The organism is Streptomyces sp. NPDC059740, from assembly GCF_042733155.1.
Classification (GTDB): Bacteria; Actinomycetota; Actinomycetes; order Streptomycetales; family Streptomycetaceae; genus Streptomyces.
This window is the reverse complement of the sequence record NZ_JBHWGP010000038.1, coordinates 1-57,071: the sequence shown is the minus strand read 5'-3', so window position 1 is coordinate 57,071 and position 57,071 is coordinate 1. Positions and strand designations below refer to the sequence as shown.

General features: G+C 73.2%; 46 protein-coding genes and 9 tRNA genes (1 of these 55 running past the window's edge). 26 read left to right on the top strand and 29 right to left on the bottom strand.

The genetic code is table 11. The features are described 5' to 3' along the window. The 9 genes from ACFV3R_RS29455 to ACFV3R_RS29415 all read left to right on the top strand — a co-directional run. Positions 1–122, top strand: partial view of a metallopeptidase family protein gene (locus ACFV3R_RS29455; protein ID WP_385589469.1) — the end only. 229 nt of this gene lie to the left of the window's left edge; the window shows 122 of its 351 coding nt (coding positions 230–351); the start codon falls outside the window, past its left edge; its stop codon occupies positions 120–122. A gap of 53 nt (positions 123–175) precedes the next feature. After that, entirely contained in the window at positions 176–1,993 is a 1,818-nt protein-coding gene (locus ACFV3R_RS29450; protein ID WP_385589467.1) for a metallophosphoesterase, read from the top strand. Positions 1,994–2,077: 84 nt separating this feature from the next. Further along, positions 2,078–2,150: transfer RNA gene (locus ACFV3R_RS29445), tRNA-Glu, on the top strand. Positions 2,151–2,188: 38 nt separating this feature from the next. Next, positions 2,189–2,263 (top strand) — tRNA-Asp (locus ACFV3R_RS29440). A gap of 27 nt (positions 2,264–2,290) precedes the next feature. Next, positions 2,291–2,367 (top strand) — tRNA-Phe (locus ACFV3R_RS29435). A 361-nt stretch (positions 2,368–2,728) separates the two neighbouring features. Next, positions 2,729–3,019 carry a type II toxin-antitoxin system Phd/YefM family antitoxin gene (locus ACFV3R_RS29430; RefSeq protein ID WP_385589465.1) on the top strand — a complete coding sequence of 97 codons (291 nt, stop codon included), beginning with the start codon at positions 2,729–2,731 and terminating at the stop codon, positions 3,017–3,019. Next, positions 3,016–3,282 (top strand): Txe/YoeB family addiction module toxin, encoded by a 267-nt coding sequence (locus tag ACFV3R_RS29425; protein WP_385589463.1) that lies wholly within the window; start codon positions 3,016–3,018, stop codon positions 3,280–3,282. The genes ACFV3R_RS29430 and ACFV3R_RS29425 overlap by 4 nt, the downstream gene beginning before the upstream one ends. A 446-nt stretch (positions 3,283–3,728) precedes the next feature. Further along, a tRNA-Asp gene (locus ACFV3R_RS29420) sits at positions 3,729–3,803 on the top strand. Between the two features lie 23 nt (positions 3,804–3,826). After that, a tRNA-Phe gene (locus ACFV3R_RS29415) sits at positions 3,827–3,903 on the top strand. A 140-nt stretch (positions 3,904–4,043) separates the two neighbouring features. Here the strand turns inward: ACFV3R_RS29415 and ACFV3R_RS29410 are convergent. Then, positions 4,044–5,102, bottom strand: coding sequence for an ABC transporter permease (locus ACFV3R_RS29410; protein WP_385589479.1), 1,059 nt, complete (start codon positions 5,100–5,102; stop codon positions 4,044–4,046). Between the two features lie 619 nt (positions 5,103–5,721). Here ACFV3R_RS29410 and hrpA point away from each other — a divergent pair. Together hrpA and ACFV3R_RS29400 are read left to right on the top strand one after the other, a co-directional pair. Further along, entirely contained in the window at positions 5,722–9,933 is a 4,212-nt protein-coding gene (gene hrpA, locus ACFV3R_RS29405) for an ATP-dependent RNA helicase HrpA (protein WP_385589461.1), read from the top strand. 150 nt (positions 9,934–10,083) lie between these two features. Continuing rightward, positions 10,084–10,158: transfer RNA gene (locus tag ACFV3R_RS29400), tRNA-Asp, on the top strand. 947 nt (positions 10,159–11,105) lie between these two features. On the opposite strand, the gene bldC is transcribed toward ACFV3R_RS29400, so the two are convergent. After that, positions 11,106–11,312 (bottom strand): developmental transcriptional regulator BldC, encoded by a 207-nt coding sequence (bldC, locus tag ACFV3R_RS29395; RefSeq protein ID WP_003949541.1) that lies wholly within the window; start codon positions 11,310–11,312, stop codon positions 11,106–11,108. 557 nt (positions 11,313–11,869) lie between these two features. After that, on the bottom strand, positions 11,870–12,706 hold the full coding sequence (locus tag ACFV3R_RS29390; protein ID WP_385589459.1) for a hypothetical protein: 837 nt from the start codon (positions 12,704–12,706) through the stop codon (positions 11,870–11,872). 219 nt (positions 12,707–12,925) lie between these two features. Here ACFV3R_RS29390 and ACFV3R_RS29385 point away from each other — a divergent pair, with 219 nt between their 5' ends. Both ACFV3R_RS29385 and ACFV3R_RS29380 read left to right on the top strand, forming a co-directional pair. Beyond that, positions 12,926–14,113 (top strand): Leu/Phe/Val dehydrogenase, encoded by a 1,188-nt coding sequence (locus ACFV3R_RS29385; RefSeq protein WP_385589457.1) that lies wholly within the window; start codon positions 12,926–12,928, stop codon positions 14,111–14,113. Positions 14,114–14,595: 482 nt separating this feature from the next. Further along, positions 14,596–14,847 carry a DUF3073 domain-containing protein gene (locus tag ACFV3R_RS29380; RefSeq protein WP_385589455.1) on the top strand — a complete coding sequence of 84 codons (252 nt, stop codon included), beginning with the start codon at positions 14,596–14,598 and terminating at the stop codon, positions 14,845–14,847. A 268-nt stretch (positions 14,848–15,115) separates the two neighbouring features. Here the strand turns inward: ACFV3R_RS29380 and purM are convergent, their stop codons facing one another. From purM to ACFV3R_RS29345, 7 genes are all read right to left on the bottom strand, one after another. Then, a complete protein-coding gene (purM, locus tag ACFV3R_RS29375; protein WP_385589453.1) occupies positions 15,116–16,210 on the bottom strand; it encodes a phosphoribosylformylglycinamidine cyclo-ligase in 1,095 nt (364 codons plus the stop codon). Between the two features lie 130 nt (positions 16,211–16,340). Beyond that, a complete protein-coding gene (gene purF, locus ACFV3R_RS29370) occupies positions 16,341–17,921 on the bottom strand; it encodes an amidophosphoribosyltransferase (RefSeq protein ID WP_385589451.1) in 1,581 nt (526 codons plus the stop codon). A gap of 282 nt (positions 17,922–18,203) precedes the next feature. Then, positions 18,204–19,001, bottom strand: coding sequence for a sterol carrier family protein (locus ACFV3R_RS29365; protein WP_385589449.1), 798 nt, complete (start codon positions 18,999–19,001; stop codon positions 18,204–18,206). Between the two features lie 40 nt (positions 19,002–19,041). Then, a complete protein-coding gene (locus ACFV3R_RS29360; protein WP_385589477.1) occupies positions 19,042–19,803 on the bottom strand; it encodes a M23 family metallopeptidase in 762 nt (253 codons plus the stop codon). A gap of 287 nt (positions 19,804–20,090) precedes the next feature. Next, complete coding sequence (locus tag ACFV3R_RS29355; protein WP_385589446.1) at positions 20,091–20,621, bottom strand: ArsR/SmtB family transcription factor; 531 nt, start codon at positions 20,619–20,621, stop codon at positions 20,091–20,093. Positions 20,622–20,820: 199 nt separating this feature from the next. Continuing rightward, on the bottom strand, positions 20,821–21,669 hold the full coding sequence (locus ACFV3R_RS29350; protein WP_385589444.1) for a putative RNA methyltransferase: 849 nt from the start codon (positions 21,667–21,669) through the stop codon (positions 20,821–20,823). A 341-nt stretch (positions 21,670–22,010) separates the two neighbouring features. Further along, positions 22,011–22,982, bottom strand: coding sequence for an SDR family NAD(P)-dependent oxidoreductase (locus tag ACFV3R_RS29345; protein ID WP_385589442.1), 972 nt, complete (start codon positions 22,980–22,982; stop codon positions 22,011–22,013). A gap of 137 nt (positions 22,983–23,119) precedes the next feature. Here ACFV3R_RS29345 and ACFV3R_RS29340 point away from each other — a divergent pair, with 137 nt between their 5' ends. Then, on the top strand, positions 23,120–23,614 hold the full coding sequence (locus ACFV3R_RS29340; RefSeq protein ID WP_385589475.1) for a TetR/AcrR family transcriptional regulator: 495 nt from the start codon (positions 23,120–23,122) through the stop codon (positions 23,612–23,614). Positions 23,615–23,818: 204 nt separating this feature from the next. On the opposite strand, the gene ACFV3R_RS29335 is transcribed toward ACFV3R_RS29340, so the two are convergent. The 4 genes from ACFV3R_RS29335 to ACFV3R_RS29320 all read right to left on the bottom strand — a co-directional run bounded on the left by ACFV3R_RS29335 (position 23,819) and on the right by ACFV3R_RS29320 (position 26,869). After that, positions 23,819–24,136, bottom strand: a complete 318-nt coding sequence (locus ACFV3R_RS29335; RefSeq protein ID WP_385589440.1) for a helix-turn-helix domain-containing protein — start codon at positions 24,134–24,136, stop codon at positions 23,819–23,821. Next, complete coding sequence (locus ACFV3R_RS29330; RefSeq protein ID WP_385589438.1) at positions 24,133–24,495, bottom strand: type II toxin-antitoxin system RelE/ParE family toxin; 363 nt, start codon at positions 24,493–24,495, stop codon at positions 24,133–24,135. The genes ACFV3R_RS29335 and ACFV3R_RS29330 overlap by 4 nt, the downstream gene beginning before the upstream one ends. 78 nt (positions 24,496–24,573) lie before the next feature. Next, the gene (locus tag ACFV3R_RS29325; RefSeq protein ID WP_385589436.1) at positions 24,574–25,950 is read right to left on the bottom strand and encodes an MFS transporter; all 1,377 of its coding nucleotides are present in this window, start codon (positions 25,948–25,950) and stop codon (positions 24,574–24,576) included. A 466-nt stretch (positions 25,951–26,416) separates the two neighbouring features. Continuing rightward, complete coding sequence (locus tag ACFV3R_RS29320; protein WP_385589434.1) at positions 26,417–26,869, bottom strand: ATP-binding protein; 453 nt, start codon at positions 26,867–26,869, stop codon at positions 26,417–26,419. Between the two features lie 179 nt (positions 26,870–27,048). Here ACFV3R_RS29320 and ACFV3R_RS29315 point away from each other — a divergent pair, with 179 nt between their 5' ends. Both ACFV3R_RS29315 and ACFV3R_RS29310 read left to right on the top strand, forming a co-directional pair. Beyond that, positions 27,049–27,924: a helix-turn-helix domain-containing protein gene (locus ACFV3R_RS29315; protein WP_385589432.1), complete on the top strand. Its 876-nt coding sequence runs from the start codon at positions 27,049–27,051 to the stop codon at positions 27,922–27,924. Beyond that, on the top strand, positions 27,921–28,112 hold the full coding sequence (locus tag ACFV3R_RS29310; RefSeq protein WP_385589430.1) for a DUF397 domain-containing protein: 192 nt from the start codon (positions 27,921–27,923) through the stop codon (positions 28,110–28,112). Before ACFV3R_RS29315 ends, ACFV3R_RS29310 begins: the two co-directional genes overlap by 4 nt. Before the next feature lie 155 nt (positions 28,113–28,267). On the opposite strand, the gene ACFV3R_RS29305 is transcribed toward ACFV3R_RS29310, so the two are convergent. Both ACFV3R_RS29305 and ACFV3R_RS29300 read right to left on the bottom strand, forming a co-directional pair. Then, positions 28,268–28,744, bottom strand: a complete 477-nt coding sequence (locus ACFV3R_RS29305) for a hypothetical protein (protein WP_385589428.1) — start codon at positions 28,742–28,744, stop codon at positions 28,268–28,270. A gap of 419 nt (positions 28,745–29,163) precedes the next feature. Continuing rightward, positions 29,164–29,643, bottom strand: a complete 480-nt coding sequence (locus ACFV3R_RS29300; RefSeq protein WP_385589426.1) for a nuclear transport factor 2 family protein — start codon at positions 29,641–29,643, stop codon at positions 29,164–29,166. Positions 29,644–30,181: 538 nt separating this feature from the next. Between ACFV3R_RS29300 and ACFV3R_RS29295 the strand changes: the two genes are divergently transcribed. Next, positions 30,182–30,844, top strand: coding sequence for an LAETG motif-containing sortase-dependent surface protein (locus ACFV3R_RS29295; RefSeq protein WP_385589424.1), 663 nt, complete (start codon positions 30,182–30,184; stop codon positions 30,842–30,844). A gap of 203 nt (positions 30,845–31,047) precedes the next feature. Here ACFV3R_RS29295 and purL read toward each other — a convergent pair whose 3' ends face one another. From purL to purS, 3 genes are read right to left on the bottom strand one after another with little or no spacing between them, the layout of a single operon-like run. Then, the gene (gene purL / locus ACFV3R_RS29290; RefSeq protein WP_385589422.1) at positions 31,048–33,297 is read right to left on the bottom strand and encodes a phosphoribosylformylglycinamidine synthase subunit PurL; all 2,250 of its coding nucleotides are present in this window, start codon (positions 33,295–33,297) and stop codon (positions 31,048–31,050) included. After that, positions 33,294–33,974, bottom strand: coding sequence for a phosphoribosylformylglycinamidine synthase subunit PurQ (purQ, locus tag ACFV3R_RS29285; RefSeq protein WP_385589420.1), 681 nt, complete (start codon positions 33,972–33,974; stop codon positions 33,294–33,296). The genes purL and purQ overlap by 4 nt, the downstream gene beginning before the upstream one ends. Next, a complete protein-coding gene (purS, locus tag ACFV3R_RS29280; protein ID WP_385589418.1) occupies positions 33,971–34,216 on the bottom strand; it encodes a phosphoribosylformylglycinamidine synthase subunit PurS in 246 nt (81 codons plus the stop codon). The genes purQ and purS overlap by 4 nt, the downstream gene beginning before the upstream one ends. 293 nt (positions 34,217–34,509) lie before the next feature. On the opposite strand from purS, the gene ACFV3R_RS29275 reads away from it, so the two are divergent. From ACFV3R_RS29275 to ACFV3R_RS29260, 4 genes are all read left to right on the top strand, one after another. Further along, the gene (locus ACFV3R_RS29275) at positions 34,510–34,830 is read left to right on the top strand and encodes an Lsr2 family protein (RefSeq protein WP_385589416.1); all 321 of its coding nucleotides are present in this window, start codon (positions 34,510–34,512) and stop codon (positions 34,828–34,830) included. Positions 34,831–35,021: 191 nt separating this feature from the next. After that, positions 35,022–35,093 (top strand) — tRNA-Gly (locus ACFV3R_RS29270). A gap of 74 nt (positions 35,094–35,167) precedes the next feature. Next, positions 35,168–35,240 (top strand) — tRNA-Gly (locus ACFV3R_RS29265). A 379-nt stretch (positions 35,241–35,619) separates the two neighbouring features. Further along, positions 35,620–35,692, top strand: a tRNA-Gly gene (locus ACFV3R_RS29260). 142 nt (positions 35,693–35,834) lie between these two features. Here ACFV3R_RS29260 and ACFV3R_RS29255 read toward each other — a convergent pair. The 8 genes from ACFV3R_RS29255 to ACFV3R_RS29220 all read right to left on the bottom strand — a co-directional run bounded on the left by ACFV3R_RS29255 (position 35,835) and on the right by ACFV3R_RS29220 (position 47,404). After that, entirely contained in the window at positions 35,835–36,752 is a 918-nt protein-coding gene (locus ACFV3R_RS29255; protein ID WP_385589414.1) for a phosphoribosylaminoimidazolesuccinocarboxamide synthase, read from the bottom strand. Between the two features lie 227 nt (positions 36,753–36,979). Beyond that, positions 36,980–38,458, bottom strand: coding sequence for a N,N-dimethylformamidase beta subunit family domain-containing protein (locus ACFV3R_RS29250; protein WP_385589412.1), 1,479 nt, complete (start codon positions 38,456–38,458; stop codon positions 36,980–36,982). A gap of 475 nt (positions 38,459–38,933) precedes the next feature. Beyond that, positions 38,934–40,937: a hypothetical protein gene (locus tag ACFV3R_RS29245; RefSeq protein ID WP_385589473.1), complete on the bottom strand. Its 2,004-nt coding sequence runs from the start codon at positions 40,935–40,937 to the stop codon at positions 38,934–38,936. Positions 40,938–41,596: 659 nt separating this feature from the next. Continuing rightward, on the bottom strand, positions 41,597–42,871 hold the full coding sequence (purD, locus tag ACFV3R_RS29240; protein ID WP_385589410.1) for a phosphoribosylamine--glycine ligase: 1,275 nt from the start codon (positions 42,869–42,871) through the stop codon (positions 41,597–41,599). Between the two features lie 445 nt (positions 42,872–43,316). Beyond that, positions 43,317–44,060 (bottom strand): SLATT domain-containing protein, encoded by a 744-nt coding sequence (locus ACFV3R_RS29235; RefSeq protein ID WP_385589408.1) that lies wholly within the window; start codon positions 44,058–44,060, stop codon positions 43,317–43,319. A gap of 220 nt (positions 44,061–44,280) precedes the next feature. Next, the gene (locus ACFV3R_RS29230; protein ID WP_385589406.1) at positions 44,281–44,931 is read right to left on the bottom strand and encodes a hypothetical protein; all 651 of its coding nucleotides are present in this window, start codon (positions 44,929–44,931) and stop codon (positions 44,281–44,283) included. Between the two features lie 221 nt (positions 44,932–45,152). Next, a complete protein-coding gene (locus tag ACFV3R_RS29225) occupies positions 45,153–45,863 on the bottom strand; it encodes a GntR family transcriptional regulator (RefSeq protein ID WP_385589404.1) in 711 nt (236 codons plus the stop codon). 149 nt (positions 45,864–46,012) lie between these two features. Continuing rightward, entirely contained in the window at positions 46,013–47,404 is a 1,392-nt protein-coding gene (locus ACFV3R_RS29220) for an aspartate aminotransferase family protein (RefSeq protein WP_385589402.1), read from the bottom strand. A 311-nt stretch (positions 47,405–47,715) separates the two neighbouring features. Here ACFV3R_RS29220 and ACFV3R_RS29215 point away from each other — a divergent pair, with 311 nt between their 5' ends. Both ACFV3R_RS29215 and ACFV3R_RS29210 read left to right on the top strand, forming a co-directional pair. Next, positions 47,716–49,101 carry a purine-cytosine permease family protein gene (locus ACFV3R_RS29215; RefSeq protein ID WP_385589400.1) on the top strand — a complete coding sequence of 462 codons (1,386 nt, stop codon included), beginning with the start codon at positions 47,716–47,718 and terminating at the stop codon, positions 49,099–49,101. 51 nt (positions 49,102–49,152) lie between these two features. Beyond that, the gene (locus ACFV3R_RS29210; RefSeq protein WP_385589398.1) at positions 49,153–49,596 is read left to right on the top strand and encodes a hypothetical protein; all 444 of its coding nucleotides are present in this window, start codon (positions 49,153–49,155) and stop codon (positions 49,594–49,596) included. A gap of 64 nt (positions 49,597–49,660) precedes the next feature. Here ACFV3R_RS29210 and ACFV3R_RS29205 read toward each other — a convergent pair whose 3' ends face one another. After that, on the bottom strand, positions 49,661–50,947 hold the full coding sequence (locus tag ACFV3R_RS29205) for an adenylosuccinate synthase (protein WP_385589396.1): 1,287 nt from the start codon (positions 50,945–50,947) through the stop codon (positions 49,661–49,663). A 272-nt stretch (positions 50,948–51,219) separates the two neighbouring features. On the opposite strand from ACFV3R_RS29205, the gene ACFV3R_RS29200 reads away from it, so the two are divergent. Beyond that, positions 51,220–52,989, top strand: coding sequence for a hypothetical protein (locus ACFV3R_RS29200; RefSeq protein WP_385589394.1), 1,770 nt, complete (start codon positions 51,220–51,222; stop codon positions 52,987–52,989). 466 nt (positions 52,990–53,455) lie between these two features. Here ACFV3R_RS29200 and ACFV3R_RS29195 read toward each other — a convergent pair whose 3' ends face one another. Then, positions 53,456–53,974 carry a GbsR/MarR family transcriptional regulator gene (locus tag ACFV3R_RS29195; protein ID WP_385589392.1) on the bottom strand — a complete coding sequence of 173 codons (519 nt, stop codon included), beginning with the start codon at positions 53,972–53,974 and terminating at the stop codon, positions 53,456–53,458. A gap of 91 nt (positions 53,975–54,065) precedes the next feature. On the opposite strand from ACFV3R_RS29195, the gene ACFV3R_RS29190 reads away from it, so the two are divergent. Together ACFV3R_RS29190 and ACFV3R_RS29185 are read left to right on the top strand one after the other, a co-directional pair. Continuing rightward, positions 54,066–55,169: an ATP-binding cassette domain-containing protein gene (locus tag ACFV3R_RS29190; RefSeq protein ID WP_385589390.1), complete on the top strand. Its 1,104-nt coding sequence runs from the start codon at positions 54,066–54,068 to the stop codon at positions 55,167–55,169. Further along, positions 55,166–56,896: an ABC transporter permease gene (locus tag ACFV3R_RS29185; protein WP_385589388.1), complete on the top strand. Its 1,731-nt coding sequence runs from the start codon at positions 55,166–55,168 to the stop codon at positions 56,894–56,896. The genes ACFV3R_RS29190 and ACFV3R_RS29185 overlap by 4 nt, the downstream gene beginning before the upstream one ends. The last annotated feature ends 175 nt before the right edge of the window (positions 56,897–57,071 follow it).

Here is a 57,071-nt window from a genome sequence, read left to right as displayed (position 1 = left end):
CCCTGCGCTACTGCTCCTCGGCCGAGGACGTGGTGCACGAGGTCTCCGTCACGGTCGTCCACGAGATCGCCCACCACTTCGGCATCGCCGACGAGCGCCTGCACGAACTCGGCTGGGGCTGACGCCGTCCCCGGCCCACCGCATGGCCGGTACCGCGGCCGGGCATACGCGAGAAATGGCCAGTGGTCCGTTCCGGCTCCTGCGCGCCCTGCGGGGCCGCCTCGCCCGCACCCGGCACACCTCCACCCCCCAGCGCCACACCCACCACTCCCTCCCCGCGCCTCCCCCCTCGCCCTCCGCTCCCACTCTTCCCGGGCGACACCTTCGCCGCGCCCGCCCCGCAGCGCCGCAGGACCCTCCCGGGGAACGCCTCTCCACCCGTGCCGCGGGAGGCCCGTCCCGCACCCGCGCCCACACCCCCCCACCCCCCACACCTCACCGCCGACGGGCGCCCCTCCCCCACCGTCGGCCGGCACCCCCCTCCGACCTGCTCGCCCCCGCACCCCGCCCCTGGTTACGCGCCCTCGGCCTCGCCGCCGTCGCCCTGTGCGGCTCCTGGCTGGGGCTGCTCGCCCTCGGTGACGTCCGTGCCGCGGTGGGCCCCATGGACACCACGATGTCGCTGCGCCCGTCGCTGACCGGCGGCACCCGCATCACCGTCCCGCCGCTGGGCGCGCTGGAGCTGGACAGCCACCACGCCCCGCTCCGGCTGGCCGTCGACGTGGACGCACTCGACCCGACGCGCTCCCGCGACCTGGTGGACCACCCCGAGCTCTTCGCCGGGCTGGAGCAGCGGGTGGCCGACGACGTCCTGCACGGCGCGGGCACCCTGCTGCTGGCATCCGGCGTGGCCGTGGTCACGGGCGGCGCGGCCCTCGGGCTGGCGGTGTACCGCCGGCCCCGCCCGGCCCTCGCCGCCGGCGGCCTGGCCCTGGCCCTGCTCGCGGCCTCCGGCGGTTCGGCCTGGGCCACCTGGAACCCCGACTCGGTGCTGGAGCCGAAGTTCTCCGGCCTGCTCTCCTCCGCTCCCTCGGTGGTCGGCAACGCCCGCAACATCGTCAGCGAGTTCGACGTCTACCAGCAGGAACTGGCGAGGCTGGTCACCAACATGGCCAAGCTGTACGAGACGACGTCGACGCTCCCGGCGTACCAGCCCGACCCGACGACGCTGCGGGTGCTGCACGTCTCCGACATCCACCTCAACCCCGCGGCCTGGTCGATCACCAGGTCGCTGGTCAAGCAGTACGACATCGACGTGGTCCTGGACACCGGGGACACCATGGACCACGGTTCGACAGCGGAGAACCGCTTCCTCGACGCCGCCTCCTCGCTCGGCGCCCCCTACGTCTGGGTCCGCGGCAACCACGACTCCGCGGACACCCAGCGCTACCTCTCCCAGCGCCGCAACGTCACCGTGCTGGACGAGGGCCGGGTCGCGGACGTCGGGGGGCTGCGGCTGGCGGGCGTGGGCGACCCGCAGTTCACCCCGGACCGCTCCGTGGCGGCCGCCGGGGACGACGCGGAGCGCGCCGCGGGCCGCCGTCTGGCCGCCGAGCTGCGGGCCCAGCGGCGCGCGGGCACCTCGGTGGACGTCGCCCTGGTGCACAACCCGGTCGCCGCGGGCGAGACCGACGGGCTGGTGCCGCTGGTGCTCTCCGGCCACCTCCACCACCGGGAGGACGAGGTGCTGCCCCACGGCACCCGGCTCATGGTGGAGGGCTCGACGGGCGGCGGCGGACTGCGGGCCGTGGAGGGCGCGGAACCGGCGCCCGTGCAGGCCTCCGTCCTCTACCTCGACCGCCGCAGCAGGCACCTCCAGGCCTGGGACGAGATCACCCTGGGCGGGCTGGGCCTGACCACGGCGGAGGTCAGCCGCCACCTGCCGCAGGCCAACCGGCCGGGCGCCACCCCGTCCCCGTCACCGACCCCGCTCGGCCCCCCGGCCTCGCCTTCCGGAAGCAGTCCGTCCGCGCCCTCCCGCAGCGGTCGGTAAACGGTTTTGGCGAACCGTCCTCCCATCCCATATGCTTCTCACGTCCCCGACGGCGCCCCACAAGGCGCTTCAGGTGGGCCATCAGCCCTCATCGTCTAGTGGCCCAGGACGCCGCCCTTTCAAGGCGGTAGCACGGGTTCGAATCCCGTTGGGGGCACGCGGAACTCTGTGCAGATTCGCTTCTGCACAGCTTCTGGTCCTGTGGAGCAGTTTGGAGTGCTCGCCACCCTGTCAAGGTGGAGGCCGCGGGTTCAAATCCCGTCAGGACCGCTTGCAGATCACCACGGTGAACTGCGTGGCTGGGTAGCTCAGTTGGTACGAGCGATCGCCTGAAAAGCGATAGGTCGCCGGTTCGATCCCGGCCCCAGCCACCACACCGAAAGCCTCTTGGCGACATGTCGCCAAGAGGCTTTCGTGCGAGTGAGGCCGCTCCGTGCTCCGCTCCTTGCCGGCGAACGGTTGCCGGCCTGCAAGTCTGCCGGATCGGGACCTTTTCGTGCGGCTTTCCGCGCTGCCACGGGCCGCCGTTGCGCCCGTGACGTCAGAGCGCGAAGCCCTGCCATCCCCCATGGGACTCCCGTGCCGGCGCATGCACAGCGACGGGTCGGACCCCGACAGGCTGGACGGTGGAGCGGCGGATCGACGCCTGCCCCACGGCTGGAACGGCGCGACGCGCGGTGACACGGGAACGGGGACCGGCCGGCCACCCACGACACTCCCTCTCTGTACGTTATTATGTACGCCATGAAGACCATGAGTGTCACCGAACTGCGCGCCGGGATCGCCGACGCCCTCGATGCGGTCGAGGACGACGCCGAAGAGCTGGTCATCACCCGCGCCGGCCACGAGCCGATGGTCGTCGTCTCGCTGGCCGAGTACGAGGCACTGAAGGAGACCGACTACCTGCTGCGGTCGCCTGCGATGGCGGAGCGCCTGCGTAGGTCCATCGAGCAGGACCGGGCGGGCCGGGGCACTATCCGCGAGCTGGTGGATCCCGACGACGAAAGCGGGCAGGGCGTCGCGTGAAGGCCCTCTTCCTCGACGACGGCTGGGACGACTACCTGTGGTGGCAGGCGAACGACCACAAGCTGCTGAAACGGCTGAACCAGTTGATCGCCGACATCGACCGCAACGGCCACGAGGGGATCGGCAAACCCGAACCGCTGCGCAACGACCTCTCCGGCTACTGGTCGCGGCGCATCAACTCCGAGCACCGGCTGGTCTACCGCATCGACGAGGACAAAACCATCCACATTGTGGCCTGCCGCTTCCACTACGAACGCCGCTGAGGGCGCACCCACCTGCGGACAAGCGTCCGGCTCGCGTCCCCTGTCGACGTCGCCCCGCCCCCGGCGCGCGAGCCCGGATGGGACGACGAGGAGGACTACGGCGCCCTGGGCGAACTGATCGGCATCCGCGACGAGCTGGTCCGGGGCGACCTCCACTCCCTCAGCATCGCGCGCCTGGCCGGCAGCCCGGAACCAGGCCCTCACCTGAGATGGACGGCATCCCCGGCGGTCCGTCCGCTGCCCAGCAAGCGCTGGCCGCCTTCCTCCGCGTCCCTGCGTGAACGCCCCCGCGCAGCCGTCGCCGGGGCCCGGGGCCCGACGGTAACCTTCGTCCACGTCCTCGCGTTGCCTCGGGCCAGGAAGGTCAGCTCTGCCGGGCTGACGTCCCGCCGGGGGCACCCGCGACCTGTGGGGAATCCGTGCGACACTGGATCCGCACAGTGCGAGGTCCTGTGGAGCAGTTTGGAGTGCTCGCCACCCTGTCAAGGTGGAGGCCGCGGGTTCAAATCCCGTCAGGACCGCTGCGGTTCCCCGTGAGCCGCGTGGCTGGGTAGCTCAGTTGGTACGAGCGATCGCCTGAAAAGCGATAGGTCGCCGGTTCGACCCCGGCCCCAGCCACCACAGCCCAGTAGGGCGGTTCCCCCGTCGAGGAGACTCGGCGGGGTTTTCTGTTCCTGTGCGCGCCTCTCCCCGACCCCGTGCGTCGACGCGTACCCGTTGACGCGCTCCCCCCGTGCTCTCCCGCGGGCGCCGCCCGGGTGTCACCCGCCGCCTGCGGTGCCCGGGGCGGTCTCCGTGCCCTCCTGCGGGGGCCGGGTGTCCCGGCCCCCGGGGTGGCGGTGGCGCAGGGCCCAGAAGACTGCGGTGGAGACCAGTGCCCACACGGCGAGCACCAGGTAGGGGAAGGCGTGCTGGTGGCCGCGGAAGTAGACGGCGGTGTGCTGGGCGTTGACGGAGGCGCCGGGCGGGAGCCACTGGCCGAGGTAGCCCAGCGGTGAGGGCAGCAGCGGCCAGGAGACGGCACCGCCGGAGGAGGGGTTGCCGAGCAGCACCATCAGGCCCCAGGTGGGCAGCATGGCCCAGCGCCCGATGAGCGTGTTGAACATGGTGAAGACCATGGCGGTGGTGAACATCGTCAGCGCCAGGATGGCCCAGGACTGGACGAACGGCAGGTGGACGGCGCCCAGCCACCAGTCCACGACGGCGGCGATGGCGAACCCGGCCAGGAGCGCGTGGGCGACGGTGACGGCGACGCGCTCACCGGGGTTGAGCTCGCGGGCGTGCACGCTGAGCTGGATGGCGCCGACGAAGCCGAGGATGGTGGCGGCGAGCGAGATGTAGAACAGGGCGAGGCCCCTGGGGTCGCCCTTCTGCAGCGGGTTGAGGTCCTTGATGGTGACGGGCACGCCGACGGCCTTGCCGACCTTGGGTGCCGCCTGGCTGAGGATCTGGCCGACGGACTGTCCGGAGGCTGAGGAGATGTCCATGACCACCCGCCGGCCCTCGCGACGCAGGATGACGAAGGCCTGCTGCTCCTCGACCGCCTCCCGCGCCTGGCCGTACGTGGCGTAGCGGTGCAGCTGCAGCGAGGCGTTGAGGGCCTTTTCCATGCCGGCGATGAACGCCCGGCCCGTCTTGTCGTCCGGTCGGCCCACCACGGCGGTGGGGACGTGGCGGGGGGTGGGGTTGGCCATGTTGTACGTGTACGAGCCGGCGAAGAGTCCGGCCGCGGCGGCCAGGATCAGCAGCAGCACGGCGGCGGGAAGGAACGGCGAGTTCCGGAAGTGGTGCCAGTAGTAGGCGGCCGACCCGGGCAGCAGGGTGGCGCCGCTCGGGGCGTGGTGGCCGGCCGCCCTCTGCGGACCGGCGGGTTCCGTTCCGGCACGTCCGTCCGGGGTGGGTTCCGCCCGGGCGGGCGCCGGGCCCGGTGCGGCGGCGCCCGGGGGCGGGGCCGCGGCGGCCTCCGGTCCGGGCGACTCGCCCGGGCCCGGCCCTTTCCGCACGGTCCCGCCCGGGCCCGGCTCCCGGACGGGCGGCTCCTCACCCGGCCGGACGGACTCGGGCGACGCCTCCCCCGGAGGGGCGGGCTCGCCGGCGCCCCCCTCGGGGGTGGGCCGGGGACCCAGCCGGGTGCCCTCGGCGGGGGGCCACTGCCCGCGGGCCCAGCTCTCCCGCACCTGCTGCGCCCGCAGCCGGTCCGCCTGTTCACCGGCCCCGGGGGCCCGGTCCGCGGCATGGTCGCCGGTGGCGTCCCCGGGCCGGTCGGACTCCGGGTGGCGGGGCGCGCGGTGGTCGTTCCGGCCTGGTTCGGGGGTCTCGGGCATGGGACCACGCTAGACACCCATAAGCGACAATCCGCCGCATTCCACACCGCTCGGCGTGAGGCCGGACGGAAATTGCTCGCCAGTGGATTCGCGGAGGTGAGATCCTGGACTCCGTATGTCCAGTCAGCCTGCCCCCGCCCGCGCCGACCAGACCGGCACCCACAGTCCGTCCGCCCTGCTGGCACGGCTGGCCGAGGTGACCCTCCGTGACCAGCAGCGCCTGGGCCGACGACTCGACGGCGCCCGTCGCGTCCGCAAGCCCGAGGCCAGGGCCGCCGTACTCGCCGAGATCGCGGAGGCCGTCGAGAAGGCGGAGCTGCGGGTGGCGGGCCGGCGGGCCGCGGTTCCGCCGATCAGCTACCCCGAACAGCTCCCCGTCAGCCAGAAGAAGGACGACATCCTCGCCGCGATCCGCGACCACCAGGTCGTGATCGTGGCCGGTGAGACGGGCTCCGGCAAGACCACGCAGATCCCGAAGATCTGCCTGGAGCTGGGGCGCGGTGTGCGCGGGCTGATCGGCCACACCCAGCCGCGCCGGATCGCGGCCCGCACCGTCGCCGAGCGGGTCGCCGAGGAGCTGCGCTCGCCGCTGGGCGAGGTGGTGGGCTGGAAGGTCCGCTTCACCGACCAGGTCGGCGAGGACACCCTGGTCAAGCTGATGACCGACGGCATCCTGCTGGCGGAGATCCAGACCGACCGCGAGCTGCGCCAGTACGACACGATCATCATCGACGAGGCCCACGAGCGCAGCCTCAACATCGACTTCCTGCTCGGCTACCTCGCCCAGCTGCTGCCGCGCCGCCCGGACCTGAAGGTCGTCATCACCTCCGCGACGATCGACCCGGAGCGTTTCGCGCGGCACTTCGGGCGCTTCGCCACCGTGGACGCGGCGGCTGCGCGGACCGCCGGTTCCCAGCGGCCCGCCCCGGCGGTTGCGGGCGAGGGCGAGGAGGCGCCGAGCGCGCCGATCGTCGAGGTCAGCGGGCGCACCTACCCGGTGGAGGTCCGCTACCGGCCGCTGCTGGAGGAGGGCGGCAACGACAGCGACCGGGACCAGGTGGCGGCGATCGGCGACGCGGTGGACGAGCTGTGCGCCGAGGGCCCCGGCGACATCCTGGTCTTCCTCTCCGGCGAGCGGGAGATCCGGGACACGGCGGACGCGCTGGGCAAACGCACCCCCGCGGGGACCGAGGTCCTGCCGCTGTACGCCCGGCTGTCCCACGCCGAGCAGCACCGCGTCTTCCAGCGGCACGGCTCCGGCGTGAGCAGACGCATCGTGCTGGCCACCAACGTGGCGGAGACCTCCCTGACGGTGCCCGGCATCCGGTACGTCATCGACACCGGCATGGCCCGCATCTCGCGCTACAGCCACCGCACCAAGGTGCAGCGGCTGCCGATCGAGCCGATCTCGCAGGCCAGCGCCAACCAGCGCAAGGGCCGTTGCGGACGACTGAGCGACGGCGTGTGCATCCGCCTCTACAGCGAGGACGACTTCCTCACCCGTCCGGAGTTCACCGACGCGGAGATCCTGCGCACCAACCTCGCCTCCGTCATCCTGCAGATGACCGCGGCGGGGCTGGGCGACATCGAGAAGTTCCCCTTCATCGATCCGCCGGACCGCCGCAACATCAAGGACGGTGTGCAACTCCTGGAGGAACTCGGGGCGTTCGAGGCCCCGGCCCGGAAGGGAGCGGTCGGCGCGGCCACGGCCGAGCCGGACGCGGAGGCGGAGGCCGCGAAGGAGCCCGCGAGGGGCCGGGAGCCGTCCAGGGGCGGCGGCCGTGGCGAGCGCCGGGGGCCGCGGCTCACCCCGCTGGGCCGCAAGCTCTCCCAGCTCCCCGTCGACCCGCGGCTGGCCCGCATGGTGCTGGAGGCCGACCGCAACGGCTGTGTCCGCGAGGTCATGGTGATCGCTGCGGCGCTGTCCATCCAGGACCCGCGGGAGCGGCCCTCCGACAAGCAGCAGCAGGCCGACCAGCACCACGCCCGGTTCCGCGACGAGACCAGCGACTTCCTCGCCTTCCTCAACCTCTGGTCCTATGTGCGCGAGCAGCAGAAGGCGCTGTCCTCCTCGGCGTTCCGCCGCATGTGCCGCTCGGAGTTCCTCAACTACCTGCGTATACGCGAGTGGCAGGACATCTACAGCCAGCTGCGCACCGTCGCGAAGACGATGGGCATCCACCTCTCCGAGCAGGACGCCGCGCCCGAGCACATCCACACCGCGCTGCTGTCCGGGCTGCTCTCGCACGTCGGGTTGAAGGACACCGACGCCAAGAACGAGTACCTGGGCGCCCGCAGCGCCAAGTTCGCGGTCTTCCCCGGTTCGGCGCTGTTCAAGAAGCCGCCGCGGTGGCTGATGTCGGCGGAGCTGGTGGAGACCAGCCGGCTGTGGGCGCGCGTCAACGCCCGCATCGAGCCGGAGTGGATCGAGCCGCTGGCGCAGCACCTGGTCAAGCGGACCTACAGCGAGCCGCACTGGGAGCAGAAGGCCGCGGCGGTGATGGCGTACGAGCGGGTGACGCTGTACGGCGTGCCGATCGTGGCGCAGCGCAAGGTCAACTACGGCCGCATCGACCCGGAGACCTGCCGCGACCTGTTCATCCGCAACGCGCTCGTGGAGGGCGACTGGCGGACCCACCACCAGTTCTTCCACGACAACCGCAAGCTGCTCGGCGAGGTCGAGGAACTGGAGCACCGGGCCAGGCGCCGCGACATCCTCGTCGACGACGAGACGCTCTTCGACTTCTACGACCAGCGCATCCCCGACCACGTGGTCTCCGGCGCGCACTTCGACTCCTGGTGGAAGCGGAAGCGCACCGAGGAGCCGGACCTGCTCAACTTCGAGCACTCGATGCTCGTCAACGAGTCGGCCGGTGCCGTCACCAAGGACGACTACCCCGACTCCTGGCGGCAGGGCCCACTGAAGTTCAAGGTGACCTACCAGTTCGAGCCGGGGGCGGACGCCGACGGTGTCACCGTGCACGTCCCGCTCCAGGTGCTGAACCAGGCGACCCCCGAGGGCTTCGACTGGCAGATCCCGGGTCTGCGGGAGCAGTTGGTGACCGAGCTGATCCGCTCGCTGCCCAAGCCGATCCGTCGCAACTACGTCCCGGCGCCCAACTACGCGGCCCGCTTCCTGGACACCACAGTGCCGCGGGAGGGGGCACTGACCTCCTCGCTGGCCGCCGGGCTCCAGCGGATGGTCGGTGTGCCCGTCGAGGCGTCCGACTTCGACCTGGCGAAGGTCCCCGACCACCTGAAGATCACCTTCCGGGTGGTGGACGAGCGTCGCCGGCCGTTGGCCGAGGACAAGGACCTGGACGCGCTGAAGCGGAAGCTGAAGCCGAAGACGCAGGCGGCGCTGACCAAGGCGTTCGCCGGCACCACGCGGCGCGAGGCCCGCGGCGGGGAGGCGGACGCCCGGGGCGGCGCTGCCGACGGCCCGGCCGCGCCGGAGCAGCGCACGGGCCTGACCTCGTGGTCGATCGGGACGCTGCCGCGGACCTTCGAGACCCGGCGGGGCGGTCAGCCGCTGAAGGCCTACCCGGCGCTGGTCGACGAGGGCGCGAGCGTGGCGGTCCGGCTCTTCGACACCGAGACCGAGCAGCGGACCGCGATGTGGCGGGGCACCCGGCGCCTCGTCCTGCTCAACATCCCGTCCAGTCCGGCCAAGTTCGCCCAGGGCAAGCTCAGCAACCAGCAGAAGCTGGCGCTCTCCCGCAATCCGCACGGTTCGGTGCAGGCGCTCTTCGAGGACTGCGTGACGGCCGCCGCCGACCGGCTCATCGCGGCGCACGGCGGGCCGGCCTGGGACGAGGAGGGTTTCCGCAAGCTCTTCGACGCCGTCCGGGCCGACCTGGTGGACGCGACGATGAAGACCATCGGGCAGGCCCGGGAGGTCCTGGCTGCCTGGCAGGCCTGTGAGCGGCGGCTGAAGGACACCACCTCGCCGGTGCTCGCCACCTCGCTGGCCGACGTCCGGGCGCAGCTCGCGGAGCTGGTCAAGCCCGGCTTCGTCACCGAGCACGGGGCGAAGCGGCTGCCCGACCTGCTGCGGTACCTGGTGGCGGCCGACCGGCGGCTGCAGCAGTTGCCGACCAATGCCGAGCGGGACCGTTCCCGGATGGCGAAGGTCAAGGAGATGCAGGACGAGTACGCCTGGCTGCTGGAGCAGTTCCCGCAGGGTGTGCCAGTGCCGCAGCAGGCCCGGGAGATCCGCTGGATGATCGAGGAGCTGCGGGTCAGCTACTTCGCCCACGCGCTGGGGACGGCGTACCCGGTCTCCGACAAGCGCATCGTGAAGGCGGTCGACGCGGCGGCGCCGTGAGCCGCCGCAGGTTCGCCGGCCCGGTGCTTCCCGGGCCGGCGGGCCCGTCCGCCGGCGTCACCGCATGATCACCGGCAGCGAGTTCGACCGCACCCCCTGACCTGCTGTAGAGTCTTGCTTCGCAGCGCCCCGCAGGGGGAGCGGCGACAAGGTCCTGTGGAGCAGTTTGGAGTGCTCGCCACCCTGTCAAGGTGGAGGCCGCGGGTTCAAATCCCGTCAGGACCGCATCATCAACGGCCCGCACCACACGGTGCGGGCCGTTCGCGTGCGCGGACCCATTCCTCTTCCTCCTCCGGCCGCGGGGCACGGCGGTCCGCAGCCCCCGCCGGCTCCGCGCCCACGCCAGGGACCCGAGCCAGGAGTACTCGCCGCAGGGTCGCGGGCGGAGGACCGCTCTCGTGGGCCCCCGAAGCCACCCGCCCGGCTTCCCGTGCAAGCCCAAAGCCAGGAAGCGCCCTGGGCAGGCTTCTGACGGCCCGTCAGCAGGCACCCGGCCTCGGGTGCCCGGGTGGGCGGAAAACGTTCTCACGCGAGCCACCAGCGTTTTCAGGGCGAGCGCCCCACCACTCCCCACCCCTGCCCTGCCACCGCCGGCCTCTCGCACGGCCGGACCGTGGCGAGCACCACCGGACCCGTTCTCGGAAGTGGGCCGCACGGGCGGCCGCGAAGTGGGAGCCTTGAGGGGGTCCAGGCGGAATCACCCATTACCGCACGGGGATACCGGCGGTAAACGGTCGGTCGACGTGACGGTAGTCACGGAAAGAGACGTGACGGAGGGGGAACTCACGCCCTTCTTACACAGGGTCAATTTAATATGTGCCATTGCACTGCCTCCGCCGGGACGCCGGCGACGTCGGCGAGCAGGGCCGGAAGGAGTGTCCGGCCGACCTGGTGTCAGCTGGGACCAGAGGGAGAACCGCCCCCGACCGAGGCCAGAGGGTCACCCCTCACAGGCGAAGCCCCGCGTAACCCCCGGGGCCGGCAGGCGTGCGCGCACACAAAAATCGCGCTGGACCCGGCGGAGTCCAGCGCGATCGTCGACGCACCCAAGGGGACGGGCGTGGCGGCCTGTTGGGGCAGGCGCCGCGTCAGGAGTGAAGCAGTGATGCTGCGGTGGTGCTGCGTGGGGCTGCCGGGCTGGGGGACCCGGGAAGCGCCCTGTGAAGCGGGCTTCAGGCCTCGCTGCGCTGCTGCGGGATACCCGCGAGCAGGGCGCGGACCTCGGCCTCGCGGTAACGCCGGTGCCCTCCGAGCGTGCGGATGGACGTGAGCTTGCCTGCCTTGGCCCAGCGCGTCACCGTCTTCGGGTCCACACGGAACATCGTGGCGACCTCGGCAGGGGTCAGCAGCGGCTCGGCGTCAGGGGTGCGAGCGGTCATGAGCGGCCTCCTCGGGAGAACCGAACCATCACGGTTCTTTCCTCTAAATTCTGCACCTTGACCCACGTTGCCCGAAATGGCGGACGCGGGCCGAGTCGGTTATAGGACGAACGGCTTGTCCTCGGCACTACAACTACACCATCTGTCCAGCCACGTCGGCCAAACCGATGGATTTGCCCTCCGAGGTGTTCAACCTCGACGGAAGCCGATGGACCATGCCATAGCGGACAGTCACACGGGTGTGACGATCAGTCACAGGGTGATGAGGCGTCACAAGACCCCACCAACGCACCGAGACGCGCAAAGACGGCCCATCCGCCCCAAGTGGACGGAAGGAGCCCGGGTCAGGCTCCTTGTCCTATTTTGGCACGAGGGCGTGTTGTGCTGACAAGGCCCTAACAAGTGCTTTAGATCACGCTTGTGCCAATCGCCCGGTTCAGGTAGTACGTCCCGCCTGCCGGAGATGGGGCCGCGATAAGTGACCTGCGTCACGCGTCCGGGTCCGGTTTCCGCCCGGCCGACGCCACCCTGTGCCGGACGGGGATCACCCGACCGGTTCAGCTCGCGAACTGCCGTTCGCGGACCTGACGCCAGCGCTCCGCCAGTGTCTCGTACACCTCGTTGGCCCGCGCACTCTCACCCTCCCGGAGAGCTGCCACACCCTGCCGCACGTCCTCGGCGGTGTGGTCGTCCGCGAGCGCGGCCTCCGGGATCACCTGGACCAGTCCGCCGTAGTCCAGCTCGACCAGCGCCCGGGGGTGGAACTCCTCCAGCCACCGGCCCACGTCGACCACGCCGTCGATCAGCGGGCCCTCCTCAAGGGTGTCCCGCAGCGTGCGCAGGGTGCGCGCCACCCGCCGCCTGGCCTGCACCATCGGCGTGCGGTACCGCAGGACGAGCCCCTGTTCGCCCTTGGTGTAGTCCCGCTCGGCGTCCTCGAAGAGCACGAACCAGCGCAGCGGGACGTGCCAGGTCGCGGTGCGGATCCACGGGCGGGCGTCGGGGTTGCGCTCCCGCCACCGCTCGTAGTCGTCCGCCGCCTGCCGCCGCACCACCGGGGGCAGCGCCGCGTCCAGGACCGACTCGGGCAACTGCTCGGCCAGCTCCTCCAAGGCCTGCCACCCGCGCAGCCTGGTCCGCCACGGGCAGACGCAGGTGACGCCCTCGACCTCGGCGACGAAGGCGTCACCGCTCTCGTGGACCGGGACGGCGACCGGCGGGGTGGGCAGCAGGTCGGCCAGGGCGCGACGCAGTTCGTCCTGGGCGGTGGGGAGTTCCTCACGGGTGGCGTAGCGGGCCCAGTGCGAACGTTCCGGTTCGGGGAACGCCGCCAGCGGTTCATAGACGCGTAGGTACGCCGCATACGGGACCGTCACCGACGACTCCACCGCCACGCTCGCCCCTCCGTAGAACAGGAAGCCGCCAAGGTAGGGACCGGCGCCCGGAGTTGTCCGGCCGGCGGTCCGGGATACGGCAAATCGTCCCACGGACGTCCCTCTTCGGGGGGTGATCTCCCCCACTGCCCCGGCATCACCGTCCGGAGGTCCTACGCTCGTTGCGACCGGTCCCGCCCCTGCTTTCGTCACAGCGGGAGATGGGGCGTCCACGCGAGTATGGGAGTCACCACCGTGACCGACGTACACACATCCACCGGGAGCACCCACCGGGTCTCCCCTTCGCCCAGCACCCTGACGCCACCCCTGGTGCCCGTCCCGTCCGGCACCGTGGCCGAGGGCGGCGCGCTCGCCACCCTCTTCCGCTCCGACCAGGGCGGGCACGAGCAGGTGGTGCTGTGCCAGGACCGCGAGAGCGGTCTGAAGGCCGTGATCGCGGTGCACTCCACCGCCCTCGGCCCCGCCCTGGGCGGCACCCGCTTCCACGCCTACGCCTCCGACGAGGAGGCGGTGCTCGACGCGCTGAACCTCTCGCGCGGCATGTCCTACAAGAACGCGCTGGCCGGGCTCGACCACGGCGGCGGCAAGGCCGTGATCATCGGCGACCCCGACCTGCTGAAGACCGAGGAACTCCTGCTGGCCTACGGCCGCTGCGTGGCCTCGCTCGGCGGCCGGTACGTGACCGCCTGTGACGTCGGTACCTACGTGGCCGACATGGATGTCGTCGCACGTGCGAATCAGTGGACGACGGGCCGCTCCTCTGAGAACGGCGGCGCGGGCGACTCCTCGGTGCTCACGGCCTTCGGCGTCTACCAGGGCATGCGGGCGAGCGCGCAGCACCTGTGGGGCGATGCGAGCCTGGCCGGCCGCCGGGTGGGCATCGCCGGGATCGGCAAGGTGGGCCGCCACCTGGTGGACCACCTGGTGCGCGAGGGCGCCGAGGTGGTGGTCACCGACGTGCGCCCGGACGCCGTGGCGCAGGTGATCGCCCGCCACCCGGGCGTCACCGCCGTGGCCGACGCCGCCGCGCTGGTGCAGGTCCCGGGCCTGGACGTCTACGCCCCGTGCGCGCTCGGCGGCGCGCTCGACGACGAGACGGTGCCGGTGCTCACCGCGCGCGTGGTGTGCGGCGCGGCCAACAACCAGCTGGCCCACCCCGGCATCGAGAAGGACCTGGCCGACCGCGGCGTGCTCTACGCGCCGGACTACGTCGTCAACGCCGGCGGCGTCATCCAGGTGGCCGACGAACTCCACGGTTTCGACTTCGCGCGGTGCGAGGCCAAGGCCGCCCGGATCTTCGACACCACCCTGGAGATCTTCGCACGAGCGAATGAAGACGGGGTGCCGCCGGCCGTGGCGGCCGACCGTCTCGCCGAACGGCGGATCGCGGAGGCGCGGCGGCGCTGACGCGGCGGGGCGCCGGAGGAGTGGCGCGCCGCGGCGGGAGGGTGCCGGGCCCGGGGTCCGGCACCCTCCCGCCACCCGGGGCGGACGCCGGCGGGACCCCCGACCGGGGGAACATCCGGTGAACTCTCCGGAGTACGGACACGACCCCTGCCGGCGACCCCGGCAGGGGTGGCGGGACGGCCGAAAACGATCGTTCCGCGGTGCGGCACGGCCGTTCGCCGGGTGGTGCGGGGAGACATCCCTCACCACCCGACGGCGGGTCGCCGTGGCGAACAGGTTAAAATCGCAGTTGACCAGCGGGTACAGGGCTTCTCGCCGGTCGTGCCACGTGGCCAGTGGTGTGGACGACGTACCGTATGGCCGCGGAAGCAGGTACCGTTGAAGCCCTACGGGCCGGTCTCTCCGTCGAGAGTCCGCCTTGAATCATGAACGCGTGTCAAGACTCTGGGGCCGTCGAGCCCCGTCGTTGAGGGGGTCGAGCCATGGGGCGCGGCCGGGCCAAGGCCAAGCAGACGAAGGTCGCCCGCCAGCTGAAGTACAACACTGGTGGGACTGATCTCTCACGCCTGGCTGAAGAGCTGGGTGCATCTCCGTCGCAGCAACCGCCGAACGCTGAGCCGTTCGAGGATGATGACGAGGACGACGACCCGTACGCACGGTACGCCGACCTCTACAACAGCGACGACGAGGACGAGGACGAGAACCAGTCCTCGGGACAGCGTCGTCGCGCCTGACCAACACCGTCAGGTCGCACAGAGTAGTACTTCAGAAACCCGGTCCGGCTCCCAGCCGGGACCGGGTTCTGTGCTGCCCCCGTCCGGCCTCCCGGGGCGCCCTGCCGCACTGCGCCGACCCCGTCCACCCGGCCGGCCCGGCGCGCGCGGCGCCAGGCAGCCCTGTCGGCCGCGGTCCGGCCGGCCGCGGTGACGGCGGGCACGGGCCGTGGCGGCGGCGTGCGCACCGCCGCTCCCTGCGTCCGCCCGGTACTCCTCGGCAGCACGGTCAGCCCGCGTAGTCCCCGGTCAGCGTGACGGCCTCGGCGCGGTCCCCGCGCGCCACGATCCGGCCTGCGACCCAGGCGTCCACGCCGCGGTCGGCGAGGGTGGTCAGTGCCGCGTCCACGGAGTCGCCCGGCACGACGGCGATCATGCCGACGCCCATGTTGAGGGTCTTCTCCAGCTCCAGCCGCTCCACCGAGCCGGTCCGTCCGACCAGGTCGAAGACGGGGTCCGGGGTCCAGGTGGACCGGTCGACGTCTGCGTGCAGGTGGTCCGGCACGACGCGGGCCAGGTTGTTGGCGAGGCCGCCGCCGGTGATGTGCGAGAAGGCGTGGACCTCGGTGGTGCGGGTGAGGGCCAGGCAGTCCAGCGAGTAGATCTTGGTGGGCTCCAGGAGCTCCTCGCCGAGGGTCCGGCCGAACTCGGCGACCTGCTGGTCCAGGGCGAGGCCGCCCCGCTCGAACAGCACGTGGCGCACGAGCGAGTACCCGTTGGAGTGAAGTCCGGAGGAGGCCATGGCGAGGACGACGTCGCCCTCGCGGATGCGCTCGGCGCCCAGCAGGCGGTCGGCCTCCACGACACCGGTGCCGGCGCCCGCCACGTCGAAGTCGTCCGGACCCAGCAGGCCGGGGTGCTCGGCGGTCTCCCCGCCGACCAGCGCGCAACCGGCCAGGACGCAGCCCTCGGCGATGCCCTTGACGATGGCGGCGACCCGCTCGGGGTAGACCTTGCCGACGCAGACGTAGTCCGTCATGAACAGCGGCTCGGCACCGCAGACGACGAGGTCGTCGACGACCATGCCGACGAGGTCGTGGCCGATGGTGTCGTAGACGCCCATGCGGCGGGCGATGTCGACCTTGGTGCCGACGCCGTCGGTCGCCGAGGCGAGCAGGGGCCGCTGGTAGCGGGCCAGGGCGCTTGCGTCGAAGAGGCCGGCGAAGCCGCCGAGGCCGCCGACGACCTCGGGGCGGGTGGCCTTGCCGACCCACTTCTTCATCAGGTCGACGGCGCGGTCGCCGGCTTCGATGTCCACGCCCGCGCCGGCGTAGCTGGCGCCGCCGTCCTGGGGGGCACCGTCGGGGGAGGTGGCGGGAACCATGCCTGGATCTTTCTTGGTCGTCGGGGCGGGCCGCGCCGTGACGCGGCCCGCACCTGCGTGCGTGGGCCGGGGCTGTCGCCGTCGGATTCGGTCCGGCCGGGACTTGGGCGGCCGGACTGCGGGCTGTGCGCTACGGGCGGCGCAGCGCGTCCGCACCGCCGACGCCGGCGGTCATCGACCCGAGGCCGTCGACGTCGGAGCGGGCTCCGGTCGTCGGCTTGGCGGGCCCCGCGGCGGTCTCGGACTCCAGCAGGTGCTTGCCGAGCAGCTCGGGGTCGGGCAGCTCCATCGGGTACTCGCCGTCGAAGCAGGCGCGGCACAGGTCCGGCTTGGCGATGGTGGTCGCCTCGATCATGCCGTCGGTGGAGATGTACGCCAGCGAGTCGGCGCCCAGCGACTTGCCGATCTCCTCGACGGAGAGCCCGTTGGCGATGAGCTCGGCGCGGGTGGCGAAGTCGATGCCGAAGAAGCACGGCCACTTGATGGGCGGCGAGGAGATGCGGATGTGCACCTCGGCCGCGCCGGCCTCACGCAGCATCCGCACCAGCGCCCGCTGGGTGTTGCCCCGCACGATGGAGTCGTCCACGACGACGAGGCGCTTGCCGCGGATGACCTCCTTCAGCGGGTTCAGCTTCAGCCGGATGCCGAGCTGGCGGATGGTCTGCGAGGGCTGGATGAAGGTCCGTCCCACGTAGGCGTTCTTCACCAGGCCGGAGCCGTAGGGGATGCCGCTGGCCTCGGCGTACCCGATGGCGGCCGGGGTGCCGGACTCCGGGGTCGCTATGACCAGGTCGGCTTCGGCGGGCGCCTCGGCGGCCAGCTTGCGGCCCATCTCCACGCGGGAGAGGTAGACGTTGCGGCCGGCGATGTCGGTGTCGGGGCGCGCGAGGTAGACGTACTCGAAGACGCAGCCCTTGGGCCGGGCCTCGGCGAACCGGGTCGAGCGCAGGCCGTTCTCGTCGATGGCGACCATCTCGCCGGGCTCGATCTCGCGGATGAACGAGGCGCCGCAGATGTCCAGGGCGGCGGTCTCGGACGCGACGACCCAGCCCCGCTCCAGGCGGCCGAGGACCAGCGGGCGGATGCCCTGCGGGTCGCGGGCGGCGTAGAGGGTCTGCTCGTCCATGAAGCAGAGCGAGAAGGCGCCCTTGGCCTTCGGCAGGACGCGGGGTGCGGCCTCCTCGACGGTCAGCGGCTTGCCGTCCTCGTCGACCTGGCCGGCGAGCAGCGCCGTGATCAGGTCGGTGTCGTTGGTGGCCGCGACCTGCGTCGCCCGGCCGCCGTCGCGCGGCAGGCCGGCGACGAGCTCGGCGAGCTCCGCGGTGTTGACCAGGTTGCCGTTGTGGCCCAGCGCGACGGAGCCGTGGGCGGTGGCCCGGAAGGTGGGCTGGGCGTTCTCCCACACCGAGGCACCGGTGGTGGAGTAGCGGGCGTGACCGACCGCGATGTGGCCCTGGAGGGAGCTGAGGGAGGTTTCGTCGAAGACCTGGGAGACCAGGCCCATGTCCTTGAAGACGAGGATCTGCGAGCCGTTGCTCACCGCGATGCCCGCGGACTCCTGTCCACGGTGCTGTAGCGCGTACAGACCGAAGTAGGTGAGTTTGGCGACCTCTTCGCCGGGAGCCCAGACACCGAAGACGCCACAGGCGTCTTGCGGGCCCTTCTCCCCGGGGAGGAGGTCGTGGTTGAGTCGACCGTCACCACGAAGCACGTGACCGAGTCTAGGGCAGCGCACCGATTAACCCGAACCGGGGACGGAAGCCGAACCCCCGGTTCCGCGCTCGCCCGCCACCCCGTGCGCTCACCTGGCCACCCTCGGCGACCAACGGGCGGGCGCGACGGAGGCCGAGGCCCACCGCCGTGGGGCGGGCGCGACATACCGGCGGGTACGGCCCGGCAGGCGTGAGATGGGCCACTCGGCACCCGGACGGCCCACAGCACCCCCGCTCCCCGGGGCGGCGGCTCCGGCGCACAGCCCGCGCGGTGCGCGGGCTCAGCTCAGCAGGGGCAGCAGCGCCGAGAGGTCGGCACGCTCGCCGCTTGCGCTGACCTGGGCGTCGGCCACCGCTTCCGCCCAGCCGGTGCGCCCGGTGGCCAGCCGCAGCCAGGCCGTGGGGCCGGCCTCGACGACGTTGGGCGGGGTGCCGCGGGTGTGCCGGGGCCCGGCCACGCACTGGACCACGGCGAACGGTGGCACCCGCACCTCCACCGAGCCGCCGGGGGCCTGCGTGGCGAGGGTGTCGGCGAGCATCCGCACGGCGGCGGCGAGGTTCTGCCGGTCCTGGGGTACGTCGACGCCGAGGGCCGCCGCGAGGTCGTCGGTGTGCACGGCCAGCTCGACGCACCGGGTGACCAGGTAGTCGTCCAGCCGGACCGCGCCGACCGGGGTGGTGAGCAGCCTGGTCGCGGGCTCCGGCTCCACCAGTTCCGCGAACCGGGCCGCCGCGCTGTCCAGCCGCGCCACCGGGTCGTCGGCACCCTCGACCTCGCGCACCGCCTGCTGTGAGGCCGCGGCGAAAGCGACCGTCGCCTGGCCCCAGTCGGCCAGTGCCAGTTCCTGCCGGGCGGGGGCAGGCTGGGCCAGCCGCACCGCCACGCTGTCGACGGCGAACGCGACATGCGCGGCCAGCGACCGCACGTCCCAGCCGGCGAGCCGTGTCGGCCGCTCCCACTCCGCCTCGCCCAGCCCGCGCACGGCCGCGCGCACGTTGTCGAGTTGGGCGGCCACGGCGGTCCGCGTCCTGGCGAGGTCGTAGGAGCGGGGGCGGGGTCTGCGGGTGGCGGAGGGCATGGCGGCCACAGTAGTGCGGCAGGGGTGGCGGCGAGGGGCGTCAGTCGGGGTCGGGGACGGTGAAGGTCTCGCGGTTGCGCGGCACGCCGATGCCGCGCCAGCGGAACGGCAGGCCCTGCGCGGCCTGCGGGTCGGGGTGGTCCTGGAGCTGGAAGTGGAGGTGGGGCTCGGTGCTGTTCCCGGAGTCGCCGCATTCGGCGAGCGGCTGTCCGGCCCGGACCCGCTCGCCCTCCCGCACCCGCGCCGACCCCTGCCGCAGGTGCGCGTAGAGCGCGTGGACACCACCGCCCAGGTCGAGGACGAGGTGGTTGCCGATGATGCGGCCGGGCCCGCCGACGCTGCGCACCGCGCCCTCCACCAGCAGGAAGTAGGGCAGGAGGAGCCAGGAGTTGCGGCTGAGGTGGTCGCGGTGGCCGTCCCGGACGCGGACGACGGTGGCGTCGCCGACCGCCAGCAGCGGGGCGCCGAAGGCCGGGAAGTCGGTGTTGCGGCGGACCGGCGGCCACCAGCCGAAGCGGGGGCGGGACCCCGGCTCGGGCTCGGCGACGATGTCGATGGCGTAGGTCTGCGCGAGGCTGCGGGTGCCGTGGCTGGGCACGCGGTTCGCCGGACTGTTCTGCGCGGCCCACCGCCCCCGGACCGGCGGGTCCACCTCGACCGGCGCCGCCACCCCGGCATCCCCCGTCGTTGTCCCGACGCGCCCGGCGGCCCAGGTCAGCCCCACGGCGGCCACCAGCACCGGCCAGGCCCACCAGCCGCGCCACCACTCCGGGTTGCCCGCCAGCGGCCGTCCGAAGGCCATGGCGAGGAAGAGCACCGTGCAGAGCCGGCCGGTAACGGTCAGCGCCCGGCGGCGCGCGGCGACCGAACGGCCCGCGCCGGACCCGGCCGGGCCCCCTTCGGCCGCGGCGGATGGGGCGCCTGCGGTGGGTGTGTCGTCTGCGGCGGGGGCGGAGGTGGCGCTGGTCGAGCGGCTCTCTCCGGCTCCGGGCGGTGTGGCGGACGTGGTCATGGTTCCTCCCCGTGGTGTGTGTGACGGCCGGCGCGGGGCGGCGGAGCCTGTCCGGCCGCCCCGGTCCGGCCGGTGTCTCAGCCCTCCGCCGCGGTGACCATCACCAGCAGCGGGACGACGCGTTCGGCCGGCACCTCGTACCGGCCGCGCGCGCTGGAGCGCAGCCAGCCGGTGCCGGTGAGCTGGCGCAGGTGGTGGTAGATCTGCCCGGAGGTGCCGACGCCGTCGAGTTCGGTGAGCTCGGCGGCCGTGCAGCGACCGGCGAGGATCTCCCTCATCAGCCGCAGCCGGACGGGCTGCCCGAGGGCGGCGAAGGACTCGGCGGCGTCCGACCAGTCGCCGGCCAGGACGTCGTCGGTCAGCCGGCCGTACTGCCACTCGTACCGCTTGCCGGCCGGCGTGCGGACCGCACCGGTGTAGAGCACCCCGCCGGCTTCCGCTTCGAGGTCGGCCAGGCGCTCGCGCCACGTGTTCAGCGCCCAGTAGGTGTCGTCACCGGCGGTCACGGGTGCCGTGGCGCCCGCACCCCCCGCTGCCGGTCGGTCGCCGCTGCGCTCCAGCGCGGCCAGCCGCCGCTCCAGGTCGGCGACGCGTGCTTCCAGATCCATGGGACGAGAATACGAAGTTACGTAGTTACGTTCAAGTCGAGGACGGTCGACCGTGCGGGGTCCTGCCCGGGGCCCCGGGCAGGACCCCGGGCTCTGGCCCCGCGCCACCGACCGCGTGCTCACCGGAAGCGGCAGGACGAGGCGGTGACGGAGACCGGCGGGAACGAGGCGGTGACGGAGACCGGCAGGAACGACGCGGTCACCGGGGCCGGTAGGCGGTGGCCAGCACGGAGACGGTGACCTGGCCGGGCAGGCGGCTGTCGCCGTCGAGGTCGGCACGGCTGAGGTGGCGGGCGCTCGGCGTCATCCCCACCATGTCGAGGACCTCCTGCCGGTCCAGGGACACGGTGTACTCGACCCGCTGGGTGGGAGCGGCCTCGAAGAAGGGGTCCAGCGCCCGGTGCAGACGCTGTTCCTTGGCCGGGTCGATCGCGACCATCGCGGGCACCCGGCCGCGCAGCTCGGCCAGATGCCGCCCGGCGGGACGCACCACGACCAGCCGCCCGGTGGGCCGCAGCACCCGGTGGAACTCGGCGGGGTTGCGCGGGGCGAACACGTCCAGCACCACGTCGGCCACCCGGTCCGCCAGCGGGAAGGGCCGGAAGACGTCCCAGCTCGCCGCGGCGGCTCGCCGGTGGGCCCGGGCGGACGAGCGCAGCGCGCGCGCCGAGGTGTCCAGGCCCAGGCCGCGGGCGCCGGGCACCTGGTCGAGCACGCCGGCCAGGTAGTAGCCGGTGCCGCAGCCGACGTCCACGACCGTGCCCCGGTCCGGTACGGCCTCGGCCGCCAGGTGGGCCACGGCCCGGCGGATGGGCGCGTAGCTGCCGGTGAGCAGGAACCGGTCCCGGGCCCGGGCCATGGCCGCGTCGTCCCCGCTGGTGGCGCGGGCGCCGGTCAGGAGGCTGACGTATCCGTGGCGGGCGATGTCGAAGGTGTGGCCCGCCGGACAGCGCAGCGCACCGTGGCCGGGATGGAGGTGGGCGCGGCAGGTCGGGCAGCGCAGCAGGTCGAGGAACGGTTCGAGGGCGGCGGGGAGCAATGCAGGCACGAGGCACTCCTGGCAACGGTGGGAGGGAAGGGACCGTGCCTGCATGCGCTCGGGGGTTGCCGCCTCAGGAGGCGACGAGGCCGGGTGTCCGGCCGCCTCGGTACGGGCGGCGCCGGGACCCGCGGTTCACGCAGCAGGCACACCGAGGAGGGCGACGTCGTCCGACATCGCCCTCAACGCCTCCTCGTCACAGGAAGCAGTAGTGCGGGGTGCTGGTGAATGCCACGGCGTGAGTCTACGAGCTCCGCCGGACACCACGAGGACGAGGTCGAGGCCGCAGCCCACCGGAGCGCCGCGCACCGCCCGTGCCGTGGTGCGGAGGGACGGACGGGGCGGAGAGCTCAGCCGCTGACCAGGTCGGCCGAGACGGTCCAGAGGCGCTCGGCGGTGGCGGGGTCGAGCGCCCATTCCTTGACGCCGTGCGGGTGTTGGGCGAGGTCGGCGTCGTTGCGCACGGTGTAGGCCTCCTGCGCGTCGTCCAGGTAGTGGCCGCCGGAGTGGGCGAACTCGGGGGCGACGGCTGCGACGAGGGTGGTGGCAGCCCCCTGCTCGACCGTCTTGTAGGTGAAGATCCCGGCGGCCTCGGCCGCGTCGAGCGACTCCCGCTGCTGCCTGGTGAAGTTCCGTTGCAGTCCCGTCGCGACACCGCCGGGGTTCACCGCGTTGGCGACGATCCCCTCCGACGCCCAGCGGCGGGTCGCCTCGACGGCGAAGAGCGAGTTGGCCGTCTTCGACTGGGCGTAGGCGAGCTGCGGGTCGTAGCGGCGACGCTCGAAGTGGAGGTCCTCGAAGTCGATGCCGGCGCGCATGTGGGCCGTCGAGCTGACCGAGACGATCCGTGCTCCGTCGCGGTCGGACGCCCCCTGGGCCAGGGCGCCGTGCAGGCCGGTGGCGAGGGCGAAGTGGCCGAGGTGGTTCGTCGCGAACTGCCGCTCCCATCCCTCAGGCGTACGTTCGAGGCCAGCGGTGACCACGCCCGCGTTGTTGACCAGCAGGTGCAGCGGGCCGTCCCACGCGTCGACGAACCGGGTGACGCCGGCCCGGTCCGTGAGGTCGAGCCGGACGACTCGGGGCCGGACGCCCGCGGTCGACCTCGCGATCGTCTCAGCGACGGCCTCCCCCGCGCCCGTGTTCCGGACGGCGAGCGTCACCTCCGCCCCGGCGGAGGCCAGCGCACGAGCCGTCTCGACTCCGAGCCCGGAGGAAGCTCCCGTCACGATCGCGCGAACGCCGGTGAGGTCGATGCCCCGCACCACCTCGTCCGCGGTGCTGGAGGCGGTGAAGGGCGTGGAGATGCGTCTGCGAGTGGCCATGGTGGGACTATACGCAGTAGACGACATTTGTATAGCGCGTTCCCCGTGGGTACGCTCGCTCCGTGAGCACTTCCGAGGTCGGCGGCCCGTCGGCACCCACCGACACCGACCGGCGGACCGCGGTCCTGGACTCCGCCATGGTCACCTTCGCGCGGTTCGGCTACCGCAAGACCTCGATGGAGGAGGTGGCGCGGGCGGCGCGCATCTCCCGCCCCGGGCTCTACTTCCTCTTCTCCTCGAAGGAGACGCTCTTCCGTGCCGCGGTGACCCAGGCTCTGGAGCGGGACCTCGCAGCCGTCGAACACATCCTGGCCGAGACCGGACGCCCCCTCGAAGAACGTCTCCTCGAAGCGTTCGACCAGTGGGCGGGCCGCTACGTCGGTCCGCTGGCGCAGGACGTCACGACGGTCATCGAGGCCAACCCCGACCTCCTCGGAGAGATCCTGGAAACCGCGCCGCGCCGCTTCGAGGACCTGATCACGCAGGCGATCGCCGTCGCACCGGGACGCGAGGCGGCCCGCTCCGTCGCACAGACGATGATCAGCGCATCGGTCGGCCTCAAGCACCAGACCGCGTCACGGGAGGTCTACCTCGACCGCTTGAGGGTCGCGGTCTGGCTTCTGCTGGGCTGAACGCCCCCGGCCCGTCGCAGGACTGCGGGCGGGACGGTGACGCGCCGGACCGGCCCGCCGGACAGCGCAGCGCGCCTGGGCCGGGGCGGAGGCGGGCGCGGCAGGTCGAGGAAGGTTCGAGGGCGGCAGGAAGCAACGCCGGCCTGCAAGCCGCCCCTGAGCTTCCCCCACTCGGTCTCGGGTCCCGGGCGGCAGCGAACACGTTCAAGCGATCGTCGCGATGTCGCCGTCGTCGAAGTAGATGGCCTGGTGCAGGCGGCCACCGAGCGCAGCAGCGAACCGCGCCAGAACATCCTGGCCGGATACCCGCCCGCGCTCGATCTGTGAAACACGGCCCTTGGTGACGCCCATGCGCTCGGCCACGTCCCTCTGCGTCAGCCCCCGGGACCGCCGCAGTTCCGCCAGACGGCGTCCAGTCGTTTCCGCGAGCAGTTCTTCCTTCCCTGCCCGTACGGCTTCCTCGCCGCCGGCACGGTCGACGTACTCGGCACGGATGTCCTGCCATCGGGTGTAGCCGCTCACGGTCGTCCACCTTCTTCCTGCGCTCGTTCCGCCACGTAGACCTTGTAACGCTGCTCAGCCAGAGGAATCGCTACCCGGTACCACTCGTTCCACCGGCCCGACTTGTCACCGGCAACCAGCAGAATGCTGCTACGCCAGGGGTCGAAGGCGAAGAGGATCCGCACTGTTCCCGGTCGTAGCTCTTTCAGGTTGGCCATTGACGTGCCTTGGATCGTGTCGACCAGCGGGCGCCCCAGTCCGGGGCCACCTTCAGCCAGCGCATCCAAGGCTTGGACCACACGCGCAAGCGCCGCTCCCTCCAGACCGCTGATCCACTCCCGCACCTCGTCGACGAGGAAGATCTCCCACTCGCGCTCCACATCTCAAAAGTATAGCAAAAGCTATACCCGAGTAAGGAGTAGCGGTAGCCCTGAGCAGGGCTGGCAGGGACCCGCCTCTCACACCGCCGGCTCGACGGCCATCGCCGGGCCGCCGGTGCGGCGGGCGTGGAGGAGGGCGCCGCCGGCCACCACGAGGACGATGGCGAGGCCGCCGCCGACCAGGGCGCCGCGGGCACCGCAGACCTGCACCAGCAGGCCCAGCAGCGGCGGGCCGACCAGGCCCCAGGCGGTGCTCAGGCTCCGCCACACGCCGAGCACCCGGCCGCGGGCGTGCGGCGGCGGGTCGGTCTGGAGGACGGTGGTGGTCGCGGTGTCCGAGACGGACTCGACGACGGCCATCGGCACCACCAGCAGGATCAGCAGCGGCAGCACCGGGCTGAGCCCCGCGAGGACCTGGAGCGCGCCACCGGCCGCGGCGAGCCAGCCGACCTTGCGCACGGTCGGTGACTGCGAGCGGCCGGCCAGCAGCGCACCGAGGGTGCCGCCGATCGCCAGCACGGTGGAGACCACGCCGTAGGTCGCGGAACTGCCGTGCAGCGGACCGGTGACGAGCGTCGCCAGCGTCAACTGGTAGTTGCGGCCCAGCATCGAGCTGACAGCGGCGATCACTGCGAGGGCGACCAACCGGGGCCGGCCGAGGAAGTAGCTCATGCCGTCGCGCAGCTCGCCCATGGCCGAGGGCTTCACCTTCGGCTTCGGCTCGGGGGCGACGGTCTCCTGCGGCCCCTGGTCCACCAGCCGCAGGAACGGGATCACCGCGGCGACGAAGACGAACGACAGGCCGTTCATCACGTACGCGCCCGCCGAACCGACCGTTGCCAGCGCGACGCTGGCCAGCGCGGTTCCGGCCAGCCGTCCCACGCTGTGCACGGCGGAACCGAGCGCGATGGCGGAGGGCACGTCCTCGCGCCGCACCAGGTCGTTGCCGAGCAGCGAGGTGGCCGGGCCGTCGACGGTCGCGACGATGCCGGTGACGGCCGACAGTGCCAGCAGCACCGGCACGGTCAGCAGCCCGCAGCCGACCAGCACCGCCGTGACCAGCGCCACCACGCCCAGCACGGACTGGCTGACGGCTGCGGTCAGCTTGCGCGGCAGCCGGTCGACGACCGCACCGCCGGCCAGCCCCAGGAGCAGTCCGGGGGCGGCCTGCACCGCGAGCGAGACACCGGTGGTCGCGGCGGACCCGGTGAGCTGCAGCACCAGCAGGTTCTGCACGGTGAGCTGCATCCAGGTGCCGAGGTTGGAGACCAGGTTGGCCACCGACCACCAGCGCATGCTGGGGGTGCGCAGGCACCGCCAGGGGTTGCGGGAGGCGGTCCGGGCCGGGGCTGCTTCCGACGCGGGCGGCGGAGGCTCCGCGTCCGGCTGTGCGGCCCCGGCGCCCCCCGGTCGGGGCCGGGTGGCGTCGAGTACGGACGTGGCGTTCTCAGGCATGGGGATCTCACGGGACGGGTGCGACTGGCCTCGCACGGACCTCGCGTCCGCCTCCCGGAGGCGGTCCGCCTGTCGCGACGCGGTGCCGGGCGGGCGGAGCGCGGAGGTCGTGTGCGCCGGGCCCGGAAGCGCGGCACCTTCAGCAGTGGCGCGCCGGTCGGGTCCCGGAGCGGGGCGGGCATCTCGTGAGCGATGGCATCTTCGCGGTAGCTGCATGCCGAACCCCGCAACCCGGACATCGTGGCAGACAACGGTCCACAGTGGTCGCCGCCTGCGGGCGCACCGGCCGCTGCCCGTCGAACCGACCCTTGGGACGTACGGGATCGGGCACAGTGCGTGCCCTTGCTCACAGGCGTTCCGGGCGGCGTGACGGGGCGCACTCCGGGCTCCGGACGGGCGCCGGATGAGCGAACTCCCGCTCGCGCTGCGACCGTCCGCCTCCCCAGGGGCGGGAGCCGGTAGCGGCTCAGCGACCGCCGGACCGGAGCCCGACGCGGACCTCGGCCCACACCGTCTTCCCCGGCCCGTTCCGGTCCCCGACGCCCCACCGCTCGGCCACGGCGTCGACCAGCAGCAGCCCGCGCCCGCCCTCGGCGTCCGCATCGGGCACCAGACGGGCGGGCCCGGCCGGGTGCGGGTCTGCCACCTCGACGCGCAGCAGACCCTCCCCGGGCCGGTGTACCAGCACCAGCGCGAAGTCCCGACCCGGCACCCGACCGTGCAGCACGGCGTTGGCCGCGAGCTCCGCCACAACCAGGAGCACCCCGTCGGCGGCCGAACTGCCGTAGGGCACGCCCCAGACGTTGAGTTGGTGCGCGGCGAGGAAACGGGCGAGGCGGGCGCCCCGACGGGTGGCGGAGAAGCGTTGGGCGAAGGCGTGGAAGTCGACCGCGCGGGGGGAGGGGGGTGGGGCTGTCATGCCCCCACGCTGGCCGGGCGCCCCTGCCGCCGACAGAGCCGGAACCGATACAACGGCTACTGGGTGGGTTGACTCTGTGGACCGGGTTGGTCACGACACGTGACAATGCAGGTCGGCCACGGGAAGTCCCGGGCGGGCACGGGACGTCCCGGGCGGGCACGGCAAGGGGAGGCGGACGCATGGCGACGTCCAGCAACGGCAAGGGCAGCGACACCGGAACCGGAACCGGTAGCAGGAACGGCGAACCGGAGGCCTCGGACAGTCTGCGCACCTTCGGCGCGGTCCTCAAGGCCCTGCGCGAGGAGGCCGGTCTCACCCAGGAGCGCCTCTCCGAGAAGGTCGGCTTCTCCGTGCCGTACGTGGCCAAGATCGAGCAGGGGCGGCGGTATCCCCCTCGGGACCTGGCTGATCGGGCGGAAGAGTGCCTGGGGCACTCGGCGGCGAACGTGCTGCGGGCCGCGGAACGCAGTTTGACCCGCCGAACCGGTCTTCCCGCCTACTTCCAGGAGTGGGCCGCGATCGAAGAGGATGCGTTGGCCCTATACGCGTACGAGTGCCGCGCCATTCCGGGGCTGTTGCAACCGGAGGCGTACATGCGGGCCATCTTCGACCTACTGACCCCGCCCATCCCGGAGGAACAGGCGGAGATCCACATTGCGGACAGGTTGGCCAGGCAACGGCTACTGACGGAGGGCCAAGACACCGTCTTCAGCTTCATCCTTGAGCAGGCGCTTCTTGAGCGCTGCATGGGGGGACGTGACGTTACCCTCGAACTCCTCGACCACCTAGTGACGGTGGGACGACGTAAGAACGTGGAGATCCAGGTCATGCCGCTGAGGCAAGAGAGGCACTCCGGGATCGACGGGTTGATGTACTTGGCAGAGACACCAGACGCCCGGTGGATTGGTTACACCGAGGGCCACCAAGCCAGCCACCTCATCACCGACCCTCACCACACCAGTAAAATGCTGTTGCGTTACGGCACCCTGCGCAGCCAGGCTCTCAACCTCTGCGATTCGGCACGGCTGTTGAAAGAACTGCGAGGACGTCTATGACTGCCACCTGGTCCTGGTTCAAGAGCAGCTACAGCGACGGCACCGGCGGCAACTGCGTAGAAGTAGCCCTCCGCCCCCACACCATCCACATCCGCGACTCCAAGGCCACTGAGCGCCCCCACCTGACCGTCTCCCCCACCGCCTGGGCGGGCTTCGTGGCGAACGCCAGGCGGCAGACCCGGGACTAGGGCCTACTTCTCCATGCCCGGCTTCCTGCACCAGTGGCACAGAGTGGCCGCAGAGGCCGAAGAAGCTTACTGGTCGCGTACTGGCACGCCGGTGGGACGGCTGCCGCCGTGGCAGGCGCCGGATGCCGTTGTCCCCGCGCCTCCGGTCGGAGGACTCACGGACCGACGGCCTCCGACGCGGCCGTCTGCCGGACGCGTGCCGTCTGGAGCCGGGCAAGATCGGCGTAGGGCACGGTCTGCGGAAGGTCCTCGCTCGTGACCCGCACGAGTGTGCCGCCGAGGCGGGTGACGATCATCGTCTGCGGACCGGTGAACGCATCGGTCTCGTCCGTGTCCAGCCGCACGTCCAGGGGACGGGCCCGGCTGCCGGCCTTGCTGCGCTCCCCGGCCGCCAGGCCCTTCATCGCCGTCTCGGCGCCGCCCGGCGTCCCGAAGGCGTAGATGCGGAAGACGACCCGGCCGCCGGAGGTCGATTGCCGGATGAAAGACGAGCCCAGTGCGACGAACCCGTCGCACTGGGTGCCCGTGTCCTCCCGGCACGTCCTGAGGGACTCCTCCGGCACGTCGATCTCGGCGCCGAACCCCTCCCACCCGTCCGGGGCGCTCTCCGTGTCCACCAGCGCTCTGCGCACCTGGTCCTGGGTGAGTACGACCGGTGCCTTCGCTCCCTGGCCTCCGCCGGCGGCTCGCCCGTCCGCGCGGCCCGCGTCAGCGGACGCCGTGCTGCCACCGGACGCCGTGCTGCCACCGTGGGGCACGGATTCCCCGCCACCACCGCAAGCGGTGAGCCCCGTCAGCATCACCGCACCGACCGCGAACACCCGAGCCGTCCGAAACACCTGCAACTCCCCCCTGTCGAGGCCACCCTGCGCCCACCGACCACCGCACGCCCCTGAGCACCGGCTGTGGCCGTGGTCGTGGTCGTGGCCGCGAGAACCCTACTGAAGGAACGACCGGGGGCAGCCGACTGGCCCCAGTCACGCCAAGCGGTCGCTCTCGCGCAGAGAAAGGTCGTTGCTCGACGCCACGGCGAGGCGGGTCCCGGTCGGCCCTAGGCCGCGGGGGCGGGGGCGGTGTCGTCCGGCCGCTGCGGAGGAGGGCCCTGGGTCCACAGCACCCGCAGTGTCGAGGCGGAGATCCGCCAGCCGTCTGCCGTCCTGACCAGTTCGGAGTCGGCATGGCCGGCGGAGATGAAGACGCTTTCGGAGCCGTCTGCCAGGACGTGGGTGCTCAACTGAGCGCCACGGACGGTGGCCCGGTCGCCGTCGATCTCGATGACGGCGTTGGTACCCAGATGCACGGTTCGGTCGAACAACGCCATTCCCCGCTGAATATGGGCCAGCAGGGCATCGCGGCCATGGACGGTGCCGATGGGCATCTCCGCGGTGACGTCTTCGGTATGGAACGCGCGCGCCCACTCTTCGTCAAAGGTTCCGTCGTCCAGGGATCGCAGGTAGCGGTCCATCAGGTCAGTGATCTCAGCACGGTCGGTCAAGGCCTGCAACTGTCTCTGCATCTCTTCGGCGTCCATGACGGAAGGCTCCTACCTCAAGCGCAGTTGAGGTCAAGGATGCTGCTCCGGCTCCAAAGTGACCGAGCGTGTGGATCGGTCGTCGCGACCAGTCCGTCAGTGCCTGGAGGCCGACGAGCCGAGGTGGCCGAGCCCCTGTCGAGCCCCTACTACCAGGCCGGTCCCTCACGTCGGCGCGACCGCGCTGCCGCTGCAACCGAACGGGAGCGAGGATCGTCCTCTGGGTGGGAGACGACCCGGAGCTCCGGCTCCGGGGGTCCCCCACGGCGTGGGTGAGGGAAACCCTGACCGGACGTCACGAAGAGCCCAAGAGTCATATGCCGCCGTTTGGTTGACGCCGGGGCGAACTGTGACGAAGATGTGAGCGCCGCGCCCCCACGACAGTTCGAGCGGGCCGAGTTCCCCTGAAGCCGCGTCCCCACGCGTTGCCTGGGGCTGCTCGCCACCGGGACTTTTCCAGCCGACGCTCGCGTCGGGGACGCCGCGCGGCCCCCCGGGCGCATCCGTGCCCTCACTGATCCTTATCCAGGAGGAACCTGTGATATCCAAGCGCGGGCTGTTCACCGCCACCGCCCTCGGCACCGGTGCGGTCCTGCTGGCCTCGGGCCCCGCCCTCGCCTGCAGCATCAACGACTTCAGCGCCGCCGCGAGCGCCGCCTGCGACACCAGCACCGGCACCGCCAAGGCCGCCATCACGGTGACCGACAAGGACTCCTCCCACACGCCGGCCGACGTCTCCGTCCTGGAGCACGGCAGCGACAAGGTCCTGGCGACCGTGCACTTCGCGCACCCCAGCGGCCAGGGCACCACCAAGACGGTGCTCGTCGACTGGAAGCAGGGCGGCCAGTGGGACGTCCGCGTCGATGTCGAGAAGGTGAACATCCACCAGGTGCTCACCACCACCCCGACCGCCGCCGACTCGGCCTGCGCGGTGGCCAAGCCCACCCCGTCCGAGAAGCCCACCGGGACGCCGAGCCAGGCCCCCTCGCACAGCGCCACGCCGTCGGCCGCCCCCTCCGAGTCGGCCGCCGCGCCGGTGGCCGCGACCACGGCACCGTCCCCGTCGTCCTCCTCTGCCGCGCTCGCCGAGACCGGTGGCGGCTCCAACACGGGCCTGATCGCCGGTGTCGCCGCGGCGCTCATCGCCCTGGGTGGCGGCGCGCTGGTGCTGCGGCGCCGCGCGGCGGCTGCCCGCCACTGACCGGACCGTGAGCGCAGCGAGCGGGACTCCCCCCGTGTGACCCGGTCCTGCGCCCCCACGGAACCGGACGTCCCGGTCGGCCGCCGCCCGCACGGCGCGCGACCACCGGGACGTCGAACGGCCCCCGGACCTCAGGCTGAGGTCCGGGGGCCGTTCACCGTTTCCGGAAGCCGGAGCACCGGGCGTCGGGCTCCGGGCGACGGCTACGCCAGGATCGCCGGGATGGTCGCCTCGTGCGCCTCGCGCAGCTCGGCCAGGCCCAGCGTGAACTGGCCCTGCACCTCGACGGCGTCGCCGTCCACCACACCGATGCGGGTGGCGGGCAGGCCGCGCACGCCGCACATGTCGGTGAAGCGCAGCTCCTCGCTGCGCGGGACCGCCACGACCGCCCGGCCGGCCGACTCCGAGAAGAGGAAGACGAACGGGTCCAGGCCGTCGGGGACGACCAGGCGCGCGCCGTTCCCGCCCCGCAGGCAGGACTCGACGACCGCCTGCACCAGCCCGCCGTCGGACAGGTCGTGCGCCGCGTCGATCATGCCGTCGCGGGAGGCGGAGATCAGGATGTCGGCCAGCAGCCGCTCCCGCTCCAGGTCGACCTTGGGCGGCAGCCCGCCGAGGTGGTCGTGGACCACCTGTGACCAGGCCGAACCGCTCAGCTCCTCGCGGGTGTCGCCCAGCAGGTAGAGGAGCTGGCCCTCCTCCGCGAAGCCGACGGGCGTGCGGCGGGTGACGTCGTCGATGACACCGAGGACGGCGACCACGGGCGTGGGGTGGATGGCCTGCTCGCCGGTCTGGTTGTACAGCGAGACGTTGCCGCCGGTGACGGGCGTGCCCAGGGTCAGGCAGCCGTCGGCCAGGCCGCGGACGGCCTCGGAGAACTGCCACATGACGGCCGGGTCCTCGGGCGAGCCGAAGTTCAGGCAGTCGGAGACGGCCAGCGGCTTGGCCCCGGTCGCGGCGACGTTGCGGTACGCCTCGGCGAGCGCGAGCTGGGCGCCGGTGTACGGGTCGAGCTTGGCGAAGCGGCCGTTGCCGTCGGTGGCGAGGGCGACACCGAGGCCCGTCTCGGCGTCGATGCGCACCATGCCGGAGTCCTCGGGCTGCGCGAGCACCGTGTTGCCCTGCACGAACCGGTCGTACTGGTCGGTGATCCACGCCTTGGAGGCCTGGTTCGGCGAGGAGACGAGCTGGAGCACCTGGGCGCGCAGCTCCTCGGGGGTCGCCGGGCGGGCCAGCTTGTTGGCGTCGTCGGCCTGGAGCGCGTCCTGCCACTCGGGGCGGGCCAGGGGGCGCTCGTAGACCGGGCCCTGGTGGGCGACGGTCTTCGGGTCGACGTCGACGATCTTCTCGCCCTGCCAGAAGATCTCCAGCCGGTCGCCGTCGGTGACCTCGCCGACGACGGTGGCGATGACGTCCCACTTCTCGCAGATCGCGAGGAAGCGGTCGACCTTGTCGGGCTCGACGACGGCGCACATGCGCTCCTGCGACTCGCTCATGAGGATCTCCTCGGGCGAGAGCGTGGAGTCGCGCAAGGGGACATCGTCCAGGGTGACGGTCATGCCGCCGGAGCCGTTGGAGGCCAGCTCGCTGGTGGCGCAGGACAGGCCCGCGGCACCGAAGTCCTGGATGCCGACGACCAGCTTCTCGGCGTAGGCCTCCAGGGTGCACTCGATGAGGAGCTTCTCCTGGAAGGGGTCGCCGACCTGGACGGCGGGCCGCTTGGAGGGCTTCGCGTCGTCGAAGGTCTCGGAGGCGAGGATCGAGGCGCCGCCGATGCCGTCGCCGCCGGTGCGGGCGCCGTACAGGATGACCTTGTTGCCGGCGCCGGAGGCCTTGGCGAGGTGGATGTCCTCGTGCCGCATCACACCGACGCAGCCCGCGTTGACCAGCGGGTTGCCCTGGTAGCAGGCGTCGAAGACGGTCTCGCCGCCGATGTTGGGCAGGCCCAGGCAGTTGCCGTAGCCGCCGATGCCCGCGACGACGCCCGGCAGGACGCGCTTGGTGTCGGGGTGGTCGGCGGCGCCGAACCGCAGCGGGTCGACGACGGCGATCGGGCGGGCGCCCATGGCGATGATGTCGCGGACGATGCCGCCGACGCCGGTGGCGGCGCCCTGGTACGGCTCGACGTAGCTGGGGTGGTTGTGCGACTCGACCTTGAAGGTGACGGCGTAGCCCTGGCCGACGTCGACGACGCCGGCGTTCTCACCGATGCCGACCAGCAGGGCGTCGGAGGCCGGGGCCTTCTCGCCGAACTGGCGCAGGTGCACCTTGGAGGACTTGTACGAGCAGTGCTCGGACCACATCACGGAGTACATGGCGAGTTCGGCGCCGGTGGGACGGCGACCGAGGATCTCGCGGACCCGCTCGTACTCGTCCTTCTTCAGACCGAGTTCGGCCCACGGCTGTTCGACGTCGGGGGTCTTCTCGGCGTTCGCGACCGTGTCGAGGGTCATGCGCTGACCAACTTCTTGAGGATGGAGGTGAAGAACGCGAGGCCGTCGGTGCCGCCGGTCCCGATGTGCGCCTCCACGGCGTGCTCGGGGTGCGGCATGAGGCCGACGACGTTCCCGGCGGCGTTGGTGATGCCGGCGATGTCGGCGTTGGAGCCGTTGGGGTTGACGTCCAGGTAGCGGAAGACGACGCGGCCTTCCGCCTCCAGCTCGTCCAGCGTGCGCCGGTCGGCGGTGTAGCGGCCGTCGATGTTCTTCAGCGGGATGTGGATCTCCTGGCCGGCGGTGAAGTCCGTGGTCCAGGCGGTGTCGGCGTTCTCCACGCGCAGCTTCTGCTCACGGCAGACGAAGTGCAGGGACTCGTTCCGCAGCATGGCGCCGGGCAGCAGGTGGGACTCGGTGAGCACCTGGAAGCCGTTGCAGATGCCCAGGACGGGCAGGCCGTCCTTCGCACCCGCGATCACGGACTCCATGACCGGCGAGAACCGGGAGATGGCGCCGGCCCGCAGGTAGTCGCCGTAGGAGAAGCCACCCGGCAGGACGACGGCGTCGACCCCGTTCAGGTCCTTCTCGCGGTGCCACAGCGGCACCGGCTCGGCGCCCGCGAGGCGGACGGCCCGCTGGGTGTCGCGGTCGTCGAGGGTGCCGGGGAAGGTGACGACGCCGATCCGCGCCGTCACGAGTCGACCCGCACGGTGAAGTCCTCGATGACGGTGTTGGCGAGGAACGTCTGCGCCATCTCGTGGATGCGGGCGAGGGCCGCGTCGTCCACGGGACCCTCCACCTCCAGTTCGAAACGCTTCCCCTGACGGACGTCGGCGATGCCCTCGAAACCCAGGCGGGGCAGTGCGCGCTGCACCGCCTGTCCCTGCGGGTCGAGGATCTCCGGCTTGAGCATGACGTCGACTACGACGCGTGCCACGGGCACTCCCGATGGTGTGGTGCGTAAGGCGGTTCCTTCACACTACCGTGTGCGAAATGCTACGCGCGTAGAGAGATGTCGGAGGCTGATCACTTCACACTCGCGATCACACCGCGACGACACCTAATCCCCACGGAATGCCGGTGGAGACTTTCCGGGGGACACGCGCAGAAAATTCGTCGGGCTTCACAATGCATTGTCCGGCGCTGTACAAAGGAAAATGTATTGACGCCGACCAGCCGGACCAAGCATCCCCACGTCAGGCGGGATGCTGCGCGAAAGGATCGATATCCGTGGCACAGCGCGTTGTCCTCACACTTTCCGACGACCTCGACGGCGGATCGGCCGAGGAGACAGTCCGGTTCGGCCTCGACGGCAGGACCTACGAGATCGACCTCAATACCGCCAATGCGGAGAAACTGCGCGACATGCTCGCCCCCTACGTGGAGGCCGGCCGCAAGCGCGCCAAGTCCGGCAAGGCCTACCGCCACACCACCGTGAACGCCGATCCGGCGGCCGTGCGCGCCTGGGCCCGCTCCCACCACATGGACGTCCCGCCACGCGGCCGGATCCCGAAGAAGGTCTACGAGGCCTTCCACGCGGCCAACGGCTGACGGCCCCTCCGGGGCCCGCACCGGGCGTCGTCAACACCTGTCCGGCGCGGCGGCGTTGACCCCGGACCGGTCGCGCCTCGGGGCGCCCGCGGCCGGCCAGGGCTCCCGACTTGCGCGCCACCCCCACTGATCAGCTAAAGTCTGGAGCACGCCGAGGGGCGAGGCCGAAAGGCCGAATCCCCCGGAGTCACGCGGGTGTAGCTCAGTAGTAGAGCGCCCTCTTTCCAAGAGGGAGGCGCAGTGTGCGATCCCTGTCACCCGCTCCGACTGCTCGACCGGTCCTCCGGATCAGGTAGAGTGGCCAACGCACCACCCGGTGAAAGCCGAGTGGCGGCATGCGGACGTAGCTCAGTTGGTAGAGCGCAACCTTGCCAAGGTTGAGGTCGCGAGTTCGAGCCTCGTCGTCCGCTCAGCGAAAGACCCCCGGTCCTGAAGGATCGGGGGTCTTCTTGGTTTCCGCCATTCTCGACAGGTCGCCCCTCCCTCGCATGCGGCCGGCAGCCACCACTGCCGGTGCACGCGGGCAGGTGTTCCGCCGGACCATGACGCACCTCACTTTTTCCGGCCCGGCGATCGGAGAAGGCCCCGTCCCGCGCCCCGGGGATCCGGCGGCCCGGTGGCCAACGGGCCGCGCACGGAGGGCTTCTCGCGGGTTGGGCCGAACGGCCCCGCTCGGGGTGGTGGGGCGCCGTGGCGCGGCGGCGGTCGACCGCCCGGCGGCGGCGTGTCCCGCGCACCCGCGAGGTTGGCTATAGTGGACACCGCACCGCGCGCTCCGGCCGCGGGAATGCGGACGTAGCTCAGTTGGTAGAGCGCAACCTTGCCAAGGTTGAGGTCGCGAGTTCGAGCCTCGTCGTCCGCTCAGCGAAAGGCCCCCGGTCCTCCAGGACCGGGGGCCCTCTTCGTGTGCGGGCGTCTTCGTCCCGGTGGGCACCGGGACGATCCGCCGCCCCGCCCGGCCCGCCGGCCGGTGGGCCAGGCGGGGCGGGCGGCGCGGGCGCGGGTCAGGACCAGGCCAGGCCGGTCAGCCGCTCGTAGGCCTCGATGTAGCGGGCGCGGGTCGCCACCACCACGTCCTCGGGCAGCGGCGGGGGCGGCTGCTCGCTCTTGCGGTCCCAGCCGGACTCGGGGGAGGTCAGCCAGTCGCGGACGTACTGCTTGTCGAAGGAGGGCTGGGGGCGCCCGGGCTGCCACTGGTCGGCGGGCCAGAACCGGGAGGAGTCGGGGGTGAGGACCTCGTCACCGAGGACGAGACGGCGCTCCCCGTCGTCACCCGGCTCGGTGAGGCCGAACTCCAGCTTGGTGTCGGCCAGGATGAGGCCCCGCCCCTCGGCGATCTCCTTCGCCTTGGCGTAGACCGCGAGGGTCTCCTGCCGCAGGTTGGCGGCGAGTTCCACGCCGACGCGGTGGGCGACCTCCTCGTAGCTGACGTTCTCGTCGTGCTCGCCGACCTCCGCCTTGGTGGCGGGCGTGAAGATCGGGGCGGGCAGCTCCGAACCGTCCTCCAGGCCCTCGGGCAGGGCGAGGCCGCAGACCGTCCGGGACTGGCGGTACTCGACGAGGCCCGAGCCGGTGAGGTAGCCGCGGGCCACGCACTCCACCGGGACCATGTCGAGGTTCGCGCAGACCAGGGTGCGTCCCTCCCAGTCCGCGGGCGCCCCCTCGGGCAGTTCGGTGCTCAGGACGTGGTGCGGCAGGAGGTCGACGAGCTGCTCGAACCACCACAGGGAGAGCTGGGTGAGGACGCGGCCCTTGTCGGGGATCTCGGTCGGCAGCACCCAGTCGTAGGCGGAGATGCGGTCGCTGGCCACCATGACCAGGTCACCGGCGGCGTTCCGGTAGAGATCCCGCACCTTCCCGGTGTGGAGGTGGGTCAGCCCCGGCACCTCGACGGGTTCAGGCTTTTCCACAAAACCGGACACGTGCCCTCCGTATAGCTTGGTACAACGGCGGTCCGATTCTCCCGCACGCCGCTGCGGGCCGACCGCGCAGGGCCGGGTGCCCGACCGGTGGGGGGCCAAACCGGGCGGGCGGAGCGGGACCCTGCCGGGAGGAGGGGCGGGGGGACGGGTGACCCGGGGCGGGCCGGACGGCTGCTCGGGGGGCGACGGGGTGGTGCGGCGGCGGGTGCAGTGCGGCGGCGCGGTGCTCAGTCGCGCTTGCAGATGCGGTCGAGCAGGTTGGCGGTGGCCCGCTGCACCCTGGCGTCGACGTGGCCGGGCCGGTCCAGCGCCGGCGACCACGCGAAGGTGCCGGAGGCGAACACCCAGGCACCGCTCGGCGCCCGGTACAGGGAGGTCTCCTGGTGGCGGCGGAGGCCCTCGCCGTCCTCGTACGGGGAGTGGGCCAGGAGGACGCGCTCGGTGTGCTGGGGAAGCTGCGTCCGCGGGAAGTAGCGGTCGGCCTCGCCCGCGACCAGCCTGGGCAGCTCCTCGCCCTCCCGCGCGCCGGTGGACTCCCAGAGCCAGTGGCCTGCGTTGCGGACCACGAGCGGGGCCGGCTCGGGGACCCGGCCGGCGTACTGGATGCCCAGCACGGCCTGTTCGGGGGCGCCCTGCTCCCGCCACAGCGCCGCCCGGCCCGGGCCCTGGCGCTTGCGGCAGGTCAGCAGCGACTCGGGGCTGGTCGGCGAGGGCGCCAACTCCACCTGCCAGTACATGGTGTTGGCGGAGAGGAAGACCAGCGAGGTGCCGGCGTCCCGGGCCCGCTCGGCGGCCTGCCGCATCGGCAGCGACCAGTACTCGTCGTGGCCGGGGAAGACCAGGCCCCGGTAGCGGCTCGGGTCGACCCTTCCGGCGTGCAGGTCGCGGGCGTCGGCGTAGGCCAGGTCGTAGCCGTACCGTTCCGCCCAGCGGATGAAGTCGTAGGCGTGGCCGACGTGGAGAGGGAGCCCGGCGCCGGCGTAGGGGCGGTCGAAGGACACGGTCGTGGCGGCGTGCGGCTCGCCGAGCAGGGAGCCGTCCGCGTCCCAGGCGTGGTAGAGGCTGGCGCCGGTGTGCCCGTCCTCCGGGTAGAGGTTGTAGGCCTGCCAGGTCACGTCGGGGAGCAGGAGGAGCAGGTCGGCCGGGCGGTCGTCGCGCACCGTGAAGGGGATGTGGCTGCGGTACCCGTCGGCTGTCGTCAGCACCGCCACGTAGGCACCGAGCTGCCAGAAGGTGGGGACCTGGAGGCGCCAGGACATCCACCAGTGGTGGCAGGAGACCGTGCGGTCGGCAGTGAGCGGCAGGGGCTGGACGATGCCGGACTGGCGCGGACTCGTCGTGATCTTGGCCGCGCCGGTGCCGCCGTAGTGGCCGATGCGGTAGACGTCGATGCTGTAGGGCTGGGGCGGGTTGACCGAGATCCGGAAGTCGATGGACTCCCCCGGGCTGACCGCCCCGGTGCCGGCGAACCCCTTGACCTGGTTGCGGACGTCGTCGGCCGTCTTGGTGCCGGTGGTGACCCGGGGCGGCGGCACCCTGGGGTCGCCCGTGGTCGCGGCCGGGTCGAGGTACCAGGGCATCACCTGGCCGGAGTCGAAGTAGTTCTCGCTGCCACGGAGCCACGGCAGCGGCCCCTGCCCGAACGGGTCCGTGACGGCGTGTGCGAGGGCGCCGGACTCCCAGCGCCGAACCCGATCCGTCTCCACGACCGCTCCCCTCCCTCGTCCCCCGACCGCCCACCGGCCGCAACGAACCGCCTTTCGGCGGCCGTCGAGGATCACCACACCGGCCCGCACACACGTCGGCCACCGGCCTCGTCGAACGGCCCCCGGCCGCGGCGAGCACCACCAGCACATCACATTACGCGCCCACACCGTCACCCTTCGTCGTGAATTGGTGGGCGCAAATACCGCCGGCGCCGGCCACCCTCGGTAGTGGCCCGACCGCGTGCCTCCCCGGGCGGGGCGTCGGCGCGGACCCACCGGGCGCAGGCGTGGTGCCGGGGCGCACCGGCCACCGGCGCGCGCCCCCGCGGAGCGGCGCGGGTCTGCGCGGCCACGGGGCGATCCTGCCGCGGCCACGGGGCGGGCATGCCGCGGCCACGGGTGCGGGCGGCCGGCGGTCGGCGGCGGGCGGTCAGCGGTCAGCGGTCGGCGGCGGGCGGGCGATCAGCGGCGGGGGTCAGAGGCGGACGCCGACCGAGGTGAGCCACTGCCGCAGGGGTTCCGCGTCGCCCTCGTCGACGAGGCTGCGCACGGCGGGGCCGTGGTCCGCCCGCCGCTCTCCCCTGACGACGAGGGACGGGCCGTCGAGCCAGTCCAGGCCGGGGCTGGCACCGGCGGTCTCCACGGCGGTACAGCACAGCAGCGCGGTGACGTGGTCGGCGAGCAGTTCGCGGCCGGTGCGGGGCAGCGGGGTGAGGTAGGGCGGGACGGAGCCCGTCATGCCGTCGCCCCAGACCGGTGGCGATCCGGCGTCGTCCCCTGCGGGGGGCCGGCTGCTCGCCGCCTCCCGCTCCTCCCGGGCGAGCTCCGTGCCCAGCCGGTCCGCGACGTCGGCCGCGGCCTCGGTGTCGGTCGAGAGGTGGACGATGAGCCGGGCCAGGGTGGTGGCGGCTGCCGGTGGCTCTCCGGGCTCCGCCTGGCGGCCACCCGCCGCGGTGCTCCGGTGGGCGGCCGGGGAGCGGGCGGCTCCGCCGGAGGGCGGGGGCTCGGGCGCGGTGTGCGGGGCCGGCGAGGGGCCGCGGTGCGGGGCGGACGGCGTGCCGGGCGGGGCGGCGGAGGGCGCGGTGGGCGTCCCGGCGGAGGACGCGGGGGGTGACGTGGTGGGGGGTTCGCCACCGACGGCGTGCGGGTGGCCGCCGCCGTGTCCGGCCGCGGTGCCTTCGGCGCGTACCGCTGCGTAGACGGGTGAGGCGGCGGGGGCCGGTCCCGGCCCGGCGGGGAGGTCTCCCAGGACCCGGCGGAGGCGGGCGGCGTCCAGGCGCCACTTGCGGCTGGTGACCTCCTGGGGGTACTGCTGCCAGCCGACGGGCGTCCAGCCCGGCCCCGCCTCGGCCGGCGCCCCGTGGAAGAGGCGGGCGGCCAGCAGGGACGCCGCGCGGTCGACGTCGCCCGGCTCGGTGAGGAGGTCGCTGGCGGGCCGTTCGGCCAGCCGTGAGGCGTAGCCCTCGGCCAGGCGGTCGCGGCGGGAGAGTTCGGTGAGGGCGGAGACCACGCCGGCGTCGAGGCGGGCGGGCCAGCGCCCCAGGCGCCAGGCGGGCAGGGCCACCCGGGTCAGCAGCCGGTCCCAGCCCGCGTAGGCCAGCCCGACCTGTTCCTGGGCCGCGATGCGCAGGCCGTAGTCGACGTCCTGGGCGCGTTCGGAGGCCGCGGCGGCCACCCAGCGCTCCATTTCCGCCGCATGGTCCCGGCAGGCCCCCAGCAACCGCCGGACGACCGGCCCCACCGCCAGCGACAGCGCCCTGCGCAGCGGGCCGCCGCCGCGCGAGGTCACCGCGACCGCCGCGTCCAGCCCCCGCACGAACCGCCGGGCCGCCGCTATGTCGGGCTGGACGGCCCACCCGGTGCCCGCGACCACCGGGGCCAGCACCGCGCGCAGTTCGGCGACCCGCATCCACCACAGGAACGGCGAGCCGATGACGAGGACGGGGGTGCGGGGCTCCCCGGGCGGACGGGTGCGCTCCCCATCGTCGCCCGGTCCGTCCTCACCCGGCCCCTCCGCCGCTGCCGCTCCGGCTCCCGGGCCGGTCTCGGGGGCGGGGGACGGTGTGGGCGGGGCGTGTGCCGGGTGGCTGCGGTCCTCCAGCCAGCTGTCGCAGTCGGGGGTGAGGGCTATCGCGGAGGGCGCCGGCACCTCCAGGCGGTCGGCGAGTTCGCGCACCATGCGGTAGAGGCCGGGCGCCGACTCCTCCGCGATCGGCACGGTGGGGCTCAGCGCCGGGCGGGCCCGGGCCACCACGAGCGCGACGGCCACGGCCACGGCCAGGACCACCACGGCCACGCCCGCCACCGCCCAACGCGCCACCCGCCAAGCGCCGCCCGCCTCGCCGAGGGTGCCCGTGGCGGCGCCCGCGAACAGCACCACGGCGACCCCGGCCGGGATCAGCGCGGCGGCCAGGGCCCGCCCCCGTACGCGCAGCACCGCGAGGGCACGGACCCGTGCCACCTGGACACCTGCCTCCACCACCGTCACGAGCCTGACACCCCCTACTGCTCGGTACTCGAAAACTTCGAAGGTCTGGAACAAAGGACGTGACGTGCTTCCGTCCGGGCCGCGCGGTGGGCACCGCCCGGCCCGGGGGCCGGCGGAGAGCCGCTGCCCCGGTGCCCGGCGGTGCGCCCCTGCTTCGGCCGCCACCGGGGCCACCGTCCACCGCCCGGACGCGGGGGCGTCGGGCGGCGCCCGGTGCGCCGGAAGGGCCGGGGCGACAAGGGTCTGCCCGGGTACCGCGGCGGGGAGCTCTCCGTCCCGCCTCCACCCACTGTCGCACCGCCCACCGACATCGCAATGCCGGTGCGCCACATGCCGCACGCCACCGCTCCCCCTCGCCGCCCCAGGCCCCGACCGGCCGTCGACGCATGCGCGGAAAGATAGTTGTGGTCCGGCCACACGTCAGCCGTATGGCGGGTTCCATCACCCGAACGAATTCCGTACGGGGGGCACCGGGACCGATCGACCGTCCGTGAACCCTTGCGGAAAGCCGACCGGGTCCGAGGCGCCCGAAGACGGCAGAGCCCCGCCGGGACGCGAGGGGTCGCGTCCCGGCGGGGCCTGGTGAGGACGGTTTGCGAGGGCCGGCCGGCGACGGGCGGTCCGCGCGGGGACGGCTGCGGCGGGAGTGCTTACAGGGCGCCGGCGATGTCCGTGCGGTGGTGCGAGCCGTCGAGGTGGATCCGGGCCACCGCACGGTAGGCGCGGGAGCGGGCGGCGGCCACGTCCTCGCCCCTGCCGGTGACGGACAGGACACGTCCGCCGGCGCTGACGACCGTGCCGTCCTCGGTGCGGCGGGTGCCCGCGTGCAGGACGTAGGCGTCGGGGGCGTCCTGCTCGGCCACCTCCTCCAGACCCTCGATGGCGTCACCGGTGCGCGGGGCCTCGGGGTAGCCGTGGGAGGCGATGACGACGGTGACCGCGGCGCCCTCGCTCCACCGCAGCGGCGGCAGGGCGGCAAGGGTGCCGGTGGCCGCGGCGTGCAGGAGGCCCGCCAGCGGCGTCTTCAGCCGGGCGAGGACCACCTGGGTCTCCGGGTCCCCGAAGCGCGCGTTGAACTCGATGACGCGGACGCCGCGGGAGGTGATCGCGAGTCCGGCGTAGAGCAGTCCGGAGAAGGGCGTGCCGCGCCGGCGCATCTCGTCGACGGTGGGCTGCAGGACGGTGGCCAGGACCTCGTCGACGAGACCCGGTTCGGCCCACGGCAGCGGGGAGTAGGCGCCCATGCCGCCGGTGTTGGGGCCCTCGTCGCCGTCCAGGGCGCGCTTGAAGTCCTGGGCGGGCTGGAGCGGGACGACGCTCTCGCCGTCGGTCACCGCGAACAGCGAGACCTCCGGGCCGTCGAGGAACTCCTCGATGACGACGCGGCCGGCACCGGGCTGCTCGCCCTCGGCGACCCCGCAGGCCAGGGCGTGCCGGCGGGCGGCCTCGACGTCCTCGGTGACGACGACGCCCTTGCCCGCGGCGAGCCCGTCGTCCTTGACGACGAAGGGGGCGCCGAACGCGTCGAGCGCCTCGTCGACCTCGGCGGCCGTGGTGCACAGGTAGCTGCGGGCGGTGGGTACGCCCGCGGCGGCCATCACGTCCTTGGCGAAGGCCTTCGAGCCCTCGAGCTGGGCGGCCTCGGCGGAGGGGCCGAAGACGGCGATGGAGCGGGCGCGCACGGCGTCGGCGACGCCCGCCACCAGCGGTGCCTCCGGGCCGACGACGACCAGGTCCGCCGCGAGCTCGACCGCGAGGTCGGCGACCGCCTTCCCGTCCAGGGCGTCCACGGCGTGCAGCGTGGCCACCTCGGCGATACCGGCGTTGCCGGGCGCGCAGTGCAGGGCGGTGACGTCGGGGTCGAGGGACAGAGAGCGGCACAGGGCGTGTTCGCGGGCGCCGTTTCCGATGACGAGGACCTTCACACCAGCAGCCTATCGGCCACCCCACCCGGGCACGCACGCCGCGGTGGGTCGGGCGGGGTGGCCGGGCCCCGGGCCGTGTGGCTCGGGTCGTCTCGGCCCAGTTCGTCCCGGCCCGAGGTCCCGGCCGAGGTCCCGGCCGAGGTCCCGGCCCGGACGCGGTCCGCCGGAGGCCGGGGCACGGGTGGGTCGGGGCGGGGCGGGCCGGGGCACGGGTGGGTCGGGGCGGGGCGGCTGTGGGCCGCGGGCTCCTGGCCCCTGGCCCCTGGCCCCGGTGGGGCTTCGGCGTCCGGTGCGGGCGGGCCGTGGCCCGGTGCGAGTGGACGCGGGCCCGGTGCGAGTGGACCGTGGCCGAGGGGTGCGGGCCGTGGCCCGGTGCGGGTGGGCCGTGCCCGGGGGCGGGGCTGCGACCGGTGCGGATGGGCGGCGTCCGGTGGGTGGGGCGGCGTCAGCGCTCGGGTGGGCGCTGACGCGGCATGTTGGGGCGGCTGCCGGGCGGGAGAGGAAAGCGGGGCACCGGTGGGGCGCCCTCGGCCCGCGGTGTCCAGGGCAGGAACGCGTGGGCGGGGAGGGCGGAGGCACCGCGGTGGAACTCGCCCATCCAGTCCGCGGTCTCGGCACGGACGAGTTCGGCGATGTCCTCGGTGAAGCGCCGCAGTACGCCCAGGCAGCGCTCGGCCGCCTCCCCTGCGGTCCCCTCGGTGGGGCCGAGCACCTCGCGGACGCTCTCGGTGGCCCAGTCGAACTGGAGCGCCTCCAGCCGCCGCTGCACGGCCTGTGCGGTGGCGACGTCGCGCATCCACCCCGCCGTCAGGCCGAAGAAACGGTCGCTGCAGGCGCAGACGACGGCGGTCAGCAGACCCGCGTAGCCCCAGGGGGCGGCGGCGTCGACGGCGCCGGTGAGGTCGAGGAGGGGCAGCAGCGCCGCGGCGGCCGCGCCGGTGGCGGTGCCCACGCGCAGGACGCGGGCGGCGCGGCGCTTGGCGACCCGGTCCTTGAGGTACCAGTCGGCGACACGCAGCGCGCCGGTCTCCACCCAGTGGTACAGCTCGTCGAGGCGCTCCGCGGGCTCCCCCCAGTCGCCGAGCGGGAAGGTGCGGCCGGCGAGGTCCCTGGGCCTGCCGTCCTCCCTCCGCCGCGCGCGGCCCTCCCCCCGAGGGAGTCCCTCGGGCTGCATCTCCGGCTGACTCACCCTCGCGCTCCCTCTGGCCTGACCCGTGCGCCCGGCCCCTTGGCTGTGTCGCGCGACGGACGCGCCACGCACGGTACGTACGCGGCAGCGGCGCCGCGTACGTACCTTCCTACCGCCGAACGGCGGGCGCGCGGACCGCCCGCCCGCCGTTCCCTGCCGCCGGAGGGCGTCCGAACAGGTGGAGGGCGCACCGACGGGTCACTCGAAAGAGAACGACCGGTCAACTGAAGACGATCATCGATCCCTGGCCCAGGCTGCGCGTGGCCGCCGCGTGGAGCCCCGCCCAGACGTGCCGCTCGCGGACGAACGGCCCGTCGTCGAGCGGCACGGTGGTGGCGCGTTCCTCCAGGGCGGTGGGGCGCAGCGGCGGCTCGGGGGCGACCGGCGGGTTGGCGGCGTCGAGGCCGATGGCGGGGGCGACGAGTTGCAGTTCCCGCAGCAGGCCGTGTGAGGAGCCCAGCGGGCCGCCGCCGGCCAGGAGTTCGTCGTTCGCCAGCGGGTGGGGGAAGTCGACGGGGACGTAGGTACCGGCGTGGTCGTAGTGCCAGACGAGGTGGGACTGCTGGGCGGCGGTCTCGAAGACCTCCAGCAACTGCTCGTAGTCACCGCCGAGTTCGTCGACGGGCGTGACGGCGAGTCCGCTGACGTGGAGGAGGTAGGCGCGGCGCAGGAGGTGCAGCGCGTCGTAGTCGAAGCCGGCGACCGGCGCCACGTCGCCGGAGAGCCCCGGCATGTAGCCGAGCACCGGCACGGGCGGCAGCCCGGCCTCGGCGAGGGCCTTGTCGTAGGCGGCGAGTTCTTCGGAGAAGGGGTTGTCGGGGCTCTCGCACAACACGTCGACGAGGGGGACCAGCCACAGGTCACATGCCACGAGGTGATGCTCGCTTCCAGTCGGGGACTCGATGGAGGTGCGGGGGGTGCGGGGGTGTGGGGGGTGCGTGGGAGAGGGGGCGGGGGCAGGGGCCGGGGCCGGGGCGGGCGGGGTCGGAGCGCGGCTGTGGGGGGAGCCGCGGGGAGGGGAGTCGCGGGAGTCGGGTCGGGGCCGTGGGGGCGTCGTCGTCCGTCGGTGCGCCGCCGCGTCGCGCGGTCAGGTCAGCGTAGTGCCGGGGGGCCGGGCGGGCCGAGGTCCCGGACGAGGGAGAGACAGTGCTCGTTGTAGTCGAGCACCATCCGCTGCACCTCGTCGAGGTCGCCCTCCTGGAGCGCCCCGGCCAGGGCACGGTGGCGCTGCCAGAGCCGTCCGCGCAGGTCACCGCGGCGCCGCAGCAGGGGGACCGCGAAGACCCAGGCCTGGACCCGGAGCCGGTCGAGGAAGCCGGTGATGTACGGGTTGTCGACCAGTCGGCAGATCTCGCGCCAGAACCGCAGTTCGTAGCCGATGAGGACGTCGAGGTCGCCGGCGCGCGCGGCCCGCTCCGCCTCCTCGGCGCGCCGGGTGACGGCGGCCAGGACCGTCGGGTCCAGGGCGAGATCGGGGTGTTGGGCGGCGCCGCGGAACACGCCCTCCACGATGAGGGTGCGGGCACCGACCATGGCCCGGAAGTCGTCGACGGAGAAGGTGTGGACCCGGAAACCGCGGTGCTGCTCGACGTCGAGCAGCCCCTGGGCGGTCAGGTCGAGCAGCGCTTCGCGCACCGGGGTGGCGGAGACACCGTACTGCTCGGCGATCTCCTTGACGGTGAACTGCCGCCCGGGGGGCAGGCGTCCCGCCGTCACCTCGTCCCGTAGTGCGTCGGCGATCTGCTGGCGCAGCGTGCTGCGCTGTATCAGGCCGCCGACGGGTCCACCTGGGCTCGCCGGCATGGTGTCGGTTCCTTCCGCATGACACTGGGCCGCTGGCAGGTGGTGCGGCCCCGCCTCACGATAGGCGAGGCCGCACCACCGGATGGTCCCGCCGGCCGGTTTGCCGGTTTCGCCCGGCCTGACCTGCGGTCCTGGGGGTGCGGGGCGGGTCAGCGCTGGACGGTGTGGCTGTCCGCGACCGTCAGCGCCTCGTCGAGCACCGCCAGTCCGGCCCTGGCCTCGTCCGCGGTGATGGTGCACGGCGGGACGACGTGGGTGCGGTTCATGTTCACGAACGGCCAGACGCCGCCCTTCTTGCAGGCCGCGGCGAACTCGGCCATCGGGGCGGCTGCGGCACCTGCGGCGTTGTAGGGGACCAGCGGCTCGCGGGTCGCCTTGTCCCGGACCAGTTCCAGCGCCCAGAAGACGCCCATGCCGCGGACCTCGCCGACGCTGGGGTGGCGCTCGGCCATCTCCCGCAACGCGGGGCCGATGACGTCCGCGCCGATGGCCGCGGCGTTCTCCACGATGCCTTCCTCCGCCATGGCGTTGATCGTGGCGACGGCGGAGGCGCAGGCCAGCGGGTGACCGGAGTAGGTCAGTCCGCCGGGGTAGGGGCGGTCTTCGAAGGTCGCCGCGATCTTTGCGGAGAGGGCGACGCCGCCGAGCGGGACGTAGCCGGAGTTGACGCCCTTGGCGAAGGTGAGCAGGTCGGGGACGACGTCGAAGTGGTCGGCGGCGAACCAGCGGCCCGTCCGCCCGAAGCCGGCCATCACCTCGTCGAGGATGAAGACGATGCCGTGGCGGTCACAGATCTCGCGGACCCCGGCGAGGTAGCCGGGCGGCGGCACGAGGATGCCCGCGGTGCCCACCACCGTCTCCAGGATGATCGCGGCGATGTTCTGCGGCCCCTCGAAGACGACCGTGTCCTCCAGGTGGGCCAGCGCGCGCTCGCACTCCTGCGCCTCGTCGGCCGAGTGGAAGGGCGAGCGGTAGGCGAAGGGGCCCCAGAAGTGGACGACGCCGGCGGTGCCGTTGTCGGAGCCCCAGCGGCGCGGGTCGCCGGTGAGGTTGATCGCGGCGGCCGTGGCGCCGTGGTACGAGCGGTAGGCGGAGAGCACCTTGTTGCGGCCGGTGTGGACGCGTGCCATCCGCACCGCGTGCTCCACCGCCTCGGCACCGGCGTTGGTGAAGAAGATCTTGTCCAGGTCGCCGGGGGTCCGCTCGGCGATCAGGCGGGCCGCCTCGGAGCGCACGTCGACGGCGAAGCCGGGGGCGACGGTGCAGAGCTTCGCCGCCTGTTCCTGGATGGCCGCGACGACCTTCGGGTGCTGGTGGCCGATGTTGGTGTTGACCAGCTGGGAGGAGAAGTCGAGGTAGCGGTTGCCGTCGTAGTCCCAGAAGTAGGAGCCCTCGGCGCCGGCGACCGCCAGGGGGTCGAGCTGTCCCTGTGCGGACCAGGAGTGGAAGACGTGCGCGCGGTCGGCGGCCTTGACGGCCGCGCCCGCGGCGGGGTCGACGAGGGGGGTGGAGGGGGCTGAGGGTTGGGGAAGCGTGGTCACCGTTGACTACCTCGGGTCTCGCTCGGGTCCGCCCCTTGAGCGGTGGGGCGGTGTGCGGGCCCAGCCTAGGAGAGGTGCGGGGGCTCGGGCACAGCCTGTGGACAGACGTCCACCCCCCGAGACGGGCGACCCGGTCGGCCTGTGGACAACCGAGGGGTGGGGCGGTCGGCTCGGTTACCGTCAAAGACGCGGGCGGGCCCGGACCAGCGCCGGCTCCCGTCCGTCACCACGGCCCTCACCGGCCGGCACGCACCACCACAGCCCAGCCACAGCCACCACCACAGCCACAGCCACAGCCACCAGGGGAGATCATGACCATCACGCGTCCCAGTTACGGCGGACGCATGCCCTCGGGTTCCGGCGACCTCGCCGTGGAGGGGCACGGCATAGCCCCGGTGCCCGAGGACCGCCGCTACGGGGGGCCGGCTCGGCTGTTCACCGTCTGGTTCGCGCCCAACCTGACCGTCTCGGGTGTCTTCACGGGGACGGTGGGGGTGACGCTGGGCCTGGGCTTCTGGACCGCGCTCGCCGCCGTCGTGCTGGGTACCGTGCTGGGCGCGGTGCCCGCCGCCTACCTGGGCACCTGGGGCGGCCTGACCGGGACGGGCCAGTTGCCCCTCTCGCGGCTGGCCTTCGGTTCCGGTGTGGTGCTGCCGGGGGTGATGCAGTGGCTGTCCTCGATCGCCTGGGACGCCCTCATCGGCCTGTTCGGCGGCGAGGCGCTGGCACAGGTGCTGGGCTGGCCGTTCTGGGCCGGGGCGCTGGCGGTGCTGCTGCTCCAGGGCGTGGTCGGCGTCTTCGGCTACGAGGTGCTGCACCGCCTCCAGGTGGTGATGACCTTCGTGCTGGCGGCGGCGTTCCTCGCGATAGCCGTGGGGCTGCTCTCGGACGTCTCGCTGCCCACTGCCGGCTCCGTGCACGGCGCCGACCAGACGGGCGCCTTCTGGCTGACCGCGGCGGTGGCGCTGAGCCTGTCGGTCTCGTGGACCCCGTACGCCTCGGACTTCAGCCGCTACCTGCCCCGCTCCACCTCGCGTCCCCGCATGTTCTGGTACGCACTGCTGGGCGTCGTCCTGTCCTTCCTGTGCGTGCAGGTGATCGGCCTGTGGGGCGCGAAGGTCCTCACCGACCAGACGGCTGCGGGGCTGCACCACCTGCTCGGCGGGGGTGCGCTGGGGACGCTCGGTCTGCTGGCGGTGGCCGCGGCGGCGGTGTGCAGCAACGCGATGAACGACTACAGCGGCTCGCTGGCGCTCCAGACCGCCGGGGTGCGGCTGCCGCGTCCGGTCGCCGCCGGGGCCGCCGCGGTCCTCGGCTTCCTGCTGGTGCTGTGGATGCACGCCGCCGACACCACGGCCCGCTTCCAGAACGTGCTGCTCTTCGTCGGCTACTGGATCCCGGCGTTCTTCGCGATCGTGCTGGTCGACTTCCGGGCCCGGGCCCGGGAGCGGGAGGGCGCGCCGATCGACGTGGCGGCGGAGTTCGCCCGTCCGGTGCCGTGGTGGCCGGCCGTCCTGGCCTTCGTGGTGGCCTTCGGCGCCGCCGTGCCCTTCATGGACACCAGCCTCTACGTGGGCCCGGTCGCCCGGGCCCTGCACGGCGCGGATCTGGCGTACTACGTGGCGTTCGTGGTGGCGCTGGGGGTGTACTGGCCGCTGCGGGCGGGACGGCGGGCGGGAGAGCGCTCGCGTCCCTGAGAGGCGTCGGCCGCACCGGGCCGGGGCCGTCCGCGTCGGAGAGGGGGCGGCATGGACGTCAGGGAACGGCGGCGACGGGTGCGGCGGGTCGTGGGGGTGGTGCTCGCCGTGGTGGCGGTGGCGGCGCTGGTCGCGCCGGCGGTCGCCCTGGTGCGCGCCTACACGGCCTACGAGGCGGGTTACTGGAGCCGGCTGGCGAACGGGGCACGGAACCCGGACCCGACCGTGGAGGAGCCCCGCTACTACTGGCGTGACACGGCGGGGCACCGGGTGTTCGGCCGGATCGCCGACCTCCCGTTCGAGTGGGGTGAGGAGTACGTCGACGGTTCGGGCACGCCGGTGTGGGTGGGGCCCGAGAAGGTCGCCTACCTGAAGCCGCCCGCCCAGGCCACGGTCGTGCTGGGCTGGGCCTGGTTTGGCACGGTGGTGCTGGTGGAGGCGGCGGGGGCGCGGGCGTGGTGGCTCACGCGGCCCGGCCGCCGCGAGGACCGGTGAGGCCGGCCCCACAGGCCAGGACCGGTGAGGCCGGCCTCACGGGCAGGGGCCGGCCTCGGCGCACTCAGTCCAGGAAGGAGTTGATCTCGATCGTCTCGTCGCGGCCCGGGCCGACGCCGATGGCCGAGATCGGGGCGCCCGACATCTCCTCCAGCGCCTTCACGTAGGCCTGCGCGTTCTTCGGCAGCTCGGCGAAGGTCTTGGCCTTGGTGATGTCCTCGGACCAGCCCGGCAGCTTCTCGTAGATCGGCTTCGCGTGGTGGAAGTCGGTCTGGCTGTAGGGCAGCTCCTCGACGCGGCGGCCGTCCACCTCGTAGGCGACGCAGACCGGGATCTCCTCCCAGCCGGTGAGCACGTCGAGCTTGGTGAGGAAGAAGTCGGTCAGGCCGTTGACGCGGGTGGCGTACCGGGCGATGACCGCGTCGAACCAGCCGCAGCGACGGTCGCGGCCGGTGGTGACACCGCGCTCGCCGCCGATGGAGCGCAGCGCCTCGCCGTCCTCGTCCAGCAGCTCGGTGGGGAACGGGCCGGCGCCGACACGGGTGGTGTACGCCTTGAGGATGCCGATGACCCGGTTGATCTTCGTCGGGCCGACGCCGGCACCGGTGCAGGCACCGCCCGCCGTCGGGTTGGACGAGGTCACGAAGGGGTACGTGCCGTGGTCGACGTCCAGCAGGGTGCCCTGGCCGCCCTCGAAGAGGACGACCTTGCCCTCGTCGATGGCGTCGTTGAGGATCAGCGTGGTGTCGGCGACGTAGCCGCGCAGCGCGTCCGCGTAGCTCAGCATCTCCTCGACGACCTGCTCGGCGACGACCGCGCGGTGGTTGTAGAGCTTGGCCAGCACCTGGTTCTTGTAGTCGAGGGCGGCCTCGACCTTCTGGTGCAGGATCGACTCGTCGAAGAGGTCCTGGACGCGGATGCCGGTGCGGTTGATCTTGTCGGCGTAGGTCGGGCCGATGCCGCGACCGGTGGTGCCGATCTTCCGCTTGCCGAGGAACCGTTCCGTCACCTTGTCGACGGTGACGTTGTACGGCGTGATCAGGTGGGCGTTGCCGCTGATCAGGAGCTTGGACGTGTCGACGCCGCGCTCGTTCAGTCCGCTCAGCTCGGAGAGCAGGACCGACGGGTCGACGACGACTCCGTTGCCGATGACCGGGGTGCACCCCGGCGAGAGGATTCCGGAAGGGAGCAGGTGGAGCGCGTACTTCTGGTCGCCCACCACGACCGTGTGGCCTGCGTTGTTACCGCCCTGGTAACGCACCACGTAGTCAACGGACCCACCGAGCAGGTCGGTGGCCTTTCCCTTGCCCTCATCACCCCACTGAGCACCGAGCAGCACAAGTGCGGGCACAGGCGTACACCCCTTCCGGGCGGGGCATGTCCCACGTGCGTGCGGCTCGCTACGGGCGCGGCGGCCGCAAGAGCGTCGAACCGGTGCCCCGGATAGACGAAGCCCCTGACGCAACAGCGACAGGGGCTCTTGCACCGAGAGATTACCGAACATTTCTCGTAACGGACGAACACGATCTCTCCGATGTCCGCGGTGTGGACGGGGAGGGCCGCCACCGTGACCCCACGTGACCACTCCGAACAGCGCACTCACCCAACTGAGGAAGGACCGAGGTGTCGGCTCCAGGCTCCGCCGAACTCTCCCTGCTCGTCGTCATCGATCCCGTGGCCCGCCGTACGGACGGCGAGTCCGTGCGGATCGCGCGGGACGTGCTGTCCGCCGGGGCGGCCACGAAGATCTGCCTTCCGGACGACGGGGAGGAGTTCGCCCGGGCACTCAGCCGGCGGGGGCGGCGCCGACCGGTGGTGATCGGCGACGACCGGGCGCTGCTCCGGGCGGTGGGGCAGCTCTACCGCGAGCGGGAGCTGGGCCGGGTCTCGTTGGCCGTGGTGCCCGTCGGGCCGCCGGAGACGGTGGCCCTCTCGCGTTCGCTGGGGCTGCCCACCGACGCGGTGGCCGCGGCCCGCACGGTCCTGGACGGCGCGGTCCGCGACCTCGACCTGCTCACCGACGACAGCGACGGGGTGGTGGTGGCGAGCCTGCGCATAGCGGAACCGCCCCAGGCCCCGGCGGAGGCCGCCGGCAGGGCCCGGGCGCAGACTCCGGCGGAGGCCGCCGGCAGGGCCCGGACGAGGCCGGCGGTGGCGCCCGGGACGGACGCTCCGGCGAAGGGTCCGGTGACGGCATCACGGGAGGCTTCGCAGGAGGCTCCGCAGGAGGCTCCGCGTGAGGCGCGGGAGATCCCGGGGAAGGCGTCGGGGGCTTCCCCGGTGCGGGCTGTGGCGTCCGCTGCGGCGGAGGGCGGCTCGGCGGCGGCCGGGCCGCGGGCCGTCGCAGCGGGCGTACCGCGCCAGACCACCCCGCCGGACGTACCGGGGCCTGCCGCCGCCCCGGGCGGTCCCGGGCGGGCGGCCACGCCGGGCGTTCCGCGCCAGGAGGTCCCCGCCGGAGCGGGCCGTCTCGTCCCGCACGCTGTCACGCCGGTGACGTCCGGCGCCGTGGCGGAGGGTGTTCCGAGCGGGACCACGGGCCCCTCCGCCTCCTCCCTCCAGGCAGCGTCGGCGGAGCCCGCCGTCGGGGCCGCGGGGCCCGTCTCGGAGTCCGCAGGTCTCACCACGGAGTCCGCAGGTCTCACCACAGAGGCCGCGGGGCCCGCCACAAGCGCCGTGGTGGCGGAGGACGGTTCGCCGGAAGCCGATGCGGGGGCCGTCACCGGACTGGGTGCCGAGTCAGGGGCGGGAGAGGACACGCAGGTCGGGGCAGCCGGGAGCAGCGCAGACCGCACGGGCCTCCACGCCGGTTCCCCTGGGGGCGCCCTTGGCGGGGGCCCTGGCGGTGGTGGCGGCGAAGGCCCTGTCGCCGGCCGTGGCGATGGGCGTGCGGAGCTTGCCGCAACCGGCGCCGACGGAGTGACGGGCGCGGCGGCCGGCCCGTCCTCCGGCACCACCCATGCGGCGGCCCGCACCATGCTGGCCCTGCTGGCCGCGCCCGTGACGGGGCTGGGCAGCCTGGCGGGTTCGGTGGTGCCGGGGAGCGTCCGGCGGCGGCGGACCGCCCTGCCGGAGGCGAGCAGGCTGCGGGTGGAGGCGGACGGGGTGGTGGTGGCCGACCTCGACCAGCCGCTGCGCGGTGTCTCGGTGGTTCCGGCCGGCCACGGGACCACCTCGGCGGACCCGGCGGAGGGGGACGCGGCGGACGGTACGGCCGAAGTGGTCATACACCTGCCGAGCAGCGAGCGGCCACTGCGGGTGCGGGCCCACGCGGTGACCGTCTCGGGCCCGGACTTCCACTACCGCGCCGACACCGAGCTCGGCGGACCGGTGCGCACCCGCACCTGGACGGTCCGGCCCCGAGCATGGCGGCTGGTGCTGCCCCGTAACTGACGCCCGTACCGCCCCACGGGCAACCGCCGCCACCGCGGCCGCCGCCGCCACCGCGGCCACCACTTCCCCCGCTGCCCCCACTGCCACCGCTGCCCCCACTGCCACCGGCACCGCCTACGCCAGTCCCAGCGGCGGTGGCGGTTGCGGTTGCGGCAGCGGTGAAGGTGACGGTTGGGGCTGCGGTGGCGGTGACGCGGCGGCCCCGGCCCCACCGCCGGTTCGGTGCCCGTCGACCCCTGTGCCACCGGCGGTTCGGTGCCCGTGGTCCCCGTGTCACCGCCGCCGTCGCCGTTCCCCCGCAGTCAGCCGGCCTGGCGCCCGTCTCCGTCACGGCTCTCCCTAACGGGCCCCCGTAACGGGCCCCATCACGCGTCACCGTCACGGGCCTCGCCAAGCGTCTCCGCCACCGGCCTCGCCAAGCGTCTCCGCCACGGGCCCCATCACGCGTCTCCGCCACGCCCCGCCGTTACGCCTCTCCGTCACGCAACTGCCGGCGGTGCTCCCGCCAGCGGGCGAGCATCTTCACCATCTCGTCCTGCATGAAGGTGATGAACTCCAGGGTCTCGCCGATGCGCCGGCCCGCCGCCGACTCCGCTCCGAAGACCTCGACGCCCTCGCGCAGGACGCCCTGCCAGCGCAGGAGCGCGTTGTCGCGCTGCGCCAAGGCGTCGTGCCAGTCGTCGATGCGGTAGTGGTCCCGCCGCGAACCCGGGTCCCGCTCCCGGCTGATCATGCCGACCTGTGCCAGGTAGCGGACCGCACCGGAGACGGCAGCCGGGCTGATCTGGAGGCGCTCCCCCAGTTCCGCACTGGTCAGCACCCCCGTCTCGGAAGCCAGTAGGGCCGCGAAGACCCGTGCGGGCATGCGCTGCATCCCCGCGTCCGTCAACTGTGCGGCGAACCTCTCCACGAACCGGGAGGCGTCACTCGCCGAAGGCACCGGGTCCGTCTTGGCACCGGCCTGCTCCTGCCGCTCCTCCGCCATAGGCGCATCCTCTCCCGTGCTCGCAACCGTTCCCGACTTTATACGGTTTCTTAACTTCACAAATTTGTGAAATCCCCGTAGCTTCAACACCATGACGAAGGCGATCTCCGTGGCCGGCCTGCACAAGTCCTTCGGCCGGACGCACGCGTTGGACGGCCTCGACCTCACCGTCGAGGCAGGCGAGGTCCACGGCTTCCTCGGGCCGAACGGGGCGGGGAAGTCGACCGCGGTCCGGGTCCTGCTGGGGCTGCTGCGAGCGGACTCCGGCGCCGCCCAGGTGCTGGGGCACGACCCCTGGCGCGAGGCCGTCGAACTCCACCGGCGCCTGGCGTACGTGCCCGGGGACGTGACGCTCTGGCGCAACCTCACCGGGGGCGAGGTCATCGACCTCTACGGCCGGCTGCACCGCCCGGCCGATGCCCCCCGCCGCGGCGGGCCCGACAGCCGGCGCCGCGACGAGCTGCTCGACCTCTTCGACCTCGACCCGACGAAGAAGGGCCGCACCTACTCCAAGGGCAACCGTCAGAAGGTCGCCCTGGTCGCCGCCTTCGCCTCGGACGCCGAACTCCTCGTCCTCGACGAACCCACCTCCGGGCTGGACCCCCTGATGGAGGCGGCCTTCCAGAGGTGCGTACGGGAGGCCCGGTCGCAGGGCCGGACCGTGCTGCTCTCCAGCCACGTCCTCACGGAGGTGGAGGCGGTCTGCGACCGGGTCAGCATCGTCCGCAGGGGCCGCACCGTCGAATCCGGCACCCTCACCGAGCTGCGCCACCTCACCCGTACCGACGTCACCGCCGAACTGCGCGGCGAACCCGCGGATCTGACCGGGCTCCCCGGCGTCCACGAGGTCGAGCTGCGACCGGACGGGCAGGGCGGGGCGCACGTCTCGCTCCAGGTCGACGGCGAGCACCTGGACGGCGTGCTGCGCGCGCTCACCGACGCCGGCGTACGGTCCCTGACCAGCGCCCCGCCCACCCTGGAGGCGCTCTTCCTGCGCCACTACGCGGACGGGACCACGTCAGGTGAGAACCCGCCAGGTGCGCCACGGCCGGACGCGGGACCGCCGGACGGGGCGGCGCCGGCTGAGGTGGCGCCGGACGGGGCGCGGTCGGGCGCGGGGGCCCGGCGCACGGCGCGCCGGGGCGGCTCGCGCGGGGAGACGCAGGCCCGCCGGGCGCCCGAGGACATCCGATGAGCCGCCCGCGCGAGGCCGTGCCGGCGCAGGAGGACGTGCGGACGACCGGCCGGGGGCGCCGCGTGGTCCGCCCCCGGAGCGGTCCGGCCACGGCCGCAGCGGACCGCACCCGCCGCGGTGGCGCCCCCCTGGCCGGCACCGGGACGCTGCTGCGGCTGGCTCTGCGCCGCGACCGGCTGATGCTGCCCGCCTGGGTGCTGGCCCTGGGCCTCTCGGTCCTCGCCACCAGCTCCGCCCTGGAGAAGTTCTACGGCACGGCCGCCGAACGCGCCGGACTCGTCCGGTCGATGACGGCCGACGCCTCGCTGCGCTCCCTCTACGGTCCCGTCTTCGACGCCTCCCTCGGTGGCCTCACCGCCTGGCGGATGGTCGGCTTCGGAGGTGGTCTGGCCGCAGTGATGAGCCTGGTGATCGTCGTACGGCACACCCGCGATGAGGAGGAGAGCGGCCGTCAGGAGCTGTTGTCGGCGGCCGTGGTGGGCCGGCACGCCCCGCTGACGGCTGCGCTGCTGGCCGCCGCCGTGGCGAACCTGGCGCTCGCCGCGCTCGTCACCGCCGGGTTGGCCGGCTCGGGGCTTCCGTGGCGGGGGGCGCTGGCGCTCGGGCTGGCCCTCGCCGGGTGCGGTCTCGCCTTCGCGGGTGTCGGAGCCGTCACCGCGCAACTCTGCGAGAGCGGACGGGCGGCCAAGGGCTTGGCCGGGGCGGCCGTGGGTGCGGCGTTCGTGCTGCGCGCCGCCGGCGACGCCGCCTCGACGGCCGCCACCTCGCCCCTGACCTGGCTGTCCCCCCTCGGGTGGGGCGAGCACCTGCGGGCCTTCGCCGGCGAACGCTGGCCGGTGCTGCTGCTGTTCCTCGCGGCGGCCTGCCTCACCTGCGCCGCCGCGTACGGCCTCACCGCTCGCCGCGACCTGGGCACCGGCCTGTGGGCGAGCAGGCCGGGTCCCGCCCGTGCCTCGGCCCGCCTGGCCGGGCCGATCGGGCTGGCGTGGCGGCTGCAACGCGGGGGACTGCTCGGCTGGGTCCTGGCGTTCGCCGCGACGGGAGCGATCTTCGGGGCGCTCACCGACGGCGCGGCCGACCTGGTGGGCGGGAGCGGCCAGACCCGCGACATCGTCACCCGCATGGGAGGCCACCAGGGCATCACGGACGCCTTCGTCTCGGTGACCGTGGGCCTGCTGGGCACGGTGGCCACCCTCCACGTCGTGGGCGCCGTCGCACGCCTGCACGCCGAGGAGGCGAGCGGACGCGCCGAGGCGGTCCTGGCCGGCTCGGTGAGCCGGCTGCGGTGGGCGGCGGGCCACCTGTCCGTCGCGTTCCTCGGCAGCACGCTGGTGCTCGCCGCGGGCGGCCTCACCCTCGGGCTCGGCTACGGCATCAGCACCGGCGACCCGCTCGGCCGCTGCGGCCCCCCGCTGCTCGCCGTCCTGGCCCAGGTACCCGCCGTCTGGGTGCTGGCCGGGGTCGCCACGCTCCTTCTCGGCGTGGCGCCCGCGGGCGGTGACGCCCAGTGGCTGGGCTGGGTGGCGGCGGCCTTCGTCCTCGCCGTCGGCTGGCTGGGGCAGGCCCTGCGGCTCCCCCAGGCGGTGCTGGATCTCTCGCCCTTCACCCACCTCCCGAAACTGCCCGGCGGAACGGTGAGTGCCACCCCCTTCCTCTGGCTGGCGGCGGTCACCGTCACCACGACCGCCGCGGGTCTGCTGGCGCTGCGGCGCCGGGACGTGGGGTGAGCGCGACGGCCGAGGCGTCCGGTCGGACCGGGGGAGGTCCCGCCTCGCCCGCCTCTTCCTCGCCTCCGTGTCTCGTCCACAGCGGGGGGGGGGGGCCCCGGGGGGGGGGGCGGGGGGGGAACCCGCCGCGGGCGGGGGGGGCCCCAGGGAACACCGCACCACGGGGGCGGGCCGG

Bases quoted from the DNA above. Each gene is read 5' to 3' on its own strand.
- ACFV3R_RS29450 (WP_385589467.1), top strand. From the start codon at position 176: ATGGCCAGTGGTCCGTTCCGGCTCCTGCGCGCCCTGCGGGGCCGCCTC.
- ACFV3R_RS29430 (WP_385589465.1), top strand. From the start codon at position 2,729: ATGTACGCCATGAAGACCATGAGTGTCACCGAACTGCGCGCCGGGATC.
- hrpA (WP_385589461.1), top strand. From the start codon at position 5,722: ATGTCCAGTCAGCCTGCCCCCGCCCGCGCCGACCAGACCGGCACCCAC.
- bldC (WP_003949541.1), bottom strand. From the start codon at position 11,312: ATGACCGCTCGCACCCCTGACGCCGAGCCGCTGCTGACCCCTGCCGAG.
- ACFV3R_RS29385 (WP_385589457.1), top strand. From the start codon at position 12,926: ATGGGAGTCACCACCGTGACCGACGTACACACATCCACCGGGAGCACC.
- ACFV3R_RS29380 (WP_385589455.1), top strand. From the start codon at position 14,596: ATGGGGCGCGGCCGGGCCAAGGCCAAGCAGACGAAGGTCGCCCGCCAG.
- purM (WP_385589453.1), bottom strand. From the start codon at position 16,210: ATGGTTCCCGCCACCTCCCCCGACGGTGCCCCCCAGGACGGCGGCGCC.
- ACFV3R_RS29365 (WP_385589449.1), bottom strand. From the start codon at position 19,001: ATGCCCTCCGCCACCCGCAGACCCCGCCCCCGCTCCTACGACCTCGCC.
- ACFV3R_RS29360 (WP_385589477.1), bottom strand. From the start codon at position 19,803: ATGGCCTTCGGACGGCCGCTGGCGGGCAACCCGGAGTGGTGGCGCGGC.
- ACFV3R_RS29355 (WP_385589446.1), bottom strand. From the start codon at position 20,621: ATGGATCTGGAAGCACGCGTCGCCGACCTGGAGCGGCGGCTGGCCGCG.
- ACFV3R_RS29345 (WP_385589442.1), bottom strand. From the start codon at position 22,982: ATGGCCACTCGCAGACGCATCTCCACGCCCTTCACCGCCTCCAGCACC.
- ACFV3R_RS29340 (WP_385589475.1), top strand. From the start codon at position 23,120: ATGGTCACCTTCGCGCGGTTCGGCTACCGCAAGACCTCGATGGAGGAG.
- ACFV3R_RS29325 (WP_385589436.1), bottom strand. From the start codon at position 25,950: ATGCCTGAGAACGCCACGTCCGTACTCGACGCCACCCGGCCCCGACCG.
- ACFV3R_RS29320 (WP_385589434.1), bottom strand. From the start codon at position 26,869: ATGACAGCCCCACCCCCCTCCCCCCGCGCGGTCGACTTCCACGCCTTC.
- ACFV3R_RS29315 (WP_385589432.1), top strand. From the start codon at position 27,049: ATGGCGACGTCCAGCAACGGCAAGGGCAGCGACACCGGAACCGGAACC.
- ACFV3R_RS29310 (WP_385589430.1), top strand. From the start codon at position 27,921: ATGACTGCCACCTGGTCCTGGTTCAAGAGCAGCTACAGCGACGGCACC.
- ACFV3R_RS29300 (WP_385589426.1), bottom strand. From the start codon at position 29,643: ATGGACGCCGAAGAGATGCAGAGACAGTTGCAGGCCTTGACCGACCGT.
- purL (WP_385589422.1), bottom strand. From the start codon at position 33,297: ATGACCCTCGACACGGTCGCGAACGCCGAGAAGACCCCCGACGTCGAA.
- ACFV3R_RS29225 (WP_385589404.1), bottom strand. From the start codon at position 45,863: ATGCCGGCGAGCCCAGGTGGACCCGTCGGCGGCCTGATACAGCGCAGC.
- ACFV3R_RS29215 (WP_385589400.1), top strand. From the start codon at position 47,716: ATGACCATCACGCGTCCCAGTTACGGCGGACGCATGCCCTCGGGTTCC.
- ACFV3R_RS29210 (WP_385589398.1), top strand. From the start codon at position 49,153: ATGGACGTCAGGGAACGGCGGCGACGGGTGCGGCGGGTCGTGGGGGTG.
- ACFV3R_RS29195 (WP_385589392.1), bottom strand. From the start codon at position 53,974: ATGGCGGAGGAGCGGCAGGAGCAGGCCGGTGCCAAGACGGACCCGGTG.
- ACFV3R_RS29190 (WP_385589390.1), top strand. From the start codon at position 54,066: ATGACGAAGGCGATCTCCGTGGCCGGCCTGCACAAGTCCTTCGGCCGG.
- ACFV3R_RS29185 (WP_385589388.1), top strand. From the start codon at position 55,166: ATGAGCCGCCCGCGCGAGGCCGTGCCGGCGCAGGAGGACGTGCGGACG.